Origin of the sequence: Selenomonas sp. GACV-9 (assembly GCA_900116485.1) — a bacterium.
Taxonomy (GTDB): domain Bacteria; phylum Bacillota; class Negativicutes; order Selenomonadales; family Selenomonadaceae; genus Selenomonas_A; species Selenomonas_A ruminantium_G.
Genome location: FPAX01000012.1, coordinates 1 through 57671 on the forward strand (window position 1 = coordinate 1; position 57671 = coordinate 57671).

52 protein-coding genes, 1 rRNA gene and 1 riboswitch (1 of these 54 running past the window's edge) are annotated in these 57671 nt (G+C 54.6%); of the genes, 47 read left to right on the forward strand and 6 right to left on the reverse strand.

The annotated features are described in order from the left end of the window. The 7 genes from rrf to BM322_RS09805 form a co-directional block, all read left to right on the forward strand. Positions 1–95 (forward strand): 5S ribosomal RNA (rrf, locus tag BM322_RS09775); the annotation flags it as partial. Between the two features lie 259 nt (positions 96–354). After that, positions 355–1350, forward strand: a complete 996-nt coding sequence (locus BM322_RS09780) for an HD-GYP domain-containing protein (RefSeq protein ID WP_318254588.1) — start codon at positions 355–357, stop codon at positions 1348–1350. A 101-nt stretch (positions 1351–1451) separates the two neighbouring features. Further along, positions 1452–2771 carry an LCP family protein gene (locus BM322_RS09785; protein WP_075430027.1) on the forward strand — a complete coding sequence of 440 codons (1320 nt, stop codon included), beginning with the start codon at positions 1452–1454 and terminating at the stop codon, positions 2769–2771. A 76-nt stretch (positions 2772–2847) separates the two neighbouring features. Continuing rightward, complete coding sequence (locus tag BM322_RS09790; RefSeq protein WP_075430029.1) at positions 2848–4818, forward strand: ABC-F family ATP-binding cassette domain-containing protein; 1971 nt, start codon at positions 2848–2850, stop codon at positions 4816–4818. An 18-nt stretch (positions 4819–4836) separates the two neighbouring features. After that, positions 4837–7050, forward strand: a complete 2214-nt coding sequence (locus BM322_RS09795; RefSeq protein WP_075430031.1) for an ATP-dependent RecD-like DNA helicase — start codon at positions 4837–4839, stop codon at positions 7048–7050. Positions 7051–7154: 104 nt separating this feature from the next. After that, positions 7155–7358, forward strand: a complete 204-nt coding sequence (locus BM322_RS09800) for a protein kinase (RefSeq protein ID WP_075430033.1) — start codon at positions 7155–7157, stop codon at positions 7356–7358. Between the two features lie 131 nt (positions 7359–7489). After that, positions 7490–8296, forward strand: a complete 807-nt coding sequence (locus tag BM322_RS09805; protein ID WP_075430035.1) for a hypothetical protein — start codon at positions 7490–7492, stop codon at positions 8294–8296. 49 nt (positions 8297–8345) lie between these two features. Here BM322_RS09805 and BM322_RS09810 read toward each other — a convergent pair whose 3' ends face one another. Together BM322_RS09810 and BM322_RS09815 are read right to left on the reverse strand one after the other, a co-directional pair. Then, a complete protein-coding gene (locus BM322_RS09810; protein ID WP_075430038.1) occupies positions 8346–9311 on the reverse strand; it encodes a DUF6033 family protein in 966 nt (321 codons plus the stop codon). A 111-nt stretch (positions 9312–9422) separates the two neighbouring features. After that, complete coding sequence (locus BM322_RS09815) at positions 9423–9623, reverse strand: hypothetical protein (RefSeq protein WP_075430040.1); 201 nt, start codon at positions 9621–9623, stop codon at positions 9423–9425. A gap of 151 nt (positions 9624–9774) precedes the next feature. Here BM322_RS09815 and BM322_RS09820 point away from each other — a divergent pair, with 151 nt between their 5' ends. The 7 genes from BM322_RS09820 to rhuM all read left to right on the forward strand — a co-directional run bounded on the left by BM322_RS09820 (position 9775) and on the right by rhuM (position 17901). Next, positions 9775–10458 carry a response regulator transcription factor gene (locus BM322_RS09820; protein ID WP_082334445.1) on the forward strand — a complete coding sequence of 228 codons (684 nt, stop codon included), beginning with the start codon at positions 9775–9777 and terminating at the stop codon, positions 10456–10458. Then, positions 10455–12053, forward strand: a complete 1599-nt coding sequence (locus BM322_RS13800) for a HAMP domain-containing sensor histidine kinase (RefSeq protein ID WP_318254589.1) — start codon at positions 10455–10457, stop codon at positions 12051–12053. The genes BM322_RS09820 and BM322_RS13800 overlap by 4 nt, the downstream gene beginning before the upstream one ends. A 45-nt stretch (positions 12054–12098) precedes the next feature. Further along, positions 12099–13064 (forward strand): type I phosphomannose isomerase catalytic subunit, encoded by a 966-nt coding sequence (locus BM322_RS09830; RefSeq protein WP_075430044.1) that lies wholly within the window; start codon positions 12099–12101, stop codon positions 13062–13064. Positions 13065–13217: 153 nt separating this feature from the next. Continuing rightward, positions 13218–15044 (forward strand): indolepyruvate ferredoxin oxidoreductase subunit alpha, encoded by a 1827-nt coding sequence (iorA, locus tag BM322_RS09835; RefSeq protein ID WP_075430046.1) that lies wholly within the window; start codon positions 13218–13220, stop codon positions 15042–15044. Then, a complete protein-coding gene (locus tag BM322_RS09840) occupies positions 15041–15613 on the forward strand; it encodes an indolepyruvate oxidoreductase subunit beta (RefSeq protein WP_075430048.1) in 573 nt (190 codons plus the stop codon). The genes iorA and BM322_RS09840 overlap by 4 nt, the downstream gene beginning before the upstream one ends. A 25-nt stretch (positions 15614–15638) precedes the next feature. Then, positions 15639–16874, forward strand: a complete 1236-nt coding sequence (locus tag BM322_RS09845) for a phenylacetate--CoA ligase family protein (protein ID WP_075430050.1) — start codon at positions 15639–15641, stop codon at positions 16872–16874. A 127-nt stretch (positions 16875–17001) separates the two neighbouring features. After that, positions 17002–17901, forward strand: coding sequence for a RhuM family protein (rhuM, locus tag BM322_RS09850; RefSeq protein ID WP_075430052.1), 900 nt, complete (start codon positions 17002–17004; stop codon positions 17899–17901). 104 nt (positions 17902–18005) lie between these two features. Here rhuM and BM322_RS09855 read toward each other — a convergent pair whose 3' ends face one another. After that, positions 18006–18329 carry a helix-turn-helix domain-containing protein gene (locus BM322_RS09855; protein ID WP_075430054.1) on the reverse strand — a complete coding sequence of 108 codons (324 nt, stop codon included), beginning with the start codon at positions 18327–18329 and terminating at the stop codon, positions 18006–18008. A 159-nt stretch (positions 18330–18488) separates the two neighbouring features. On the opposite strand from BM322_RS09855, the gene BM322_RS09860 reads away from it, so the two are divergent. Further along, on the forward strand, positions 18489–19862 hold the full coding sequence (locus BM322_RS09860) for an MBOAT family protein (RefSeq protein ID WP_075430056.1): 1374 nt from the start codon (positions 18489–18491) through the stop codon (positions 19860–19862). Between the two features lie 12 nt (positions 19863–19874). Next, entirely contained in the window at positions 19875–21248 is a 1374-nt protein-coding gene (locus BM322_RS09865; RefSeq protein ID WP_075430058.1) for a DHHW family protein, read from the forward strand. 136 nt (positions 21249–21384) lie between these two features. Here the strand turns inward: BM322_RS09865 and BM322_RS09870 are convergent, their stop codons facing one another. Beyond that, positions 21385–21987 (reverse strand): hypothetical protein, encoded by a 603-nt coding sequence (locus BM322_RS09870; RefSeq protein ID WP_075430060.1) that lies wholly within the window; start codon positions 21985–21987, stop codon positions 21385–21387. Positions 21988–22190: 203 nt separating this feature from the next. On the opposite strand from BM322_RS09870, the gene BM322_RS09875 reads away from it, so the two are divergent. The 15 genes from BM322_RS09875 (at position 22191) to BM322_RS09945 (ending at position 39644) form a co-directional block, all read left to right on the forward strand. Then, positions 22191–23540 carry an MATE family efflux transporter gene (locus BM322_RS09875; RefSeq protein WP_075430062.1) on the forward strand — a complete coding sequence of 450 codons (1350 nt, stop codon included), beginning with the start codon at positions 22191–22193 and terminating at the stop codon, positions 23538–23540. 89 nt (positions 23541–23629) lie between these two features. Continuing rightward, positions 23630–24682 carry a Gfo/Idh/MocA family oxidoreductase gene (locus tag BM322_RS09880; RefSeq protein ID WP_075430064.1) on the forward strand — a complete coding sequence of 351 codons (1053 nt, stop codon included), beginning with the start codon at positions 23630–23632 and terminating at the stop codon, positions 24680–24682. A 124-nt stretch (positions 24683–24806) separates the two neighbouring features. After that, positions 24807–26819, forward strand: coding sequence for a BglG family transcription antiterminator (locus tag BM322_RS09885; RefSeq protein WP_075430066.1), 2013 nt, complete (start codon positions 24807–24809; stop codon positions 26817–26819). Positions 26820–26955: 136 nt separating this feature from the next. Further along, positions 26956–27405, forward strand: coding sequence for a PTS sugar transporter subunit IIA (locus BM322_RS09890; RefSeq protein WP_075430068.1), 450 nt, complete (start codon positions 26956–26958; stop codon positions 27403–27405). Next, positions 27402–27683, forward strand: coding sequence for a PTS sugar transporter subunit IIB (locus BM322_RS09895; protein WP_075430070.1), 282 nt, complete (start codon positions 27402–27404; stop codon positions 27681–27683). Before BM322_RS09890 ends, BM322_RS09895 begins: the two co-directional genes overlap by 4 nt. Positions 27684–27722: 39 nt before the next feature. Then, the gene (locus BM322_RS09900) at positions 27723–28997 is read left to right on the forward strand and encodes a PTS ascorbate transporter subunit IIC (RefSeq protein WP_075430072.1); all 1275 of its coding nucleotides are present in this window, start codon (positions 27723–27725) and stop codon (positions 28995–28997) included. A 17-nt stretch (positions 28998–29014) separates the two neighbouring features. Further along, positions 29015–29857, forward strand: coding sequence for a transketolase (locus BM322_RS09905; protein ID WP_407047833.1), 843 nt, complete (start codon positions 29015–29017; stop codon positions 29855–29857). 3 nt (positions 29858–29860) lie between these two features. Beyond that, positions 29861–30808 (forward strand): transketolase family protein, encoded by a 948-nt coding sequence (locus BM322_RS09910; RefSeq protein ID WP_075430076.1) that lies wholly within the window; start codon positions 29861–29863, stop codon positions 30806–30808. A gap of 163 nt (positions 30809–30971) precedes the next feature. Further along, positions 30972–31931: an L-lactate dehydrogenase gene (locus tag BM322_RS09915; protein ID WP_075430078.1), complete on the forward strand. Its 960-nt coding sequence runs from the start codon at positions 30972–30974 to the stop codon at positions 31929–31931. Between the two features lie 35 nt (positions 31932–31966). Then, positions 31967–32845, forward strand: a complete 879-nt coding sequence (locus tag BM322_RS09920) for an aldose 1-epimerase family protein (protein WP_075430080.1) — start codon at positions 31967–31969, stop codon at positions 32843–32845. Positions 32846–33207: 362 nt separating this feature from the next. Further along, positions 33208–34332 (forward strand): ABC transporter ATP-binding protein, encoded by a 1125-nt coding sequence (locus tag BM322_RS09925; protein ID WP_075430115.1) that lies wholly within the window; start codon positions 33208–33210, stop codon positions 34330–34332. Continuing rightward, complete coding sequence (locus BM322_RS09930; protein WP_075430082.1) at positions 34325–35974, forward strand: iron ABC transporter permease; 1650 nt, start codon at positions 34325–34327, stop codon at positions 35972–35974. Before BM322_RS09925 ends, BM322_RS09930 begins: the two co-directional genes overlap by 8 nt. Before the next feature lie 32 nt (positions 35975–36006). Beyond that, complete coding sequence (locus BM322_RS09935) at positions 36007–37056, forward strand: ABC transporter substrate-binding protein (protein WP_075430084.1); 1050 nt, start codon at positions 36007–36009, stop codon at positions 37054–37056. 99 nt (positions 37057–37155) lie between these two features. Further along, positions 37156–38871, forward strand: a complete 1716-nt coding sequence (locus BM322_RS09940; RefSeq protein WP_075430086.1) for a sensor histidine kinase — start codon at positions 37156–37158, stop codon at positions 38869–38871. Further along, positions 38865–39644: a response regulator gene (locus tag BM322_RS09945; protein WP_075430088.1), complete on the forward strand. Its 780-nt coding sequence runs from the start codon at positions 38865–38867 to the stop codon at positions 39642–39644. Before BM322_RS09940 ends, BM322_RS09945 begins: the two co-directional genes overlap by 7 nt. A 52-nt stretch (positions 39645–39696) precedes the next feature. On the opposite strand, the gene BM322_RS09950 is transcribed toward BM322_RS09945, so the two are convergent. Further along, on the reverse strand, positions 39697–41040 hold the full coding sequence (locus BM322_RS09950; RefSeq protein WP_075430090.1) for an MFS transporter: 1344 nt from the start codon (positions 41038–41040) through the stop codon (positions 39697–39699). 243 nt (positions 41041–41283) lie between these two features. Here BM322_RS09950 and BM322_RS09955 point away from each other — a divergent pair, with 243 nt between their 5' ends. The 3 genes from BM322_RS09955 (at position 41284) to BM322_RS09965 (ending at position 45432) form a co-directional block, all read left to right on the forward strand. Beyond that, the gene (locus BM322_RS09955; RefSeq protein WP_075430092.1) at positions 41284–42684 is read left to right on the forward strand and encodes a GDSL-type esterase/lipase family protein; all 1401 of its coding nucleotides are present in this window, start codon (positions 41284–41286) and stop codon (positions 42682–42684) included. Between the two features lie 88 nt (positions 42685–42772). Then, positions 42773–43444 carry a hypothetical protein gene (locus BM322_RS09960; RefSeq protein ID WP_075430094.1) on the forward strand — a complete coding sequence of 224 codons (672 nt, stop codon included), beginning with the start codon at positions 42773–42775 and terminating at the stop codon, positions 43442–43444. Between the two features lie 212 nt (positions 43445–43656). Beyond that, the gene (locus tag BM322_RS09965) at positions 43657–45432 is read left to right on the forward strand and encodes a methyl-accepting chemotaxis protein (protein ID WP_075430095.1); all 1776 of its coding nucleotides are present in this window, start codon (positions 43657–43659) and stop codon (positions 45430–45432) included. An 84-nt stretch (positions 45433–45516) separates the two neighbouring features. Here the strand turns inward: BM322_RS09965 and BM322_RS09970 are convergent, their stop codons facing one another. Beyond that, complete coding sequence (locus tag BM322_RS09970) at positions 45517–45867, reverse strand: heat-shock protein Hsp90 (protein WP_075430117.1); 351 nt, start codon at positions 45865–45867, stop codon at positions 45517–45519. A 208-nt stretch (positions 45868–46075) separates the two neighbouring features. Between BM322_RS09970 and BM322_RS09975 the strand changes: the two genes are divergently transcribed. The 13 genes from BM322_RS09975 to BM322_RS10035 form a co-directional block, all read left to right on the forward strand. Then, positions 46076–46423 carry a YezD family protein gene (locus BM322_RS09975; protein WP_075430096.1) on the forward strand — a complete coding sequence of 116 codons (348 nt, stop codon included), beginning with the start codon at positions 46076–46078 and terminating at the stop codon, positions 46421–46423. A 246-nt stretch (positions 46424–46669) separates the two neighbouring features. Continuing rightward, a complete protein-coding gene (locus BM322_RS09980) occupies positions 46670–47701 on the forward strand; it encodes a sulfate ABC transporter substrate-binding protein (protein ID WP_033170725.1) in 1032 nt (343 codons plus the stop codon). 21 nt (positions 47702–47722) lie between these two features. Then, a complete protein-coding gene (gene cysT / locus BM322_RS09985) occupies positions 47723–48553 on the forward strand; it encodes a sulfate ABC transporter permease subunit CysT (protein WP_075430097.1) in 831 nt (276 codons plus the stop codon). A gap of 9 nt (positions 48554–48562) precedes the next feature. Further along, on the forward strand, positions 48563–49384 hold the full coding sequence (gene cysW, locus BM322_RS09990; RefSeq protein WP_143102226.1) for a sulfate ABC transporter permease subunit CysW: 822 nt from the start codon (positions 48563–48565) through the stop codon (positions 49382–49384). After that, entirely contained in the window at positions 49374–50438 is a 1065-nt protein-coding gene (locus BM322_RS09995) for a sulfate/molybdate ABC transporter ATP-binding protein (protein ID WP_197018703.1), read from the forward strand. Before cysW ends, BM322_RS09995 begins: the two co-directional genes overlap by 11 nt. A 19-nt stretch (positions 50439–50457) precedes the next feature. Then, positions 50458–52146, forward strand: a complete 1689-nt coding sequence (locus BM322_RS10000) for an adenylyl-sulfate reductase subunit alpha (RefSeq protein WP_075430099.1) — start codon at positions 50458–50460, stop codon at positions 52144–52146. Next, positions 52130–52441, forward strand: coding sequence for a ferredoxin family protein (locus BM322_RS10005; protein ID WP_033170729.1), 312 nt, complete (start codon positions 52130–52132; stop codon positions 52439–52441). Before BM322_RS10000 ends, BM322_RS10005 begins: the two co-directional genes overlap by 17 nt. Positions 52442–52465: 24 nt before the next feature. Then, positions 52466–53266 (forward strand): sulfate adenylyltransferase subunit CysD, encoded by an 801-nt coding sequence (gene cysD, locus BM322_RS10010; RefSeq protein WP_075430119.1) that lies wholly within the window; start codon positions 52466–52468, stop codon positions 53264–53266. Further along, positions 53266–54993 (forward strand): sulfate adenylyltransferase subunit 1, encoded by a 1728-nt coding sequence (locus BM322_RS10015; protein ID WP_075430100.1) that lies wholly within the window; start codon positions 53266–53268, stop codon positions 54991–54993. Before cysD ends, BM322_RS10015 begins: the two co-directional genes overlap by 1 nt. A 46-nt stretch (positions 54994–55039) precedes the next feature. After that, positions 55040–55160: riboswitch (TPP riboswitch) on the forward strand. 68 nt (positions 55161–55228) lie between these two features. Further along, positions 55229–55423 carry a sulfur carrier protein ThiS gene (gene thiS, locus BM322_RS10020; protein ID WP_033170731.1) on the forward strand — a complete coding sequence of 65 codons (195 nt, stop codon included), beginning with the start codon at positions 55229–55231 and terminating at the stop codon, positions 55421–55423. A gap of 43 nt (positions 55424–55466) precedes the next feature. Further along, complete coding sequence (locus tag BM322_RS10025) at positions 55467–56243, forward strand: thiazole synthase (protein ID WP_075430101.1); 777 nt, start codon at positions 55467–55469, stop codon at positions 56241–56243. Between the two features lie 11 nt (positions 56244–56254). Continuing rightward, entirely contained in the window at positions 56255–57505 is a 1251-nt protein-coding gene (gene thiH, locus BM322_RS10030) for a 2-iminoacetate synthase ThiH (protein ID WP_033170733.1), read from the forward strand. Next, a protein-coding gene (locus BM322_RS10035) for a thiamine phosphate synthase (RefSeq protein ID WP_082334446.1) crosses the window boundary here: on the forward strand, positions 57498–57671 show its 5' end (the start). 471 nt of this gene lie beyond the right edge of the window; the window shows 174 of its 645 coding nt (coding positions 1–174); it begins with the start codon at positions 57498–57500; its stop codon lies off the right edge, out of view. The genes thiH and BM322_RS10035 overlap by 8 nt, the downstream gene beginning before the upstream one ends.

The following is a 57671-nucleotide window of genomic DNA, read 5'->3' on the forward strand; positions in this document are numbered from 1 at the left end:
TTCCACCTGTTCCCATACCGAACACAGTAGTTAAGCACATATACGCCGAAAGTACTTGTCTGGAGACGGACTGGGAGGATAGGGAGTTGCCAGTTAAGCGAAAGGCATCCATGTTGTGGATGTCTTTTTTCTTTGCAAAATTGTCGAAATAAGATATGATATAGGTGTTGTGTTGTATATGTTTTTGTATGAAGGGATGGATGGGCAATGATACGCCTTCCTATTAGGAAACTCAAGCAAGGCATGATTATTGCGCAAAGTATATATAATAAGCATGGAGCCAGCTACTTGGTCAAAGGGCAGCCCATTACCTCAGAGTATATCCATCAGTTGGAAAAAATAGGTATTCCAACGGTGACGGTAACATCATCGAATCCTAATTTCCAGTTGTTTCCGCCAGAAGACGTTGTGCAGGAAAAGACACGTATCAATGCGATCAAGAAAGTCTATGACGCATTCTTGAATGTCGAGAAAACAGGCGAGCTCGATGTCGAGGCGATGCAGGGGGTTTCGGAGGATATCATCTTCGATATCATCGAGCGCAAGGAAAACCTTGTGCAATTGACGGATATCCGCTTGCATGATACCTATACCTTTGCCCATAGCGTCAATGTTGCAATCTTGTCAGCGATGCTTGGCATGCTCTGCCATTATCCGAAGAAGGATCTGCTGCTCCTGACCTTGGGGGCGTTGCTGCATGACTTGGGCAAGATCAATGTGCCGCCAGCAATCCTTACGAAGTCGACAAGGCTTGACGAAGAAGAATTTGCAATCATCAAGCAGCATCCCTTGGATGGTGCTGTTCGCATCCTGAATATGAAGCAGCCGCTCCCATCTCCCTCCGTATTGGCAGCAATTGCTTCACAGCACCATGAGCATATCAATGGACAGGGGTATCCACGTGGTTTGCAGGCTGGACAGATACATCGTTTTGCCAAGATTGTTGCCATTGCTGATGTTTATGATGCATTGACTAGTGAGCGGCCCTACAAGAAGGCGTATACAGCCCATGTTGCCTACAATATCATGAAGAATGTGATGAAGGGGCAATTTGATGAGGATTTGCTGCAGTTGTTTTTCAACAATGTTTCGATTTATCCTGTTGGCACGATCTTGAAGACAATATATGGATATGCAATCGTCAAGGATTGTATTTTTGGCAAAACGGAGATGCCAACCATCATCCTGTTTGCTGATCATGATGGCAATATCCTTTCTATTCCGCATACGGTGTATTTGTCAAAAGACCCAGCTGGTAATAAGGCCATTGAGATAGTTTTATCAGACAATGACCTGCGTCATTTCATTCATGAAATCAATATCGATCCATCGGTTTTTTTGGCTGATTGAATTGTCTTGAATAGGTAAGCATGAGACCTTTTCCGTTTGCGGAGAGGGTCTTTTTTTGTTATACTTAGTGAGTTGAATTATTTGCTAAGGAGCGCGATTTAATGCGGCAAAGACGCAAAAAGAAACGCAGTTTTAAGCGTTTGCGGCTGGTGGGAATGTTCCTGCTGGCGATATTGGTAGCGGTGGCAGGTTTTTCGCTGGGCCGCAATCATCAAGGTGGCAGTTCCGGGGGAATCCTGGGAGCAGCACCTAAAGAGAATATTGTCCATGTCATGATACTGGGCGTCGACAGCCGTCAGGATGATGTGGGGCGCAGTGATACGATGATGGTAACAGCTTTGGATGAAGATAAGGGCAAGGCGGCGCTGTTGTCTGTGCCGCGTGATACCCGTGTGCCTATCGAGGGACATGGCTATGAGAAAATCAATCATGCTTACGCCTATGGCGGCCATCAGATGTCGCAGAAATCGGTCGAGTCATTGCTGGGCGTCAAGATCAATCATTATATCATCATCAATACGACGGCCTTTGCTCGCATCATCGATGCGATGGGCGGTGTGGATATCAATGTGGAAAAGCGCATGCATTATGAAGACCCATGGGATGATAACGGCGGCCTCGTCATCGATCTTTATCCGGGCGAGCAGCATATGGATGGCAAGAAAGCCATCCAGTATGTCCGGTATCGCGACGGCGAAGGCGATATCGGCCGTATCGGCCGTCAGCAGAAGTTCGTCAAGGCCTGTTTGACAAAATTGATTTCACCGGAGATGTTGCCGCGGCTACCGAAATTTGTCGAGGAAGTCAGCTCGGCAATCTCGACAGACATGTCCGTGCCGGAGCTCTTGAGCTTTGCCAAGCAGATGAAGACAGTCCATGACAATGGCTTGTCAGCGCAGATGGTTCCAGGACAGCCGGCTTATCTGCAGGATGTCAGCTATTGGATTCCCGATATCACGGATCTGCGTCAGCTGATCATGGATGAGCTGGGTCTTGAGGCTTCGGAGGAAGACAAAGCCAAGGCTCAGGCTGATGAGGACGAGTACATGAAGAGCCTGCCGAAGGATATGCAGATCCTGGCCAAGTCGAAGAATGCGACAGGCAAGATCGAGGAAGAGACTGAGGCGGAAGAACAGAAAAAAGAGCAGGAAGCGATGAAGCCGAATCAGATTTCGGTCATGGTCATCAACGACAGCGGCATCAACGGCGCTGGTGCTGAGGTGGCTGGCATCTTGCAACGCAAAGGCTTTATCATCTCGGGTGTTGAGACGGGCAAGACGAGTTCGCGCCAGCAGACGACAATCACCACGTCGACGCGCAATACCGATGTTTTCTACGGCATGCCGTTCACGTGCGTGATCATGGATGGCGGCAGCTCGAATCAAGCTGTTGTCCATATCGGACTGGATTATCGCAAGTAACATAAAACCTTCCCCTGCGGGGGAAGGCTTTATTATAGCAGAACTGATATTCGTTTCATGACAAGGAGAATTTATTTTGGGTATATTAAGAGTCACAGGGCTCAAGAAAGCCTTTGGCATAGATGAGTTGTTCCATGATGTGAATTTCGAGGTCGGCCGCGGCGACCGTGTCGGCTTTGTCGGCGCCAATGGTGCCGGCAAGACGACTTTGATGAAGATACTCATGGGGCAGGAGGAGTCGGATGGCGGCACGATCCAGCTCGACAGTGCTGATACGATCGGCTATGTGGAGCAGCAGGCTGATTTCGGCGAAGGCACGCTCTATGATGAGTTCCGGCGGGCCTTTGATGATGTCATTGAGCTCGGTGAGCGCAAGCGGGCTCTGGAGAAGCAGATAGCTGTCGATCATGATGAGGAGACGATGAAGGCGTACAGCAAGGTCGTCGAGCAGTTTGAACGACTTGAAGGCTATGATTATGAGAGCCGCATCCGCCGCATTGCGTTCGGTCTTGGCTTTACGGAGGCCGAGTTTGTCAAGGATGTGCAGCATTTCTCCGGCGGACAGAAGACGCGTATCTGCCTCGCGAAGGCACTGTTGCGCGAACCTGATTTCCTGTTCCTCGACGAGCCGACCAACCATCTCGACATCCATATGATCGAATGGCTGGAGGGATTCCTCAAGAGCTATCAGGGAGGCGTGCTGATCATCTCCCATGACCGTTACTTCCTCGACAAGGTTGCCACGCGCATCATCGAGCTTGAGAACAAGACTGTGACGAGCTATGAGGGCAACTATACCTATTTCATGAAGGTCAAGACCCAGCGCCGGGCAGCGTTGCAGTCGGCCTATGAGAAGCAGCAGGAGCACATCAGGAAGACTGAGGAATACATCCGCAAGTACAAGGCCGGCATCAAGTCCAAGCAGGCGCGCGGCCGCCAGAGCCAGCTCAACCGCCTTGAGCGCATCGTGCTGCCGCCGTCGGAGGCGTCTTTCAATTACTTTGCCCTCAACACGCCGCCGGAGTGTGCGCAGCGTGTGGCAGAACTTGAGGATATTTCCTTTTCCTTTGGTGCCCAGCCGATATTTGAGCATATCTCGCTTTTGATCCGCAATGGCGATGGCGTTGCTCTCGTCGGTCCCAATGGCGCCGGCAAGACGACGCTGCTGCGCGTGCTGGTGGGCGAGATTGAGACAGCAGCGGGCCGAGTCAAGATTGGCAGCCGAGTCAAGATCGGCTATTTCTCGCAGCAGCACGAAGGACTCCATATGGAAAATACCGTACTGGATGAAATCATGTATGAGTATGGCATCGACGAGGAACAGGCGCGTAAATATCTCGGTGCATTCCTGTTTCATGGCGATGAAGTCCTGCGTCGCATTGGCGATCTCTCAGGTGGCGAGCAGTCGCGCGTGGCTTTCCTCAAGCTCATGCTGACCGGCGCGAATTTCCTCGTGCTCGACGAGCCGACCAACCATCTCGACATTCCAGCCCGTGAGGCCGTCGAAGAGGCGCTCATGGCCTATCCGGGAACATTCCTGGCCGTATCCCATGACCGTTATTTCCTCGACAAGGTGGCCAACTGCACGCTGGAGCTCGAGGATGGCAAGCTCACTGAGTATATGGGCAACTACAGCTATTACCTCATGAAGAAAGAGCTGGCTGCTGCCGAGGCTGAGGAGGAACGGCTGGAGGCAGAGAAGGCGCAGAAAATCAAGGCGACGCGGGAAAAGGAAAAACAGGCCAAGGCGGCCAGGAGAGAAGGTTCCCAGGCCGAAGCTGCGGTGCGTGATCAGGAGGCCAGACGGCAGGCAGAACTTGGCCGCATCCAGAGCATGAGTGATGCCAAGCGCACAGAGATGATCCAGCGCGCTGAGGCGGAAATCGCTATGGCCGAGGCAGAGCTCAAGGGGCTTGAGTATCAGATGAACGATCCGGCAGTACAGGCTGATCCGGTCAAGAGCCAGGAGATTGCCGAGGCCTATGCGGCAAAGGAACAGGAAATCGAGCAGCGCTATGAAAAGTGGGAACGTCTCACCGAGGCGTGAGGAAAGGAGAGGCCGTCTATGGCAAATTCTGAATATCAGCAGACTACGCTTGGTTTGCATGCCGAAGAAGAGATTGAAGGTCTCGTCGACAGCATTATCTTTGCCAGCGACAATGGCCAGTTTGCAGTATTCCGGCTGCGCCCGACCCATCAGAACAGCCGCATCAATGTGACGGTGAACGCGGAACCGCCGCTGGTGGGCCAGCAGATCCACCTGAAGGGCAGCTGGATCGTCCATCCGCGGTTTGGGCAGCAGTTCAAGGCGGTGAGCATGCGTCTCGAGTCGCCGACGAGTGTCGAGGGTATCGAGCGTTTCCTGGCCTCAGGCGTTGTCGATGGCGTAGGGCCGGCCATGGCACGGCGTATCGTGGCCAAGTTCGGCAAGGATGCCCTCGACATCATCGAAAAGAAACCGCATCAGCTCGAGCTCGTCGAGGGCATTGGCCGCAAGACTGCCGAGAAGATTGCGGCATCTTATAACAGCCAGTCGGAGCTGCGTGAGATCATGCTCTGGCTCGAGAGTCATGGCGTGTCGGGAGCGCTGGCAGCCCGCATCTATAAGCAGTACAGCTCCTTTGCCATCGATATGCTCGAGAGTCATCCCTATCAGCTGGCGCAGGAAGTCGAGGGCATCGGCTTTGCAACCGCAGATGCCATTGCTGCAAGCATTGGGATGACGCGCGATGATGAGGGCCGTGTCGCAGCTGGCATTGACTATGCGTTGCAGCAGATCTCGCTCAATGGCCATTGCTGTATTCCTGAGGAGCCCTTGGTCAGCAAGGCGGCTAAGCTCCTGCAGGTCGAGACGGAAACAGTGCGGCAAGTGCTGAAGAAACAGCTGGAACTTCAGCGGCTGTCTGTCGAGTATGTCGGTGCCGAGACGCTGATATATCCTCCCTATCTTTATCGGGCAGAAAAGAAGGTCGCGCGCAAATTGCTCTACCTGCAGAAATACGCCGAACCATTGTCGGTGGCCAATCCAGATAAGCTCGTCGAAGAATGGGAGACCATGACTGGACTCGACCTTGCCAAAGGGCAGCGTGAGGCCATGGCAGCGGTGCTGACTCATGGCATTTTCGTGCTGACTGGTGGCCCGGGGACTGGTAAGACGACGGTGGTCCGCGGCATGCTTGATATGCTTGAGCTGGCAGGTCTCAACATCCTGCTGGGCGCGCCGACTGGCCGTGCGGCCAAACGGCTGGCTGAGGCCACGGGGCGCCGGACGATGACGGTGCACCGCATGCTGGAGGCGCAGGGGGGCCGGGCAGAAGATGGCGGCTCGATGTTTGCCAAGGACTCGGATGAGCAGCTGGAGGCTGATGCCATCATCCTCGATGAAGTCTCGATGATGGATATCGTGCTCATGCAGCATTTCCTCGAGGCAGTACCTGATGGCTGCCATGTCATCCTCGTCGGTGATGTCGATCAGCTGCCGGCCGTAGGGCCAGGCTCGGTGCTCAAGGATATCCTGCGTGCAGGCGTGATACCGAGTGTCTGCCTTAGCGAGGTTTTCCGGCAGGGGGAGGAGAGCACCATCGTGCTCAATGCACATGCCATCAATGCCGGGCGATTGCCGGTATGCGGAGCAGCGGGGGATTTCCAATTCATTGAAACCCCGAATGATGAGGCAACGGTCAGGAACATCGTGTCATTATGTGCCGAAAAACTGCCCCAGATTGGTTTCAATCCGCTGACCGATGTGCAGGTATTATCGCCGATGCACAGACAGGAATGCGGTGTTGCCAATCTCAACAAACTCTTGCAGGAAGCCTTGAATCCCAAGGCTCCGTCAAAGGCAGAATTCGTCAATAGTGTGCAGGTTTTCCGCTTTGGTGATAAGGTCATGCAAACGAAAAACAATTATACCAAGGGCGTCTTTAATGGCGATATCGGTTTTATTACAGCGGTCGAACCGAGCCATATCACGGTGCATTTTTCGGAAGAACTCGTCGTTGATTATGAGAAAAGCGAGCTCAATGAACTCATGCTGGCCTATGCGATGAGCGTCCATAAAAGTCAGGGAAGTGAGTATCCGGTCATCATTTTGCCATTGACGCCAAGCCATCGTATCATGCTGCAGCGTAATCTGCTCTATACGGCAGTAACGCGAGCTAAACGTCAGGTTATCTTGCTCGGCAGTAAAGCGGCGCTTACGACTGCTGTTGAAAATGACCGCATGCGCAGAAGATATACTTTGCTAGCCGAGCGATTGAGCCAGCAACTCGAGAGTTGACACTCGCATTTTTATTGAGAATAATCTTGCAGAATTCTGGATATTTTGCTACAATCTAAAATATAGAATAAATCGATAAATTCGATATTAAAGGAGAATGCAAGATGGCAAGAAAAGCAAATTACGATGAAAAGATTTCGGTTCTTGAGGAGAAGATCGCTAAGAAGCAGGACGAGCTCAAAAAGCTCAAAGCTCAGCTGGCTGATGTAAAAGAAAAGAAAGCCAAAGAGGATTATCAGGAACTGACGGCTTACATGGCAGAGAACAATCTGTCGGCATCCGAAGTTCTGGCTGCAATCAAAGACTGATTCATGATTCCTGGAATACCAGTTGCTGCTTTTGGGCGGCGACTGGTATTTTTTATGCCCATTAGTCCCATTTACCTTGTTGCATGGCGGTGGTAGAATAAAGATATCCATGTGTGGACGAGGAGGTTGTCATGTCCTTTATAACGATTGTTTTATTTCTAGCTTGCCCTTTGCTCATATTCGCGGTGGGCGGATTATTTTTCAAACGCCGACGTTATCCGCTGGCATTGCTGGCAGTCATGATGGGAATCGTCGCTGCTGTTGTCGGCGGTATCAATGGTTTTCATGAGATGAAGGCGCAGGTCGTTTCCGAATACAGTGAGGAACTCGATGCAGAATATAAGGCTGCGTTGATCAAGAAATACCAGCAGGCGGAGGATATCCTGCGCGATGTTTCCTTTTCGAAGCCAGATCAAAAGAAAATCGATAATGCGCTCAATCTATTGCATGATTTTGACAGTGACAGCATCGCAGAAAAAATGGCAGTGGATTGCCCCGATGCCGCCGTACTGAAGACTTATGCAAAGGCCATGCGCGAGGTCAGTACCTACGATGGCCATATGACGAATCTCAATGTTTTGGAGAACAAGGACTTGCAGCAGTTCGCAGCGGAGTTGCCGGATAATTATAATGGCGTATTGGCAGATAAGATCGTTCCGTTCAAGCGCTTGATCATCGGCATGGAAAATGAGGCTAAAAAGCAAGCTGCGTCTGATGCTACGAACGCGGAAAAACATAAGAAATCCATGGAAGAGGGAAAATACGGTAACCTTCGTCCTGGCGATCCGGAAGATAAGATTACGGCCGCCATGGGAAAGCCAGAGCGGGTGAATGCAAGCTCGACAAAGGAAGGCGATATCAAGCAGTATGTCTTCCAGCATAATGGCAAATCAATCTATGTTTATACGAAAGATGGAGTAGTGACGGAAATCCGCTAATCCATACGGAAATAAAAAACTCTGATTCTTGGAATCAGAGTTTTTTACGTTATTGCCATTCAATGTTTTGAGCTTTTTCGAGTAATTCTTCTATCGAGTCGGCTTCGATGCGGACCGTATTGGCTGCCTGCGGCGGCTCAGGGGCATGACCAGCATGCCGGACGTGAGGATGATGACCGCCGTGCTTGTGGTGGACCGGTGCGGCATCTTTGCCTTGCTGATTGGAATCCGTGTGGTGCGGAAACTGCTGCTTGTCGGCATGCAATAGTCGCAGGATAACTTCTAATGGTGGATGATGTGGTGGCTGCTTGTTCTGGATCGTGGCGTGGAAGGCATCGGCATGAGGTAGCGGAGGCCGGGCGGCTTTGGCTGCAGCCTCTTTCTTTTCTTCGGCGCGTTTAGCCATGGCCTTTTCGAGGCGCTCCTGCTGCTCTTCGCTCATGCGCTCGAGTTCTGCGAACAGCTTGGTGTTGCCATCTTCGTCAAAGGTGATTGCCAGACGGCTGAAGCGCACGCCTTCGCCCAGCAGGCCTTTTTCCTGCACCTCGTTCAGCGTGCCGATGGCTGATTCGACCTTGCCCATCACTTCCTGAGCATAATCTTCGTCTTCAGCCATGCGCTCGATTTCCTCGGTGGACAGGACCACGAAGTACTTTTTGCTGCTGGGGCCCGTGACATCCAGGGGATTCTGCACATCATCGGCGATGATGAAATCGTAGTCGCCGTACTGATCACGCAGCTTGGCTAGATAATCTTTTGCCTTCGCCGACAGCTTTTCTTCCTCCGGGCGGAGGTTTTGCTGTCCACCTGTGGCAGCGGCATCTGACCGTGGCTTCTGGGCGGCACGCGACAGAGCCGAGCCCGAAAGGGACAGGGAAAAATCCTTGTCGAGGCCAAAAGAATCCGAAATGTCCTGACGCAAACTGGTTTGTTTCGTCACAGGACGTTTTTTGCCAGTATGGCTGGCATTGTCGAGCCGGGGTGTATGACCGGCGTGCTGGATGGTGTTAGCCATGTTGTCCTCCTTTTCTTGGCCGTTGAAATCCGTTTCGCTGAGAGCATAACTCCCTCATCTATATATCGGATATTTTGGCCTGGAGGTTAAGCAGAAAAAGCGATACCTATGTTACTGACGATGATGCCAGCCACGATGGCCGCCACCGCAGTAGTAACCGCCGCGGGCATCGTCAGAACCATCTTGTGTATTGCTGCGCCAGCAGCCCCAGCTGTTATCGGCAGCAGTGTCGGTATCATTGTCAGCAGCAAAAGCGGGGACAGACAAGGCGAGCAGGGACACGGCAAGCAGAGCAATCATTTTCTTTTTCATGGGTTATTCCTCCTCAATATGCTTGTAAGTGATCTTTCTGGGCCTAGTATAACAGGCAATTGTGACAGAACTGTTACAAGTAAAAATTTTTTTTGCGGCACGACAGGACGGGGCTTTTCTGCTAGACTAGAAAATGTCAGGAGGGATGAAGATGAAGATTTTGCTGGCAGATGATAACGAGGCAATCCTTGATATCCTGGATAATTTTGCGCGGGCGGCTGGCTATGAGACCGTGCTGGCTACAGATGGGGAGCAGGCCTGGGAGTTGTTCTGCCGCGAGCCCATCAATCTGATACTGCTCGATGTCATGATGCCAAAGCTCGATGGCTTTGCGGTCTGCCGCAAGATTCGCGCCTGCTCGGATGTGCCTATCATCATGATTACAGCGCGAGGCGAGGACTATGACCGCATCATGGGGCTGGAGATCGGGGCTGATGACTATGTAGTCAAACCCTTTTCGGCGCCTGAAGTCATGGCGCGGGTCAAGGCTGTGCTGCGGCGGCTGCACCGCAGCGGAGATCCGTCACACCAGGGACGGCAGTATGGCAACCTGACCATCCAGGAAGAGGCAGGTGCAGTGATGGTTGCAGGGCAACCAGTGCGGCTCACTCACAAGGAGGCTGATATCCTGCTATTGCTCGCGGCGAATCCCGGACAGCTGTTTTCACGCGACCAGCTGCTCGATAAGGTTTGGGGCATAGACTATACAGGCGACACGCGCACTGTCGATACCCATATCCGCCGGCTGCGGGCCAAGCTGGAACAGGCGGGGCTCCAAGGCTGCTTTATTGGCACGGTCTGGGGACGTGGATATCGGTTGGAGGTTCCGTCATGAGACACCGTTTGACGAAACGATTGTTGATTTATTTCTCGCTGACACTGCTGTTGTTTGCTGTGCTCTGCGGCAGCGTATTTGCCTGGCTGTTCATGCGCTACAATCAGCAGGTGTATGAAACGGAGCTCAGACAACGTGCCGAGACACTGGCGGCCATCATCCCATCGCTGTCTGACAGCCAGTCATTGCTGGCATCACCAGATAGTGAAGGAACCTCCATGAGCGAAGAGCCTGGAACCCTGCAGCCATGGCCGCATCATATGATGGGACATGGCCGGGGGCGTCATATGGGGCAGCGCGGCTGGTGTCGCCAGCAGTACAGCGTAAATGCTGCCGAGCCAGAGGACGCGAATCAGCCGGGCCGTTTCCTGCAGCAGCTTGATCAGATGATGCAGGGCAAGGTATGGCTTGTGACGGCGCAAAACCATATGATTTATGCCTATGGGGAAAAAAGCGGCCGCGAGGATGGGGAGCTGCCGCCAGAGGTGGAGGCGGTCTTGCAGCAGGTTCTGGCAGGCCATACTGCGGTCAGCCGTGACTTCGGCGCGCTAGTGGATACACCATCGCTGACGGTGGGCGCTCCCCTCATAGGACAGGACGGGAATGTCATCGGTGCAGTGCTTATTCACAGGCCGCTGCAGGAAATGAGGCAGACATTGAGCGACGGCTTGCAGCTGCTCGGCCTTTCGGTGCTGCTCGGATTGCTGCTGGCAGGGGGGCTGGCCATTCTCTTGACGCGGCGGTTCATCGATCCGCTGTACCGCATGCAGTCTGTATCGCGTTCCTTTGCTCAGGGGCAGTATGAGGAGCGCACCGGCATCAGTCAGCAGGATGAGATTGGCATGTTGGCAAGTGACATTGACATGTTGGGCAGCCGGCTGGAGGCGGCAAGGCAGGAGCGCGAGCGCTTGACGCGTCAGCGTCAGGATTTCCTTTCGGCCATTTCCCATGAGCTGCGCACACCGCTTACTGTGCTGCGGGGTACCGTGGAACTGTTGGCCTCGGGGCTCGTGCAGGGGGATGCTGAGCGCAGCAAATACAGCCGCCAGATGATGGCAAACCTTTCGGCATTGGAGCGGCTGGTCGGTGACCTTCTGGAACTTTCCCGCTTGCAGAATCCAGGCTTTACGATGGAAATGGTGCCGCTGGATTTCCGCGAGGCCGTGCAGGAGGCCGCTGCCAATATCCGCTCGCTGGCAACAGCCAGGATGATTGCCGTGGAGGTGGAGTTGCCTGAGCCATTGCCGATGGAGGGAGATTATGGGCGTTTGCGGCAGCTCGTGATGATCTTGATGGACAATGCCGTGAAATTCTCGTCCGCGGGACAGCGTGTCGAAGTTTATGGCTGGCGCAAGCAGGAGGAATGGCAGGTAACAGTGGAAGACCATGGCTGCGGCATTGCAGCCGAGGAGCTGCCATATATCTTTGAACGCTTTCATGGGAGCCGCGAGAATAATGAGCAGGGAACCGGTATGGGGCTCGCGATTGCCCAGGAAATCGCCCATCGTCATGGCATCAACATTTCCTGTGAGAGCGAGCCGGGGGCTGGTACGAAGTTTATCTTGAGTGGACGCCTGCTGGCAGAAACGGTATAATAGACTCTGTATGTGGACAAGAGATAAAGAAGGGAAGGTTGCTGAATGATTTACCCGTTGAAACTGGAGGCCCCGCTCAAGGATTATCTCTGGGGCGGCACGCGGCTCAAGGATGAATATGGCAAGAAGACGACGCTGGCGAAGGTGGCTGAGAGCTGGGAGCTCTCGTGCCATAAGGATGGGCAGAGCGTCATTGCCAACGGCGAGGCGGCCGGCAAGACGCTGGCCGCCTGGCTTGCAGAGCAGGACAAGAGCGTGCTGGGCACGAAGGCGACAGCATGCCCGTATTTCCCCTTGCTCATCAAGCTCATCGATGCCAAGGGGAACTTGTCGGTGCAGGTTCATCCCGATAACGAATATGCGCTGCGTGTCGAGGGTGAGTATGGCAAGACCGAGATGTGGTATATCGTCGACTGTGAACCGGGAGCTAGCCTGCTCTACGGATTCAAGCACGAAATCACGCAGGCTGAGTTCAAGCGCCGGATCGAGGACAATACTCTCCTGGAAGTCTGCAACCGCGTTCCCGTCCATAAGGGCGATGTGTTCTTCATCGATGCGGGTACCCTGCATGCGATTGGCGAAGGCATATTGATCTGCGAGATCCAGCAGAGCTCGAATACGACCTACCGCATCTATGACTATGGACGTGTCGGCAAGGACGGCAAGCCCCGTGAGCTCCATGTGGATAAGGCGCTTGATGTGACGAAACTTGCGCCGCCTGCGCGCGGGACTGAGCCGCTGGCCTGCATCGACGTGATTCCGGGGGCAGACCTTACATTGCTGGCCCAGTGCGAGTATTTCACAGCTTATCATGGGAACCTCAAGGATTCCTGTCAGCTGACGGCAGGGGAGGAATCCTTCCAGAGCCTTACGGTGCTGATGGGAAGCCTGGAGCTTTCAAGCGGCGCGCATAAGCTGACGTTGGCTAAGGGGGAGACCGTGTTCCTGCCAGCAGGGCTTGGCGATTATACGCTTACTGGCCAAGCCGAGTTTATCCTGAGCAAATTATGATTGACCGATGCTATTCTTTCCGTGGGAAAGGATAGCATTTTTTATTTATTCATCGTCTTTTTTTGACATAGGTTCTTGGCAATGATACAATCAGAGAGGACAATGTTTACAGTAATGTACGACGAATAGAAAAATTTTAGGAGAGAGTCAATCATGCATAGCGAATTCCTGATGGGCAACGAGGCGATTGCCCTTGGTGCGCTGGCTGCTGGTGTCAATCTGGCGGCTGGTTATCCAGGGACGCCCTCGACAGAGATTCTCGAGACCATTGCCAAACGCGGGGCAGCGGATGTTCATGTGGAATGGTCAATCAATGAAAAGGCAGGGCTTGAGGTAGCTGCAGGGGCGGCGTACAGCGGTGCCCGTGCCCTTGTGACGATGAAACAGGTCGGGCTCAACGTGGCGGCCGATCCGCTTATGAGCCTCGAATACATAGGTGTCAAGGGCGGTATGGTCATCGTGGTGGCTGATGACCCGGGGCCTATATCCTCCCAGACGGAGCAGGACACGCGGACCTTCGGCATGTTTTCCAAGGTGCCTGTATTTGACCCGTCAACAGTAGCCGAGGCCTATGAGATGGTGCAGGAAGCGTTTGCGTTTTCGGAAAAATATCATACGCCGGTATTCCTGCGTCCGACGACGCGCATCGACCATGCCTATGAGGCTATCGAGGTCAAAGATCCGGCAGAATACGAAACGAAAGAGCGTGAGGGCTTTATCAAGGATTCCTCGAAGTGGGTAATCTTCCCGAAACTATCGGTGCGCAGCCATGAGGCCATCGAGGCGCGCAATGCTGAGCTCAGCAAGGTCTTATCAGACTATCCGCGCAATAAGATACTGCCGGGGGCAGGTGAGATCGGGAATCTGCGCAAGGGAGTGGCGACCCATGGTGTCAGCAGTATGTATACCCGCGACAATCTGATGCCGGATAATCACGTTCCTGTGCTGCATGTGGCGACGCCATTCCCGTTCCCCGAGCAGCTGGCAGTCAAGTTCCTGCAGGGGCTGGATGAAGTCCTTTGCATCGAGGAGCTCGACCCTGTCATCGAACGGTCCTTACTGATGGTCTGCGGCAAATATCATCTGCCGACTGTGATCCGAGGCAAGCTGACTGGCGATGTCAAGACCGCTGGTGAAAATACGGTGGAATCCGTCGGCGAGGCAATCGATGCGTTTTTAGGAAAGACACAGTCAGGCATAGCGGCTGAGCTGGCTGAGGAGGCACCGGCACTTCCGGTGCGGCCGCCGGTGCTCTGTGCCGGCTGTCCGCATCGGGCCTCGTTTGTGGCGGTCAAGGAGGCCATGCGCGGCCAGAAGACCATCTACTGTGGCGACATCGGTTGCTATACCCTTGGCAATGCAGCGCCCCTTGATATGTGCGATACTTGCCTGTGCATGGGGGCCGGCATCAATATCGCCCAGGGCGTCTATCATATGGACCCGCAGACGAAATGCTTTGCCTTTGTGGGCGACTCGACATTCTTTGCAGCTGGCATCACGGGAACGGTCAATGCCTTCTACAATCAGGCCGATATGACCCTCGTGGTGCTCGACAATTCGACGACGGCGATGACCGGTCATCAGCCGCATCCCGGTACGGGCAAGACCATCCGCGGCGATGTGGTGCAGGCCGTGAGCATCGAAAAGGTTCTAAGGGCCATCGGACTTACCGTCGTCGAGACGGTAAATCCCCTCAACCATGCGGAGGCTGTGGCGACGGTCAAGCGCGTGGCTGCCGAGCCAGGCGTCAAGGCCATCATCTTCAAGTCGCCTTGCGTCGTACTGGCTAAGCCAAAAGCACACTCGAAGGTCGACGCTGGGAAATGTATCGGCTGTCAGAAATGCATCCGCTCGCTGGGCTGTCCAGCATTGGTGATGCGGGAAGGCAAGGCCTTCATTGATGAAACGCTCTGCACGGGCTGCACGCTCTGCGAGAGCATCTGTCCGGTGGCAGCGATAGCAGGAGGCGAGAAATTATGAGTACAGATATCATTCTCTGCGGCGTTGGCGGTCAGGGGACGATTCTCGCGTCCAAGCTGATTGCTGCAGCGGCTATGAAAAAGGGGATACCCGTCAAGACGGCTGAAACCATCGGCATGGCCCAGCGCGGCGGTAGCGTGTTCAGTCACCTGCGTCTGGATGCAGGCGAGGGCTCGCCGCTGATCGGCAAGAAACGGGCCGACCTCATCATTGCCTTCGAGCCGGCTGAGGCCGTGCGGCAGCTGCCCTTCCTGAAAGAGGGCGGCAGTGTCGTCGTCAGCAGCCATCCCATCCTGCCGGTCAGCGCCATGATTGGCGACTCGGCTTATGATGCCGAGGGCATTATGGCTTACTTGCGTGCCAAGGTGGCTGACTTGACGGTGGTGGACAGCGACGCGGCGGCAAGGGAGCTCGGTTCGATGAAGGTGCTCAATGTCGTGCTGCTCGGAGCAGCGGTGCGCAGCGGCGCTCTGGGGCTTTCCGAACAGGATATACTCGCGGCCATCCACGAGCGCGTTCCGGAAAGATTCCATGCGCTCAATGAAAAGGCGCTGGCCTTTGCCCGCTAATATCGATAATGGAGGAGTAGAACCTATGCAGATCAATGAACAGCAGCTCAATATGGTAAACCGGCAGGTTGAGCGCCTGCTGGAGGCAAACAACTTCTATGGACAGCGCCTGCGTGAGGCCGGCATCGAAAAGGTCGAGACGAAGGAAGATTTCCTGAACCTGCCCTTTTCGGAAAAGCAGGATTTGCGCGATGCCTATCCGCTGGGGCTCATGGCTGTGCCGGAGCGCCAGATTGTCCGCATCCATTCATCTTCGGGCACGACAGGCACGCCGGTAATCATTCCCTATACGGCCAAGGACGTCGACGATTGGGCTGAGATGTTCAAGCGCTGCTATGAATTTGCCGGCATCACGAACAAAGATCGCATCCAGATAACGCCGGGCTATGGACTCTGGACAGCGGGCATCGGGTTCCAGAATGGTGCCGAGAAACTGGGTGCCATGGTCGTGCCCATGGGTCCGGGCAATACTGACAAGCAGCTGCAGTTCATGATGGATATGAAGAGTACGGTGCTCACGGCAACCTCGTCGTATGCTTTGCTGCTGGCCGAGGAAATCGAAAAGCGCGGCATCAAGGACAAGATCCATCTGAAGAAGGGCGTCATCGGCTCCGAGCGCTGGAGCGCGAAGATGCGCGAGCGCATTGCGGGCGAACTCGGCATCGAGCTTTACGATATCTATGGTCTGACGGAAATCTACGGGCCGGGCATCGGCATCAGCTGCGCGCATAATACGGGCATGCATTATTGGGACGATTTCATCTACCTGGAAATCATCGACCCCGAGACTGGCGAGAATGTGCCTGATGGCGAGTATGGCGAGATTGTCATCACGACCCTGGTCAAGGAGGGCGCACCGTTGATCCGTTTCCGCACCCATGACATTTCGCGCATCGTGCCGGGGGACTGCCCCTGCGGCAGCCGCTTCCCGCGTATCGATACGCTGGTCGGCCGCAGCGATGACATGGTCAAGATCAAGGGCGTCAATGTATTCCCGAAACAGATCGAGGAAATCCTGCATACCTTCCCCGAGCTGTCCAGCGAATACCAGATCCGCATCTCCCATCTCGACGGCAAGGACACCATGCGCATCTACATCGAGACGAATGGCTCGGTCAACTTCCAGCAGATGGCCGAAAAGGTTGCACAGAAAGTCAAGAGCCGTATCGGCTTCACGCCAATCGTCAAAGTCGTCGAACTCGGCCTGCTGCCGCGCAGCGAAAAGAAAACCAAGCGCGTGATTGACGAGCGTTTTGACTGAATTCTTTTGCCGTGTTTTTGTCCGTTAAGTGGACATTCTTTCTGACATATACTATACTTTTGCTGACAGTCCGGGGAATGTTACCAGGAAGGATGGATATATATGGTAGGAGGAAGGGAGTGGCTTAATGGACAAAGTTAATGTCCGCAATAGCACGGTGGATTTTTTGGTATTTACCAAGGATAGTGGTGCTGACTCTATCGAGGTGCGCGTACAGGATGGCGACGTTTGGCTGACGCAGAAGGCAATGGGAGAACTTTTTGATGTAGGCAGAACAGCCATTACCAAGCATTTGAAAACTATTTTCACAGATGGCGAATTAGATAAAAATGCAGTTTGTGCCAAAATGGCACAAACTGCCGATGATGGCAAAAACTATCGGTATAACTTTTATTCCCTGCCTGCTATCATTGCTGTTGGCTACAAGGTAAACTCTAAGCGTGCTATTCAATTCCGCCAGTGGGCAACTAAGGTGCTAAACACCTTTGCCATGCAGGGATATGTGCTGGATAAGAACCGCCTTATCAATGGTCAGATTTTTGATGAAGACTATTTTGAGCATCTGATTTCTGAGATTCAGGAAATTCGCGCCAGTGAGCGCCGCTTCTATCAGAAAATCACGGACATCTACGCCACTGCAGTGGATTATACGCTGGAAAGTACAATCACTCGTGATTTCTTTGCCACGGTACAGAATAAAATGCACTATGCTGTTCATGGCAATACAGCGGTAGAGCTGCAGGAGCTTAACGAGATTGTCACGATGTATCTGGATTACGCAACTCGTCAAGCTCGTCGTCATATTCCCATGACCATGGCTGACTGGTCAAATAAGCTTGATGCCTTTCTGCAGTTCAATGATGCCGAGGTGTTGCAGGATAAAGAAAAAGTTACTGCAGCTATCGCCAAGGCTTTTGCTGAATCTGAATTCGAACAGTATCGAGTCCTTCAAGATAAAAAATATATCAGCGATTTTGACCGCCTGATGATGGAGGCAGAATCCACCAATAAGGATAACAGAACATAAAATGATTTCGGTTATCGGAATATTACCATGCCATAAGTTCTACAATAAAGGAGCCGTAAACAACATGCTTTTTGCATTTTTGTTTACGGCTCCTTTATTGTGGGTTATGAAAAAAACAATTTTACGACGGCGGCTAATTTTTGCCGTTCGTCATCGGTGGGCGTACGGCCGAAAAGCTGGTAGTCACCGCTTAGCAGAAAATGAGAAAGGTCAGGCAGATTGTTGGTATTTTTCGGTTCGTGTGCCAAGAGATAATCCAAGGACACTTCAAAGTAATCGGCTAGTTTTATCAGCATTGCAATATCAGGTTCATTGACACCGCATTCATAGCGGTTATAGGTATTAGGCTTTATTTGCAGGGCTTCGGCAATCTCTTTTTGTTTTATGTCGGAATCTTCGCGCAGAGCCCGTAGTCTCTTTGTAAGCATGGGTAAATCTCCTTTTGCTTTTTAGTTTAGCAAAGAAGGAGTTTTCTGCTCTATAAAGTGATAAAATAGGAATATACATGTTGAAAAATACTAAAATATGATTATACTAATTAAGGGAGTGATAAAAAATACCACAAAATTTCATGGGAGGCGTTCTGTTTGGTTTTTTCATCCACAGTATTTTTATTTCTGTTTTTGCCGTTGACTTTATGTATCTATTACAATCCTTGGCTAAGAGGGCGGAAGTTTCGTAATGTATTTTTGCTGTTGGCTAGTTTGTTGTTCTATGCTTGGGGTGAGCCAGTGTTTGTGTTCTTGATGCTGATTTCTATTGGCATTGGTTATGCTATTGGTTGTCATTTGCATAACGGCCGGCGCAAATGGTGGTTGGTAGCAGGCGTGACGTTTCATGTGGGCCTGCTCTTTGTGTTTAAATATTTGACTTTTGTACTGGGACAACTTGGTTTGCTGGTTGGCAGCTTAGAGGACTTTGCCATTGCTCTGCCTATCGGTATTTCTTTTTTTACCTTTCAGCTGTTGTCTTACTTATTTGATGTTTACTACGGCAAGGCCGAGGCTCAGCGGAGCGTTCTGAATTTGGGCCTTTATGTAGCGTTGTTCCCGCAGCTCATTGCCGGGCCAATCGTACGTTATGATGCGATAGCCGCAGAAATAATGGGACGGCAGGAAAACCTCATGGATTTTAGTGAGGGCATGATGCGTTTTATCTATGGCTTGGCGAAAAAGGTGCTGATTGCTAATTATATGGGCCAGCTTGCAGATACTATCTTTGCTATGAATGGTAGTCTTTCGGTGGGAACGGCATGGCTTGGGGCTGTGGCCTATACTTTGCAGATTTACTTTGATTTCTCGGGGTATTCGGATATGGCTATCGGCCTTGGGCGGATGTTTGGCTTTCACTTTGCTGAAAACTTCAACTATCCATATATTGCCAAAAGCGCCACGGAGTTTTGGCGGCGGTGGCATATTTCCCTGGGTTCGTGGTTTCGGGATTACGTCTATATTCCCTTGGGCGGCAATCGCTGTTCTAAGTGGCGTTGGGTGCTGAATCTCTTTGTGGTTTGGGCGCTCACGGGCATCTGGCATGGGGCCAATTATACCTTCCTCGCCTGGGGATTGTTTTACTTTGTTTTGCTGATGGTCGAAAAATTCACCCGTTTGCCAGAAAAGTTAGGAGTACTGTCCCATATCTATGCTATGGCGGCGGTGATGATTGGCTGGGTGATGTTCCGTTCGGAGACTTTCACGGCAGGCTTGCATTATATCGGTGTGATGTTTGGTTTTGGCAGTTTGGGCTTGGCTGATGATTATTTTCGGCTTTATCTGGGGCAGACCTACAGCGTGCTGGTAGCTGGCATTGTCTTTTCCCTGCCGGTGTTCCCGTGGCTGAAAAAATATGGCGGCAAATTGGTGGAGAATGCAGAACCGGTGGCGGCACTGGGGCTGTTTGTGCTGACTTTGGTGGTAGCTGTCAGCTCCAGCTATAATCCATTTATTTACTTTAATTTCTAAGGGGGAGCAGGGATGCGAAAAATCAATAAACGGCAGGGCTTGATGCTCTGTGCGGCAGGATTGCTGGTATTGGTGATGCTGACGGTGTTTGTGAGGCTAGGGACACGGCAGATTCTCGTAAAGCGGGCTCATATGGACAATCTCATCACGCAAACGGTATTATGTGGCAATGAGGAGTTGCAAAGAGAAAAGCCACGGAAAGAGCCACGGAAAGAAAGTGAGAAAATCGATTGGGCTCGAGCATATCCGTTTGCGGATATTGACCGCATGGACAAGCAGGATTGGCAGTTAGCTCAAAAGGTAGAGAAGAAAGCGGAAAAGGTTGAAAAGAAAATTGATGATTGGACAGGCAAATACTTGATGGGCTATTACAAACTGGCTGAGGCTGGACGTGGATATGCGGATGAAATTGGCTGGGGGCTGCCCAGTCAGGGCAAGGATTCTCTGCTTTCGTTGGGAGATGGTGCATGGACGTTCTGTTACCCTAGGGACAAAGAAGCCATGCAGGAAAGGTCTGCTGTTCTGGCTGGCTTAGCACAGGAAGTGACAGAACACGGCGGCCAGTTCCTGTATATACAGGCTCCGTTTAAGGTAGACCCGTATGGAGATTTTGCGGTTAATGGCATTTTTGATTTTACCAATCAGAATTGTGACGATTTGCTGGCACAGTTGGAAGCACAGGGCATAGCTACCTTGGATCTAAGGAAGGATTTGTATAATTGGGCGCAGGCAGAACAGCGAAACTATCATGAGTATTTCTTTAGGACAGACCATCACTGGAAACCGGAAACAGCTTTGCGGGCGGCAAAGGTAGTAGGTGCCAGATTAAAGGAATATGGCATAGTAGTGGATGATAGCCATTATGATTTGCAGGATTTTGATATGGAAGTCCTGCCAAGATTTTTTTTAGGTAGTCAGGGGAAACGAGCGACGTTATCCAGAGCAATTCCGGATGATTTTCCTATCTTGCTGCCGAAATTTACGACACAGATACATTTTGAAGTTCCCGAATTGAAAATCGATAGGATTGGAACTTTTGAAATAACTTATGACAAAGAACCCATAGAACGCAGAGATTATTATAATCTTAACCCATACGGGATGTATGGCCATGCTGACAGGGCCATCGTCAATATTGAAAACATGCTGATGCCACCATCGGATAAAAAAGTGCTTATGATTCGCGATTCTTTTTGTGATACCATGGCTCCCTTTTTAGCTTTAGGTGTAAGAAATGTAATGCTGTTGGATATCCGTCATTTTACCGGTAGTGTCAAAGCGTATATTGCTGAGAACAAACCGGATGTTGTAATTGTCATGTACACGGGCGTGACGGTAGCGCCAATCGACTGGTCAACGCATAAGGATGAATTTGATTTCCGGTAAATTGATAATGCCAAATGGCTGGTAAGTGCTATGCAGATACAATAGCCCCCATAAGTCAGATTTTACGTCTGATTATGGGGGCTTTCCCGTGTATTGCGATTCAGCTATAGAGTTGTATCATTGCTGACAGTTTACTTTAGGCAGTCTGTGCGGCTGCTTCGTTGTTTTGCGTGTATTTTGCCTGGAGCTTGTCGAGGCCGGTCATGATGGCGTCGTAGGTAGACAGGCAGATTTGGGGCAGGTCTTTCTCTTTGGTTGCTGCTTGATAATCACGGCGGAAGATGGCGACGGCTTTCTCGATTTCCTGACGGATTTCTGCAATCTTTTCGGGATTTCCTTGTGCGACATGAGCGGCCATGCTGAGGATACAGTTACTGACTGCTTCCACGGAATACGGCCCGCCGGGGCCTATGGCACGGACAGCTTCCTCGTAGCTTGGCAGCATGTGCGGCATAGTGAAACGCTCTCCAAGTTTGAAATGACCGCCCAAGGTGTAATATGCCTGCCAGCTTAGATTGTGCTGGGTTTGTGCCTTGATACTATCCACAGTATCCTGGCTGGCCGCAGGCTGAATGAGGGATAAATCGGCATGCGGGGTGGCAGGCGATGGCGAGGGGGGCTGCTGCCCTGCGGTAAATTCGCCCATAATATCCCGGAATGATTCATGGGCTTCGGCAGCCGGCTGGGGACTTGGGGCAGAGACAGCAGATTCAGACAGATTGCGGATTTGAATATCCATGGTAGTACCTCCACTTCTAAAAAATCATATCCATAGATACTATCGGCAGAATGTCAAAACCTGATAAGTATTTTTTGACTTGTCAATTGCTGCTTGACCGCGGGCTTATCGATAAACGGTTGACAGAAGGCGGGCAGTTGGGTATATAATGTCAGATACGATGGAAGAATTTGGGATTCTGTAACTAAGAAGGTATCTGGAAAATGAAAGTGAATCATACGATTGATATGCTGCATGGGCCGATTGCGGGGCCGATGTTTTTGTTTGCGCTGCCCTTGGCTTTGACGGGCATCCTGCAGCAGCTATTCAACACGGCGGATGTGCTGGTGCTAGGGCAGTATGTCGGTACGAATGCGCTGGCTGCTGTCGGCAATAATTCCCCGATTATCGGCTTGCTCGTCAATCTGTTCATGGGCGTGTCCCTGGGAGCAAATGTCGTGATTGCGCGGTTTATCGGCGCGCATAATCTAAAGGAGACGACGCGGGCTGTGCATACGTCGTTTTTGCTGGCAATGATTTTTGGCCTGGCCGTAGCGGCGGTTGGCGAGCTTATGGCCGAGCCGATGCTGCGGGCGCTGGCAGTTCCCGATGAGGTCATGGAGCCCGCGGCACTGTATCTGCGCATCTATCTCCTGGGGATGCCGGCTATCGGTCTTTACAACTTCGAGTCGGCCATCTATCGCAGCCGGGGCGATACGCAGACGCCGCTCAAAGCGCTGGCGGTGGCGAGCTTGCTCAATATAGTGGGCAACCTCGCAGCGGTACTGCTGCTGGATTGGGGCATTGCTGGTGTGGCCGCGGCTACCTCGCTGGCGAACTATGTGAGTGCCTGGATGCTCTATCATAGTCTCTGCCATGAGCATGGCATCATCCGCATTGAGCCTGGAGCTATCCGCATGATTTGGCCTTATGCGCAGGAAATCCTGCGGATCGGTCTGCCAGCAGGCATCCAGGGCATGGTGTTCTCGCTGTCGAACCTTGTAATCCAGGCAGCCATCAACAGCCTGGGTGCCGAGGTCATGGCGGCTTCTGCGGCAGCATTCATCATCGAAATCAATATCTATGTATTCTTGATTGCGTTCGGCCAGTCCATCACGACCTTCGTGAGCCAGAATTATGGTGCCGGCAATCTGCCGCGCTGCCGTCAGGTCACGCGTGTCGGCATGCAGGTCGGCATGGTGGTGATTGTGCTGCTATCGGGATCGGCTTGCCTGCTGGCAGACCATCTGCTGGCGTTCTTCAACGATGTGGCGTCTATCATCGAAATCGGCCGCATCCGCGTATTCTATATTGTCGGGTTCTATGCAGTCTGCGTGTTCATCGAAGGCTTTTCAGGCGCCATGCGTGGCTATGGCTACTCCCTGCCGCCAGCGCTGCTGATGCTCGCGACGGTCTGCGGTGTCCGCATCGTCTGGATCTATACGGTCTTTGCCGCTGAGCCGACATTCAGCAATATCATGGTCTGCTACCCGCTGAGCTGGACAATCACGGCCGTGCTGCTGGCTGGCATCTACGGCTTCTATCGCAAGAATATCAAGGTCATCCGCGTATGAGGATGGCCTTTTTTGTATGCTTTGCCGCCCAGGGTATGATATAATACGAGCGTGAATAGTGTATTTGCATGTGATTCGGAGGGATTCGTATGGAAAAGCAGCTTGTGATTGGATTCATTGGGAATGGCAAGAGCACGAACCGCTATCATCTGCCGTTTGTGCTGAACCGGCCGGAGAAAATCCGGGTCAAGACAATCTATCAGCGCCGTGTGCGTCATGATGTCTGGCCGGTTGTTGCAGGTGTATGTTATACGGAAAATATCGATGAGCTGCTCCAGGATCCTGAGATCCAGGTGGTTGTCCTCAGTACCCCAGCTGGCAGCCATGTGGAGCTGGCACGTCAGGTGCTGGAGGCTGGCAAGCATTGTGTGGTCGAGAAACCTTTTGCCGTAAGCGTAGCAGAGGCGCAGGAAATCTTTGCGCTGGCCCGGGAGAAGGGGCTTATGGTGCAGTGTTATCAGAACCGCCGCTTTGACAGCGATTTCCTCACGGTGCAGCAGGTCATAGCATCCGGCAAGCTCGGCGAGCTATATGAGGTCAACATGCATTATGATTATTACCGTCCTGAGGTGCCGGAACGTGCGGCAGGTTTCAGCAGGGAAGCGGCCTTTCTCTATACCCATGCCTGCCATACGGTGGATCAGGTGCTGTCATTCTTCGGTGAGCCCGATGAAGTCCATAGTGATGTGCGGCAGCTCTTGGGTGATGGCCGCATGAATGATTATTTCGATCTGGACTTTGAATATGCAGCGCGCCGGTTGAAGGTCTCTGTCAAGTCCAGCTATTTCCGCGTCAAGCCTCGGCCAAGCTTTTCAGTCTATGGCCGCCGCGGCGTCTTCATCAAGCAGACAGAGGACCGGCAGGAGGCCGATCTCAAGAAATTCTATCTGCCCCAGGGGCATGCAGATTTTGGCCTTGACCTGCCAGAGCATTATGGCACGCTGACTTATTACGATGAGCAGGGCGGCTATCATGAGGAGAAGGTGCCGTCGGTGCGCGGCGACTATGCGCGTTTCTACGATGCGCTCTACGAGACTATCCTCCATGGTGCGCCGCCGCTGGTGACTGAGGCGCAGACCCTGGCGCAGATGCGAATCCTTGAGCAGGCTGGCCAAGGTCTCGTGACCGCTAGCAAGGCTTGATGGCGCAGAAATGACAAATGGTCGGAATGTTGCACAGGGTGCATGCAAAGAATCGTACTTGTCGCATCAGCGAGGACACTTTATACTTTATATATTATGGGGAAAAGTATAGGGAGGCGATGATGTGGAGAATAATGAACGCAGACGGCGGCTGGGGAAAGCGCTGGCGGGAACTTCACGCGACTTGCCGATAACGATAAATCAGTTGGCCAAGCTGTTGCAGGTATCGGTGCGTACGGTACATTATGACCTCAAGGAGATTGAGGGCGAGCTGGCAGAGCAGGGCATGGTACTCTGCCGTCAGCCACGGCGGGGGATGTGGCTCGAGAGTGCCGACTGTACGGGCAGCACGCATGTGGAGCAGCATATCCTTGGACGCAAGGAGCGGCAGGACCGCATCATCCTGGCCTTGCTTGGCGAGCAGAAATGCTCGATTGACGGCCTGGCGGAGATGCTCGACATCAGCCGCACGACGCTGCTGGCTGACCTCAAGGACGTGCAGGAAATCCTCGAGAAACGCAATCTCGTCTACGATTCCAAGCGTGGCTTGGGCATCTGGGCACATGGGGATGAGCAGGCCTGCCGCGATATGCTCATCCATATCTTCAATCGGGCAAGCTACGATTTCCGTGGTCATTTTGATTTTGATGGTCCCTGTCCTGCGGGGCAGGAACTTTTCCGGGATTATGTGCAGGATCTGCCCGTCGAGCAGATCGCGCATTTTTTCCTGGAGCTTATGGAGCGGCGTGGTCTCCTGGAGAATGACTCGTCGGCCAATCGCATGATCTGTGCGCTCTTGGTGCAGTTCAAGCGGCTGCAGCAGGGCCATGACATGAGCTATCAGGCACCGCTGGGATTCCTGTCGGATGAGGGGGAGCAGCTCAAACGGCTCGCTGGCGAGATTGCGCAGTCGCTAGATGAGCTGCAGCGCGGTTTCCGCCAGCCGGGCGAGATGCAGTATCTGGTTCGCGAACTGCTGCACAGCCGCATCTTCTTCCTGTCGGGGGATGACAGGCGGCGTCAGCCCAAGGATGTCAATGTCGAGGCCGTCGATCTTGCGCGGCGTTTTATCGAGTATGCGCAGGTATGGCTCGGCGATTTCTACCTCGACGACGATGAGCTGCTCTACAATCTGGCCTTGCACCTGCAGCCGGCCATCGAGCGGGCGCATTTCGGCATCATGCTGACGAATCCGTTGCTGGGCAGCATCAAGGAGCAGTACGCGTCGCTCTACGATATCGCCAATCGTGCCGCGGCCAAGATTACTGAGCATATGGGCATCGCCTTTTCGGAAGATGAGATCGGCTATCTGACCATCCATCTCGGGGCGGCTGTCGAGCGCCGCAACCTGCAGCGCAAAAAGCAGTTGTCGGTGTTGCTGGTCTGCGGCAATGGCATCGGCACGGCCAATCTGCTGGCCATGACACTGCGCAACAACCTGCCCTATATCCAGATCGTCAAGACGGTTTCGCTCTACCGCCTTTCAGAAGAGGATATGGCGCATGTGGATATCATCATCAGCACGGTCGACATCCAGAAGGTACCGCCGGGGATGGCGGTGCTGCGCGTCTCGCCAATCCTTACCGATGCGGGCATCCAGGTCATCGAGGGGCAGATCCGCTATTTCTATCATAAGAAATACATGACGGAGCCGCTGCCGGGACAGGCACTGACCAAGGAACGCGGCCTCGTGGAACTTTTGCGCGAAGATCTCATCTGTCTCGATGGCCAGGCGGCTGACTGGGAGGATGCCGTCACCCAGGCGGGCAATCTGTTGCTGGCCGATGGGGCGGTTACCGAGCATTATGTGCGGCAGATGGTCCGGGTGGTGCGCAACATCGGCCCCTATATCGTTGTCTGCGATGGTGTGGCGATGCCCCATGCGCATATCGAGGACGGCGCGCACAAGGTGGCCGTGAGTTTCCTCCGGCTCAAGGAGCCGGTGCTGTTCAGCGATGACCAGCGTCCTGTCGATATGCTGTTCGCCTTCTCGACTACGAGTGAGAAGGCACATCTGCCGCTGCTCTCGGACCTTTGGCGGGTATTCAACAGCGAGAGCATGCTGCGGTCGCTGCATACCTGCGCCGATGCGGCAGCCATGCGGCATCAGCTGCAGCAGTTCCTGCAAAAAGCATAAGGAATCTGAAAGCTTGCACAAGTATTGTGCAAGCTTTTGTTCTTGTTGTGGCTGGTTTTCATTCGTATAATGAGAGCGTGGATGAAAGACATGGCGGCAGGGAGGCAGCCAGAGGATAGAGAAAGGAGGCGATGGCATGCTGGAGGATTTCGTTGGCGAGCAGGATATCCTGCTCGGAGAGTCCTGCAAGGATTGGGAGGCAGCCATTGAACGCGGTGCGCAGCCGCTCTTGCAGCGCGGGGTCATCGAGCCTGCGTATGTGGAGGCCATCAAGCAGAACCATCGGGAAATGCCGTACATGGTCATAGCACCGGGCATCATGCTGGCTCATGCGCGTCCCGAGTGCGGGGCCAAGGATATGGGGCTGACGCTTATGACGCTCAAGGAGCCCGTGGAGTTTGGCAGTGCCCACAATGATCCCGTGCGGCTCGTCATCACGCTGGCAACGCCGGATGAGAGGAAACATCTCAAAATGTTAGAGGCACTCACGGATTTCCTTATGGTGCCGGAGTGTTTGGATAATTTCCTGGCTGCAAAGACAGTTGGGGAGGCTATGGCAATCTTGAAAGGAGACGAAGGAAAATGAAGATTCTCGTATGTTGTGGCAGCGGTCTTGGCAGTTCATTCATGATTGAGATGAACATCAAGAACGTACTCAAGGAGCTTGGTGTCGAGGCGGAGGTTACGCACTGCGATCTTTCGTCGGCTGCCGGCAATAAGTCCGATATCTATGTCGGCACGCGCGACATCGCGACGCAGCTTGTAGGCTTGGGCGGCGAGGTGGTATCGCTCAACAACATGATCGACAAGCAGGAGCTCAAGGAAAAGATCACTGCGGCCGTAGAAAAGGTTTCGCAGGGATGAAACAGCTATCATAACTAAATAATAAAAGGGGGATTTACGGTGTTAAAATTTATTCTCGATATTTTAAGTGTACCGGCAATACTCATCGGTTTAGTTTCCTTTATCGGCCTCGTCGTACAGAAGAAGGGGATTTCGGATGTACTCAAGGGTTCGATCAAGACGGTTATGGGCGTTTTGATTCTCGGCGGTGGCGCCGGTCTGGCTGTGACGTCGTTGGGGCATTTCGGCACGATGTTCCAGTATGGTTTTGGCATCACGGGCGTCGTTCCGCACAATGAGGCCATCGTAGGCATGGCTCTGGAGACGTATGGCACGCAGACAGCACTCATCATGGCTTTTGGTATGGTTGCCAACGTTCTCATTGCGCGTTTCACGCCGCTCAAGTTCATCTTCCTCACGGGTCATCATACGCTCTACATGGCTTGCATGATCGGTATCATCCTGACGGTCGGTGGCTTCGAAGGGGCAACTCTCGTAGCTGTCGGTGCAGCTATCCTCGGCCTGGTCATGGCTCTTTTCCCGGCTATTGCCCATCCGGTCATGAAGAAGATTTCGGGCAGCGATGATGTTGCCTTCGGTCATTTCGGTACGGTTGGTTATGTATTTGCTGCTTATATCGGCAAACTGCTTGGCAACAAAGAGCAGAGCACGGAGGATATCAACTTCCCACAGGGCCTCGCTTTCCTGCGTGACTCGTCGCTGGCTATCTCGCTGGTCATGCTCGTATTGTTCCTGATTGTCGCCCTGGCTTGCGGCCCGGAATATGTTGAGAAAGAACTCAGCGGCGGCCAGAATTTCCTGGTATTCTCCATCCTGCAGGCTATCACCTTTGCTGGCGGTGTCTATGTCATCCTCGCTGGTGTCCGCCTGATCCTGGCAGAAATCGTCCCGGCATTCACGGGTATCGCTACGACCCTTGTCCCGAATGCTAAACCGGCTATCGACTGCCCGGTTGTCTTCCCGTTCGCTCCGAATGCCGTACTCATCGGCTTCCTGTCGAGCTTTGTCGGCGGCGTCATCGGCATGGGCATCCTGTTGATGATGGGCTCGTCGATGCCGTGGCTGCCAATCATCCTGCCGAGTGTTGTCCCGCACTTCTTCTGCGGCGCTACGGCTGGTGTATTCGGCAACGCAACGGGCGGCCTGCGCGGCTGCATCTTCGGCGCTATGGCTCATGGTCTGCTGATCACGTTCCTGCCGATTCTCTTGATGCCGGTTCTCGGCAACCTCGGTTTTGCCAACACGACCTTCAGCGATGCAGACTTCTGCGTCGTCGGCACGATCCTTGGCAATGTTATCAATCTGATCAAGTAATGGAGCTGTAAATCATGATGGAAATACAGAATCTGCCGGAGCTGGCGGTCACGGTGCGTGAGGATATCCTGCGCATGACTCATGCCGCTGGCAACGGCCATCCAGGTGGCAGCCTGTCAGCCACCGATTATCTGGTCTGGCTCTACAATCGGGAAATGAATGTCCGTCCGGATGAGCCCAATTGGGAAGATCGCGACCGTTTCGTATTGTCGAAGGGCCATGTGGTGCCGGCACTTTACGCAGTGCTGGCACATAAGGGCTACTTTCCGCTGGAAGATTTGCTGACGCTGCGCAAACCGACATCACATCTGCAGGGACATCCGAACATGAACGATACGCCGGGCATCGATATGTCCTCGGGCTCATTAGGCCAAGGCATCGGCGCGGCTGTCGGCATGGCCAAGGGCGCAAAGGTACTGGGCAAGGACATCCATGTGCATGTGCTGATCGGTGATGGCGAATGCGCCGAAGGCGAGGTGTGGGAGGCAGCGCTCTACGCTGCCCACTACAAGCTCGACAATCTCTGCGTGGCTGTCGATGTCAATGGCCTGCAGATTGATGGGCCGACGGCTGAGGTAATGAACACTGCGCCCCTCGATGCGAAATTTGCGGCATTCGGCTTTGATACCATCACGGTCGATGGTCATGACTTTGAAGGTATCGCCAAGGGCTTTGCGCGGTTCCATGCGAACCAGGGCAGTGGCCGGCCGACGGTCATCCTGATGAAGACGGTCAAGGGTAAAGGTGTCAGTTTCATGGAAAACAATGCGGGCTGGCATGGCAAAGCGCCGAATGACGCCGAGCTGGAGCAGGGACTCAAGGATTTGGCTGCCATCCGGCAGCAGTTGAAGGAGGGTTGAGGCATGGCAGAACAGAAGAAGATTGCGACGCGTGACAGTTTCGGCCGTGCTCTCGTGGAACTTGGCCGTGAGCATCAGGAGATTGTCGTCATGGATGCCGATCTGGCCGGAGCCACCCGCTCCGGTATGTTCAAGAAGGAGTTTCCCGAGCGCTTTTTCGACTGCGGCATCGCTGAGGGTAATATGATGAGCGCGGCTGCCGGCATGGCAGCGATGGGACTAGTCCCCGTTGTTTCCACCTTTGCCATGTTTGCCGCTGGGCGTGCTTTTGAGCAGGTGCGCAATGGCATTGGGTATCCCCATCTCAATGTCAAGATCTGTGCGACGCATGCAGGCATTTCCGTGGGCGCCGACGGAGCGACCCATCAGTGCTGCGAAGACTTCGCGCTGATGCGCAGTATCCCTGGCATGACGGTGCTCTGCCCCTCCGACGATGTCGAGGCGCGCAAGCTCCTGCGGGCAGCCTATGAGATGGAAGGGCCTGTCTACATGCGGTTTGGACGGCTGGGCGTGCCGGTCTTCCATGACGAGACGGCAGAGCTTGCCATCGGCAAGGCAGAAGTCCTGCGCGACGGCCGTGATGTCGCACTGATCGCTACGGGCATCCTGGTGCCCGAGGCCGTCAAGGCGGCGGAAAAACTGGCTGCCCAGGGCATCGAGGCCCGGGTCATCAACATGGCGACTATCAAGCCGCTGGATGAGGAATGCGTACGGCAGGCCGCCAAGGAGTGCGGTGCCATCGTCACCGTCGAAGAGCACAATATCATCGGTGGTCTCGGCGAGGCAGTCTGTGCAGTACTGGCTGAGCAATGCCCGACGCCTGTATGCCGCATCGGTGTCCGCGATTGTTTCGGCCATTCGGCTTCGGCAGAAGAATTGCTGGCTGAGCACGGCCTGACGGCAGAAAACATTGCGGTCAAGGCGCAGCGGCTCATTGCCCGCAAAGGTTGAATGTGATTGTAATTCCCTTGATGAATCCCCATCGCACAAAACAGCGATGGGGATTATTTTTGCTTTTGCTGTGATTGTTTGACAATGTTTGGTTTTTGATAGTAGACATGTTTCCATACAGTGTAAATTGTGCTAAAATAAGTGACAAAGGAGAGGTGCAACTATGTTAAAACCACACAAATTAGCAATCATTGGACTCGGACATGTTGGCTCGGCGGTACTGGCGCGGGCAATTGCCTGCCAGCTGGCAGCGGAAATCGTCTGCATCGATATCAAGCCGGAGGTGGCTCATGGTGAGGCTGTCGACGCGACGCATTCGATTGCCTGTGCGCTGACGCCGAATGTTCATGTATATGCGGGCGGCTTTGAGGAATGTCATGACGCGGATGTCATCATTTGCGCGGCTGGCCCCAGCATCATGCCAGGTGGTGTCATGGATCGCTTGACGCTGGCCAAGGAGAATGCGGCAGTCATCCGCGACGTCATGAGCGAAGTGACGAAGTATACGCGGGAGGCCGTATTCATCATGATCACGAATCCCCTCGATGTTACGACGCATGTGGCAGCGACGGAGTTCGGCTATCCGGAAGGCCGCCTGTTCGGCACGGGCACGACGCTGGAGACGCTGCGTTTCAAGAGCATCCTCGGTGCGCATTACCATGTGGATCCGACAGATGTGCAGGGCTACATGCTCGGCGAGCATGGCAACTCGGCGTTCCCGGCTTGGAGCACGGTCAGCATCGGCGGTGTGCCGCTGGCGGAGCTCGATGAGTTCTATGACCACGAAGAGCAGTTTGACCGGGAAAAGGTGGCTGGTGAGGTCGTCAACACGGCGTATGATGTGCTGCAGTCGAAGGGCTGGACCAACACGGGCATCGCGATGGGCGCCTGCCGTCTGGCCAAGGCTGTGCTCTACGATGAGCATGCCGTGCTGACCGTTTCGACGCCGCTCCATGGCGAGTACGGTATCGAGGATGTATCGCTGTCCCTGCCAAGCGTCATCGGCAAGGGCGGTGTGCTGAAACGCGTGCCGCTGCATCTGCCGGCTGCTGAAGAGGAAATGCTCCATAAGAGTGCCGAAAGTGTCAAGGCCGTCTTGCGTGCTAATGGTATAATTGGATAAGAACAGCATATTTTCATAGCGAGAGGAGTCCTTAGATGCTCTATACATTAGAAAACGAAACACTTTGCGTGCTGGTGCGCAGCCAGGGCGCAGAACTGCGCTCCATCAAGGAGCGGGCTGACGAGACCGAATACCTCTGGGATGGCAATCCTGAATGGTGGAAGTACAGTTCGCCGGTCTTGTTCCCGATTGTCGGCAAGCTGCGCGATGGCAAGTACCGTGTGAGCGGCAACGAATACGAGCTGCCAGGACACGGCTTTGGCCGCATCTCCGAGTTCGAGCTCGTGTCCCGCCAGAAGGACAGCATCGAGTTCGCCCTGGGCTGGTCCGAGGAGACACTCAAGGTCTATCCGTGGAAGTTTGAGCTCAATGTCGGCTATGAGCTCGAGGAAAACAAGGTCAAGGTAATCTGGCGTGTCAAGAACCTTGACGAGAAACACATGGTATTCTCAATCGGTGCGCATGGTGCCTTCCGCTGCCCAATCGTGCCGGGGGAGAAGTTCGAGGACTACTACCTCGAGTTCCAAGAGGCTGAGGACATGCGGAACCTGCCGCTTGACAGCAAAGGCCAGTTCCAGCATGAATACGGCGATATGGCCGTCAAGGGCACGAAAATGCCCTTGAACTACGAGATGTTCCGCAACGATGCCCTGGCCTATGACGGGCAGAAGTCTGATGCAGTCAGCCTGCGCTCGACGAAGAGCGAGAAGTGCCTGACCGTCGAGGCCAAAGGGTTCCCATACTGGGGCTACTGGACGCCGGACAAGGGCGGCGCACCGTTTCTCTGCATCGAGCCTTGGCATGGCCATGCTGACTACGTGGACTTTGATGGTGACTTCAAAGACCGTGAAGGCAGCGAAGAGTTGGCACCAGGCGAAGAAAAGAAATTCAGCTATACGATTGCGATTGGCTGAGTAAATTAATAGGTAGACATACGAAAAAGCCACCCTCGACCAAAAGGGTGGCTTTTTGTTGTATTTGGAATGAACATCCTCGCAGAAAGGTGCTTTGAGGCCAAGCGCAAGCGCGGTCGATTGGCCAACCCGAAGTGGAGGTGTTACTGATAGATGCGGACACGCTGAAGCGTCTGCTTTTTTCAATACTTGCTTGTTTAGCATCGTACTACTACTCCGAGAATGTGAGAGATAACCTCGCGGTGATTGGTTCATTTTTGACGACAAATATCCATTATTTTGGATTGTTTCAACTTTATTACTCCGATAAAATAAAGTCATAGCAGAAAACAAGAAGAAACAATGGAATGGAGGAGTTCCAGATGAGTGTTGCCATATCCGTGGATAATGTCGTCAAGAAGTATGGGGATCTTACCATCATCCCCGGTCTTACCGAGCATATCCATAATGGGGAGTTCTTTACGCTGCTGGGGCCGTCGGGCTGTGGAAAGACGACGCTTCTGCGCATGATTGCGGGATTTAACAGCATCGAGGGCGGAGAAATCAAATTTAACGAGCAGGTCATCAACGATATCCCTGCCCATAAGCGCAACATCGGCATGGTCTTCCAGAGCTATGCTATCTTCCCGCATCTTACCGTGCGTGAGAATGTCGAGTATGGACTGAAGCTCCGCAAGATGCCGAAGGATGAGATGAAGGCGAAGGTCGATAAGATCCTCGATGTCGTGCAGATCACTGAGTATCAAGACCGCCTGCCTGAGCGGCTGTCGGGCGGCCAGCAGCAGCGTGTGGCGCTGGCGCGGGCCATCGTCATCCATCCGAGCGTGCTGCTGATGGACGAGCCGCTGTCGAACCTCGATGCGAAGCTGCGTGTGGAAATGCGCTCCGCCATCCGTGAGGTTCAGAAACAGGTCGGCATCACGACGGTCTATGTCACCCATGACCAGGAAGAGGCCCTGTCGATTTCTGACCGTATCGCGGTCATGAAGAAGGGCGTCATCCAGCAGACAGCGTCGCCGCATACGATCTACACCCGTCCCTACAACATCTTCGTCTCGACGTTTATCGGTCATTCGAATCTCTTCAAGGGTCATATCGAGGCTGATGGCGCCGGCAAGACGGTGGTGTTTGCCGATGGGTTCCGGCTGCCGATGACGACGCTTGGCGAGGAAGCTGCGGACGGACAGGAGGTCATCATCTCGGTGCGTCCGGAGGAGTTTGCTATCTGCGGCGAGGGCGAAGGCGTCCGCTGCCAGGTGGCGACGAAAGTATTCCTTGGCAAGTATGTGAACTACAGCCTGAGTTTCCCCGAGGAAATGATCCTGCCGAATCAGCCTTCGATTGAGTTCAGCCAGGATCTCGGCCATGCGGAGAAGATCCTTGAGGTGGGCGATACGGTCTATCTGAAACCGAATGCCATGAAGGTCAATGTGTTCATTGCCGATGGCAGCCGCAGTCTGATGGAAGGTGTGGTGGAAAATGAATAGACGTTTCCGGTGGGACTTCTGGGCCTGGGTTACGCTGTTATCCATCATAATCTTTGGCCTGTTCCTGATCTATCCGCTGTTTGCGCTGTTCGTCAGCGCCTTCCAGGATGCCGCCACCGGCGCCTGGTCGATGCAGAACTTCGCGCACTTCTTTGAACGCAAATATTACTACCAGTCGATGATCAACAGTTTCTCGGTCACGACGAGCGTGACGATACTGGCCGTCATCATCGGCACGGCGCTGGCCTACTTCATGACGCTTTACCGCGTCAAGGGGCGGAGCATCGTCGAGATCTGTATCATCATCTCGCTCTTATCGCCGCCGTTCATCGGCGCGTATTCGTGGATCCTGATTGGCGGCCGCAGCGGCATCCTGACCAAGTGGCTGGCTGAGTACGGCATCGATTTCCCGTCAATCTATGGCTTTGCGGGCATCCTGCTGGTATTGACGCTCAAGCTTTATCCGTTCATCTACCTCTATGTGGCTGGCGCGATGAAGAACATCGACTCGGCGCTCATCGAGGCGGCGGAAAGCCTTGGCTGCAGCGGCATCCGCAAGGTCGTGACGATCATCCTGCCGCTCATCACGCCGACAATCCTGGCCGGTGCCTTGATGGTCTTCATGAATGCCATGGCTGATTTCGGTACGCCGATGCTGATCGGCGAGGGCTTTAACGTCATGCCGGTCATGATTTATTCGGAGTTCATCAATGAGGTCGGTGACCAGGCGAACTTCGCAGCGGCGATGGCGGCCATCATGGTGCTGATTACCTCGACGATATTCATGCTGCAGAAATACGTGGTCAACCGCAAGTCGTTTACCATGAGCTCGCTGCGTCCCATGCAGATGGGTGCTTTGCATGGTATAAAGAATGTCATCATGCATGTATGCATCTACACCCTTGTTGGCCTGTCGATGATTCCGCAGCTTGTCGTCATCTACACGTCCTTCCTCAAGACGAACGGTTCGATCTTCATCGATGGTTATTCCTTTGACAGCTATATCCGCATCTTCAATGAGCTGGGCACAGCTGTTTCGAACACCTATATGTTCAGCACGGCGGCCATGATGGCCATCGTGTTCCTGGGCATGACGGTTGCCTATCTGACTACGCGTCGCAAGAGCTGGCTGACCGATATCATCGACACCCTGACGATGTTCCCCTATATCATCCCAGGGTCTGTCCTGGGTATCACGCTGCTATTGGCCTTCAATGAAGAGCCGATGCTGCTTTCCGGTACAGCCCTCATCATAATCATCTCCCTTGTGATTCGGCGTCTCCCGTATACCCTGCGCTCGAGCTCAGCTATCCTTTACCAGCTGAGCCCGAGCCTCGAGGAGGCGTCCATCAGTCTCGGCGCATCGCCAGTCAAGACCTTCTTCAAGGTCACGGCTGTCATGATGCTGCCCGGTGTCATGAGTGGCGCCATCATCTCGTGGATTACGGCCATCAATGAGCTGAGTTCCTCGGTCATCCTGTTCACGGGCGCGACCAAGACGATGTCGGTCGCCATCTACACCGAGGTCATCCGTGCCAGCTACGGCACGGCAGCGGCGCTGTCTACGATCCTTACGGTAACGACAATCACGGCCATGGTCATCTTCTTCAAGGTGTCCGGCCGCCGCGATGTGACGTTATAAATGACATGTCATAGTAAAAGGAGGAATATCTCATGAAACTCAAGAAGATTATTGCCACGCTCCTGGGCGCGGCAATGCTGACCACGTGTTTTGCCGGCTGCGGCGGTGGCGACAAGCAGGCGGCAAAGGGTTCGGCTGGCAGCGGCGACGATGAGAACAAGATTGTCATCTACTGCCCGCATCCATTGTCCTTCATCAATCCGCTCGTGGAGGAGTTTGAGAAGGAAAGCGGCGTCAAGGTTGAGGTCGTTGCTGCTGGTACCGGCGAGCTCTTGAAACGCGTGGAGTCGGAGAAGGCCAATCCATTGGCTGATATCTTCTGGGGCGGTTCGCTGTCGACGATGAAACCGAAGGCTGACCTCTTTGAACAGTATAAATCCGCCAATGAGGATCATGTCCAGCAGGCATTCAAGAACGAGGAAGGATCCATCACGCGCTTTACGGATATCCCGAGCGTCATCATGGTCAATACGGACCTCATCGGCGATGTCAAGGTAGAGGGCTATGAGGATCTCCTGAATCCGGCACTCAAGGGCAAGATTGCCATGGCTGACCCGTCAAAATCCTCGTCCTCCTATGAGCATCTGATCAACATGCTCTATGCCATGGGCAAAGGCGATCCTGACCAAGGCTGGGACTATATCAAGAAATTCTGCGCGAACCTTGATGGCAAGCTGCTGTCTGGTTCCTCGGCGGTCTACAAAGGCGTAGCTGATGGTGAGTATGCTGTAGGCTGCACCTTCGAGGAAGGCGGCGCAAAATACGTTGCTGACGGTGCTCATGTCAAGCTCGTCTACATGAAAGAGGGCGTCATCTCCAAACCGGATGGCATCTACATCATCAAGAATGCTAAACACATGGCCAACGCCAAGAAGTTCATCGACTTCATCACGAGCAAGAATGCTCAGACGCTGATCACGCAGAAACTCCATCGCCGCAGTGTCCGCGATGATGTTCCGGCACCGGTAGGTCTGCTGGAGAAATCCCAGATCAACACGATTACCGATAACGAGGAAGTCGTCAACAAGAACAAGAAAGCATGGCTCGATAAGTTCAAGGATATCTTCACGAGCGTGCAGTAAGACAAATAACGGATTACGACAGGGTGCTGCTGGGCAGCACCCTTTTGTTTGGACTGCAAGTCCGCTATAATAGAGACAGTAATAGTCGGAGGGAAGAAGATGCAGCATACTTTTCAGGAGGAAGTCAGGCGCGCGCTGACGAAATATGCATTAGTACCGGTGCTGATACTTGCGGTGCTAGGTTCTTTACTGATGTTGTTCAGCTGGGAGCACTACGTGACCGGGACCAATCATGAAAAGCGGGCTGTGGTGGCCGAGGTCATGCAGGGAATCTTTGCGGACTACTGGCAGCGCACAGAACTGGCTGTGGAGACGCTGCAGACGGCGGAAGATCTGAACGCGTGGCAGCAGGATCCGAAACGGCGGGCGGAAATCTATAGCTACCTCTATCATGAGGTGAACATCGCCCATGATGGCACGCAGTTCTATCTGCTCGATAATGAGGGCCAGGTGCTGCTGGGCAGCAATGAGCTGCTGCCGGAGACGCTGGCGCCCTTCCATCACGAATGGGGCATCCTGCACCGCATGGAGCAGAGCCCCGGGCAGCCTGTGATTGAGTTCGTGACGCGGGGCGATACGGGAATCCATGATCTGCTGGTGGGGCAGGCCGTCAGGCATCAAGGCAAGACTGTGGGTTGGTTCTTCTTCCTGATTCCCGGGGAATATCTGCAGCGCAACATCACCTCTGACCGGCTGGATTTTATCGTGGCCGATTCCTTTGACAATGCGCAGATCACAGCGGGCGGTTCCTATGCCGTGCATATGAATAAAGTGACTGAGCCATTCTGCTCGGCTGGCAATGGCCTGGTGCAGGTCAAGGGCCGTGAATACTATGTGACCAGTGAGAAGGTCCTTAGCCGTGGCGATGGCAAATGGTATACGGTCTATGCGGTGTCGCCCGTTACGGACTTGTTGATGCGCTACCTGCTGGGGGCTGCTATCCTGCTGGGCATCGTGCTCATCATGGTGCCCATCATCCTCGTGAGCGTGCGGCGGGAAAGCCGTGCCCGCTCAAAGACTGTGGATGATCTCGTGGCGGCCTTTGCGGAGGTCAAGAAGGGACGCCTGGGACAGCAGCTGGAGGTGCATGCAGGCAGTGATCTGGCCATCATCGAGGAAGAGTACAACCGCATGACGGAGAGCCTGCAGGAGCTCATGCGCCAGAAGGAGGCAGAGACACGGGCCTCGGTCATCTCGGAGGTACGGCAGCTGGAGTCGCAGTTCAATCCTCATTTCCTGTTCAACACGCTGGAGAACATCAAGTTCATGGTCAAGCTCGATGCCGATGCGGCCATGAAGATGATACAGGCACTGTCGGCGCTGCTGCGGTACAGTATCAACAGCGAGGTGCGGCGCGTGCTGATCGCGAAGGACCTTGAGTACCTGCACAGCTATATGCAGATCCAGAAGTACCGCTTTGGTGAGCGGCTCCACTATACGGAGTACGTCGACGAGCGGTCCCATGGCTGCCATATCCCGAAACTCTTATTCCAGCCAGTGCTCGAAAATGCCATCAAGTATGGCGAGGCTGCCGATGGAACCATCGATGTGCGGCTCAGTGTCAATGCGATTGGCGACGATCTCATGGTCGTCATCGAGGACAAGGGACAGGGGATGACAACGGAGGTATTTACCCATCTGCAACGTCTGCTGCGGGAGGGCGAGAATACCTCGATACATAAGGGCATCTACAACGTCCATCGCCGCATCCAGCTGATGTTTGGCATGGCCTATGGGCTCAAGCTTTTGCAGCCGGCAGGCGGTGGTACCCGCGTGGAGATGCGTCTGCCGAGACAGGAGGAAGAAATATGCTGAAACTCTTCATCGTCGAAGATGAGGAAATCATTCGCCGCGGTCTTGTCTGTACGATCGACTGGCTGCGGCTCGGTGCCAAGGTTGTTGGTGAGGCCGCTGATGGAGCGGCAGCGCTGGCGGCTATCCGCGAGACGGCTCCTGATGTGGTGCTGACTGATATCCGCATGCCGCGCATGGACGGCTTGGAGCTTGCGCGGCAGCTCCATAGCGAGCATAGTGCGGCGAAAATCGTCTTCCTGACGAGCTATGCCGATTTCGAGTACGCACAGGAGGCTGTGCGCCTGCAGGCTGCCGACTATCTGTTGAAACCTGTCGATGAGGAGGAGCTGGCCGCTGTATTGCAGCGCATTGCCGCTGAGCCGGCAGCTGATCCAGCTGCGGCGCCAGCCATTCCGGCGCTATTCCAGGAGTACCATGCGGGCAATCCCTATGTGCATCATGTGCTTTCGGCCATCAAGAATGGCTACCAGGGGCGGCTTAGCATCGAGACGCTGGCGGCGGAGCAGGGAGTATCTATGAGCTACCTGTCGCGCAAGATCAAGGAAGAGACCGGCCAGACCTTTGGCACACTGCTGGCCCAGTACCGGCTGCAGCAGAGCATCGAGCTTTTGGCGGCCGGCACCTGGCGCGTCTATGAAGTAGCTGAGCAGACTGGCTTTGGCGACTATAAGAATTACTGTGCGGTGTTCAAGAAATATCTCCATACGACGCCCAAGGCTTTCATGCAGCAGGTGACAGGCGGCCTGAGACTCGAGGGGGAGACAGAAAACTGAGCGGACAAAAAAGGCCCGGCTGATACAGCCGGGCCTTTCGTGTGGGTACGAATCAAGAATCGAGAGCTGCCTCGAGCTCTTCGAGCGTCTTCTGTTTGCTTTCCTTGCCGAGACCGACGACGATGGCCGAGACGACAATGAGTACCGAGGCGAACATCATGAAGATGTAGCTCATGCCCAGCGCATTGGCGAGCATGATGCCGACGAGCATCGGGGCGAGCATGCCGCCGATGCGGCCAAAGCCTGCGGCCCAGCCGCTGCCGAGGGCGCGGATGGCGGTGGGATACTGCTCCGGCGTGTAGGTGTAGATGACACCCCAGGCGCCAAGGTTGAAGAAACTCATGGCGGCGCCCCACATCAGGAGCGCTGAGGCATCAGCGGCATTGCCGAAGAAGAAACTGCAGATGCCGGAGAGCAGCAGGAACAGGGACAGCGTGTACTTGCGGCCGATGATGTCGACGAGCCAGGCTGCGGCATAGTAGCCTGGCAGCTGGGCCAGCGTCATGATCAGCACGTACTCGAAGGTCTTGACGACGGCAAAGCCCTGGGCGTAGACAATCGATGGTAGCCACATGAAGATGCCATAGTAGCTGTAGACGATGCCGAACCAGGCGAGCCAGAGCATCGCCGTGCGCGTGCGGAAGGGCTTGGTCCAGAGCGTCGTGAATTTCGGCGCCGCAGCGATGTCCTTGCCCTTTTCGGTGTTGCTGAGCTCAGCGGCAAAGGGCTGGCTCGGGACATGAAGTTTCTGCTCGAGGCTCAGGATGATTTCCTTGGCCTCGTCAATCCTGTCTTTGGAAATCAGATAGCGGATCGATTCTGGCATATGCAGGCGAATCAAGAAGACGTAGAGCGCTGGCAAGGTGCCAATCACGAAGGCAATCTGCCAGCCAAAGGCCGGAATCAGGAGATAGGCGATGCAGGCCGCGACGAGCCAGCCGACGCCCCAGAAACTTTCGAGCAACACGATGAACCGGCCGCGCAGATGAGACGGAGCATATTCGCTCATGAGCGTGGCGGCTACGGGCAGCTCGCCGCCGAGACCGAAGCCGACGAGGAACCGGAAGAACAGCAGCGACTCATAGCTCCAGGACAGTGCGCACATGCCGGTAGACAGGCTGTAGAGCAGCACCGTGATCGTGAAGACCTTCTTGCGGCCGATATGGTCAGCGAGGGTACCGGCAAGCACGGCCCCGAGCGCCATGCCGATAAGGCCGATGGAGCCGATCCAGCCGACCTGTGCCGGTGTCAGGCTCCATTCCTTGGCCAGAACCGGCAGCACGAAGGCGATAAGGCCTGTGTCCATGGAATCAAACAGCCAGCCAAGGCCTGTGACCAGCAGGAGTTTGTAGTGGAACGAGCCGACAGGCAGCTGCTCCAGTCGTTCAAGTATCATGATAAAAACCTCTTTCCTGAATAAGTGCGATGTAGCAGCTGTATTTGTCATGACAGCTGAGCATGCTTGTATTATAAACTGTCATGTCATCTGTCGCAAGACCTTTTGCGTTGATTGTTTTTTCAAAAAACTTCAAGAATTGGGAAGATGCGAGATTTGCTTTTGATAATCCCAAGGCTAGGTGCTATAATGATGAATGTCGCTGTGAAGGTGGCACTATACGAATGGAGTTTGATATATATTATGAAGATAAAGGTAAAGAATAAATGGCTGCTGGCGGGGACGCTTTGCCTGGCGGCTGGACTGCTAGCCGGAGCAGAGCCGGTGTCGGCAGCCACGACGGCGACCTCGGCCCGCACGGTGCGCACGGCTGCCAATACTTCGCGGGTTATCGCGCTGGGGCAAAATGCCAAGATGGCAGATACGGCAGCGAAAACGGCAGCACGCCAGCCAGCAGCCACGAATATCCATAATGTGCGGCTGACCTGGAAGGAACAGCCAAGTGCAGTGCAGTATCAGGTCGTCATCCTGCGGTCAGAGCAGGATGACCCGTCAAATATTGCTGTGACGCAGGAGCAGATCTTCACGAATGGTGTCGATATCAATCTGAGCCGTTTCGGCAGCGCGGCCGGTAATTTCTATTGGAAGGTCTGCGCCCTTGACTACAATGGCAGGGCAATCGGCCATTTTTCCAAGCCGCGTCCCCTTACCGATGGCGGTGAGATCAATCCGCGGGCACCGAAGCCGACAACCCAGTTTGCGGATATGGACTACGCGCCGGTCTATCCGGTCTATTCCTGGGTGCCGCTGGCTGGTGCCAAGCATCATGAGGTCAGTGTCTATCGCGTGGTCAGCTGGGGCAATTCCCTAGTGCACACGCTGAGTGCTGGCGAGTATGATGTCTATGAGGAAGGCGGTTTCACTACGCCGGGCAAGTATTTCTGGCAGGTCCGTTCCGTAGATGCAGCTGGCAATCCGACCAGTGAGTGGTCGGAGAAAGTGTACTTCGATGTAACGGGGCCGACGCCGATTGCGGCTCTTGGCGACAGCATCACCCATGGTGGCGGTGCCATGTCAGTGCCGCCGGGGTATCTGCTCTATGACTGGGAGTCCTATGCGAGTGTACCGGTCAAGAATATCGGCTATAGCGGCAACACCACGGCTGATATGCTCGAGCGCTTTGAGCGCGATATCCTGCCGTTCTCGCCGCGCGTGCTGGTCATCATGGGCGGAGTCAACGACTATCGCGGCACGGTGAACGGCTGGACGACGGTGCAGAACCTGGCGGCGATGCGCGACAAATGCGATGCCTATGGCATCATCCCGGTGTTCCTGACGGCAACGCCTATCAATCCGACGCTGATGGTAAAGCGTGCCCATATCGATGCGCCGCCTGCTGATTGGCAGGTCCATATGCAGTATGTCAATGATTGGGTCATGCAGCAGCGCTACTGCGTCGATGTATCGACGATGCTTGCCGACAGCAATGGCTGGCTGCGTGCCAACTATACGACCGATGGCCTGCATCCGGATTACTATGGCAAGAAATACATCGGTGAGCGCGTCGGTGAGTACCTCAATGCGCATTTTGCCTGGATCACCAAGAAACTCACGAAAAAGCCGATTCCGCAGTATGAGAAGTGAGGCTGCGGGTTCCTTCAGTTTATCTACAGAGAATGACGCTAGAATAGATACTATAGCAATGAAGATTCGCATCTTGGAGGAATAGCCAATGAAGATCAAACATATATTGCTGGCTGTGCTGGCGGTAATCGTAGCCGCTGGTGGCAGCATCGGTTACTCGTATCAGGCGGAACGCACGCCGGAGTATGCACTGGCGCAACTCATGGATGGTGTCAAGTCCCGTGATTATGACACGGTGCGCCGCTATGCGGATGTGGACAATCTCATAACGACGACTTATGATGAGAGCACGAAGATACTGGCCGATGATATCGTAAACTTGAACAAGACGTATCCGCAGGACTGGTTCTTCCGTCATGACACGGCATTCATGCAGCAGTATATAGCGGAGCGCCGCAGCGATGATATGGTATTTATCCAGCGGGTGCTGGAACTCTATATGGATCCTGAGATTACGCCCATCAGCCGTATGGATGGCCAGGCGAAATGGATCGCTGACGAGATGACGAAGTTCGGGGACAGCTATGATGTCAGTGTAAGGTCCGTGCAGACAGATGGCACAAGGGCAATGGCTGTTGTCGACATCAAGGGCAAGGATACGGACTACGGCCGTCTCGTGCCGCAGCTCACACTGAAGGTTGATATGGAGCAGCAGGACGATGGCCATTGGCAGGCAGTCCATATCGCCAATACAGCAGAGGCCTTCTATCCAGTAGTCAAGGGCATCGAGGACTACTGGACATTGCAGGGCTGGCAATAAACGAATAAGATAGAGAGGTATAGCGCAAGGCTTTGCGTTATACCTCTTTTTGCAGGAAATGTCAGGGCTGCATGTTGTATGAATTGTTGCAATATTATATCAGTACAAGCAGGATTTGTGGATGGCGTGTCGAATTATCTAGGGCGAGAGAAAGATAAGGAGTAAGGATATACTCAGAAAAAACAAAGGGATGTAGTATAGGAGGGGTTGCCATGTCTTTAAAAGGACGGTTTGTCATCATGATCGTCGGTACAGCTGTATTGACGACAGTGCTGGTCAGTGCGCTGTTCATCACGAATCTCATCAGCGAGACCGACCGGCAGGTGGATACGTATCGTCAGACGTTGACACAGGATGTGGAGCGGGAGCTCAAGATTCAGACCGAGTCGGCGATTTCCATCATCAAGCAGGTCTACGACCGGCAGCAGAAAGGTGAGCTGACCGAGGAACAGGCCAAGAAGCAAGCTGCGGACCTGATCCGCGATATGCGCTATGATGATGGTGCGGGGTACTTCTGGATTGACACCTATGAGGGCGTCAATGTTGTCCTGCTCGGCCGTGATACCGAGGGCAAGTCGCGCATAAACCTGACTGATCCAGCTGGGCGTCATTTCATCAAGGAAATGATTGAGAACGGCCGCAAGGATGGCGGCGGCTACACGGATTTGATGTTTGCCAAACCGAATGAGACGACGCCGTTGCCCAAACGCAACTATACGGCAACGTTTGCGCCGTATCAGTGGGTCGTTGGTACGGGCGTCTGGATCGACTATATCGATACGAAGGTGGCTGAAGAGCGCGCCGAGGCCGATAAGACTTTCTGGGCCAGCCTTATGAAACTCGGCGGCATCATTGTCGTGCTGCTGGCGGTCTTTATCGGCTTAGGCCTCTATGCAGCGGGAACGGTGGTCGGGCCGATTCATCTGGTCACAAGCAGGCTCGGAGTCCTCGCCACTGGTGATTTCCGCAAGGATGAATCCCTTGCGGAGGTCATGCACCGCAGCGATGAGATCGGTGAGATGAGTCAGGCCTTGCAGAAACTGCAGCAGCAGGTCCATGATATGATGCAGCATGTTGCCGAGTCCAGCCAGCAGGTCGCCTCCTCGTCACAGCAGCTGACGAATAGTTCGGAGCAGTCAGCAGAGGTCAGTGGTCAAGTCGCTGACTCGATTGTCAATGTGGCTGGTTCGTGCAGTGAGCAGTTCACTGAGGTCGAGAATGCCAGCGAGCATATCAACCACCTGGCAATGAATATGGAAAAATTCGAGAAGGCGCTCGATCATGCTGGTTCGGTCGTTGGCACGGCCAAGTCTCAGGCTGATGCCGGTGAGCAGAAAGTCGCCAGTGCCGTGCAGCAGATGGAGCTTATCGAGCAGTCGGTCAGCGAGTCGGCCAAAGTAATCGAGGAGCTCGGTCATGAGTCCGACAAGATTGGCACGATTGTCGATGCGATTTCGGAGATTGCTGAGCAGACAAACCTCTTGGCACTCAATGCCGCCATCGAGGCAGCCCGGGCTGGCGAGCATGGCCGCGGCTTTGCGGTAGTTGCCGATGAAGTCCGCAAGCTGGCTGAGCAGTCAAGCGAGTCAGCCCGTGAGATTGCTGGCATTATCGGTTCCATCCAGTCGAAATCGAGAAGTGCGGTATCGGTTATGCAGGATGGTGTCAGCCAGGTACAGAATGGTGTTGGTGCTGTAAACGGTGCCGGCATGACCTTCAAGGATATTGCAGAGATGGTGGAAAAGGTAGTGGAAGAGACGCGGGAAATGGAGCGGATCGTTGTGACCCTTTCCACCAGTACCAATACGATATCCGGGGCAATTAGCAAGATTAGTGCTATGAGCCGCAGCGTTGCCAGCGAGGCCGAGACGGTATCGGCGGCAACTGAGGAGCAGACAGCGACGATGAACGAGATCGCTGCCTCGAGCCGGAAGCTGACGGAAATGGCACAGTCCATGGAGGCATCGGTCGAGAAATTCAAGATTTGAGCATGAAAAAACTCTGTTTCCGGCAGGGCGGCAATTGCCGCTCTGCTCTGGAAACAGAGTTTTTTGTTTGCAGGGATATATGCATCAGCCTAACAAGGCGCTGCGATTATCAAGGATGGCTTTGCCGGCCGTGCAGGCTGGGCAAAAACAGGTGTCGCCGCCACTGGCCTTGACTTCGTGGGCCTGGGCCAGCAGAGCCGTGGCCTGTTGCTCGCCGAAGATTTTCTTGGCCTCGTTGGAGGCGAAGAACGGGATGACATCATCGATGCTGTTGACGTCGGCCTCGAGCTCAGCCAATAGTTTTTCGGCAGCATCCTTCTCACCTGCTTGTCCGACTGCGGCCAGGTAGGCGGTAGCGATATCCTTGAGCCCGCTGTAGCAGCTGGGGGCATCGATGAGTTCCTGTACTTTCTGAAGAACTTCTTCTTTTGTCATAACATGATCCATCCTTTCTTTCGTGTTTGCATGCTGTAACTCTGCCTTCAACATATCATTTCCTCGTTGACTTGTCAATTGCTGCTGGATTGTCAGTTTACAACATTACATTATTTTTACCCAAATGTCTTGACGAATGGAAAGAAAAGGTTTATCATACAAGATAAATTAAACATATCTGATAAGTATATTTTAAGAGGGTGAATCGATGGCAGGAAGGAAATTGAGCGTGGGAGAAGTTCCCGGCGAAGTCATGGCTGAAATCCTGAAGATCTTGCAGTTCATCAGCTTTGGCGAAGTGGTTTTGGTCGCTCAGGATGGAATCCTGGTTCAGGTGGAATGGAAGGAAAAACTGCGGATTGAAAGTTTCGGCTGTCAGCGTGAGGAGCAGGTCTGGAGCGAGAAACAACGTCAGCATATCGCCGAGCATGTCCGGCAGGAATTTGGCCGCTTGCAGTATGGCCGTCTTGTCATCGTGGTCAAACGCGGAACTGTGGTGCAGATGGAGCGCACAGAAAAACAGCGCTTTACTGGTTTGGATGGCGAAGGCATCTGAATCTATGATCTTGTAATATGACAGGCTTGACAAATGGCTTGAGCCGATATAAACTAGTAACAATCGAAAGAATGCATATATGATAAATATGATTAAACGGATAACCGCAGGTCATTCGAAAAACGAAAGCCTATGGAGCCGTACAGCAACCGTGAGGATAAGTCTGAGCGTGCTGTGCGTCCATAGGCTTTTTGCGTATATGTTTCTGATATATATCACCAGTATTCAGGATGAGGAGTGTTTGAAATGAAGGCGAAAAAATGGTTTGGACTTGCGGCAGGTTTGGTATTGGCCATGGGGGCGCTGACGGGGTGCGGCGGCAATGCAACGGCAGACAGCGGCAGCGCTGGCAAGGAGTTCCTCAATGTCTCCTATGACCCGACCCGTGAGCTCTTCGCGGAGTTCAATGCGAAGTTCAAGGAGGAATGGAAAAAAGAATCCGGCGAAGACGTGACCTTCTCCCAGTCTCATGGCGGTTCGGGCAAGCAGGCCCGGTCGGTGCGCGATGGCCTCGAGGCAGATGTGGTCACGCTGGCCTTGGCCTATGACGTGGATGAGATTGCCCAGGCAGGTCTCATCGACAAGGACTGGATCAAGAAATTCCCCGATAACTCGGCACCTTATACCTCGACGATCGTCTTCCTGGTGCGCAAGGGCAACCCGAAGAACATCCACGACTGGAACGACCTGGTGCGGGACGATGTGCAGATCGTGACGCCGAATCCGAAGACGTCAGGCGGTGCCCGCTGGAACTATCTGGCAGCTTGGGAATATGCCAAGGAGCATAACAATGGCGATGAGGCCAAGATAAAGGATTTCCTCAAGGTACTGTTCAGCCATGTGGTGGCACTGGATTCCGGTGCCCGCGGTGCAACGACTTCCTTCGTCCAGCGCGGGCAGGGGGATGTCTTGATTGCCTGGGAGAATGAAGCCCTGCTGTCGGTGAAGGATGCACCGGACGATTATGAGATCGTAGTGCCGTCCATCAGCATCCTGGCGGAGCCGTCGGTGGCGGTAGTCGATGAAGTGGTGGAGCGCAAGGGTACGCGTAAGCTGGCCGAGGCCTACATCAACTTCCTCTACAGCAAAGAGGGCCAGGAAATCGCCGCTAAGAATTTCTACCGTCCCCGTGACAAAGAGGTGGCCGCTAAGTATGCCAAGGTATTCCTGCCCCTCAAGCTCGTGACGATCGATGAGGCTTTTGGCGGCTGGACGAAGGCCCAGAAGGAGCATTTCGCCGATGGCGGTACCTTTGACCAGATTTATGAGAAGAAATGACACGGTGAAGGAGGCAGGAAAGTGAGCAGTTTCAGCAATAAGAAAGTCATTCCGGGATATCGCTTTACCTGCGGCATCACATTCTTTTATCTCTCGCTTATCTTATTGATTCCGCTGGCCGCTTTTGTCCTGTATACCGCAGGCATGGGCTGGGAGAAATTTTTGGCAGTGGTGCTGGATTACCGCGTCTTCCATGCGTATTATATCAGCCTGCTGACGGCACTGGCGGCAGCGGTGATGAATGGTGTCTTCGGGCTGCTGCTGGCCTGGGTGCTCGTCCGCTATGAGTTCTTCGGCAAGGGGCTTCTCGATGGCCTTATCGATCTGCCCTTTGCCCTGCCCACGGCGGTGGCGGGCATTGCGCTTACGACGCTCTATGCGGAAAACGGCTGGCTGGGCCAGTACCTGTATGCACTGGGGATTCCCTCGGCCTTTTCGCCGCTGGGCATTACGTTAGCGATGGTCTTTGTGGGCCTGCCCTTTGTGGCCCGCAGCGTCCAGCCGGTGCTGCGGGACCTCGACCCGCAGGTGGAGGAGGCGGCATCTTTGCTGGGGGCAGGCGATTGGCTGACCTTTCGCCGTGTAATTTTTCCTGAGCTGGTATCGCCGCTGCTCACGGGTTTTTCTTTGGCCTTTGCCCGGGGGGTCGGCGAGTACGGCAGCGTGGTTTTCATTGCGGGCAATCTTCCCTATGAGACGGAAATCGCACCGCTCTTGATCATGGCTAAGCTGGAGCAGTTCGACTATCAGGCAGCGGCGGCCATTGCGCTGGTGCTGCTGCTCTTGTCCTTTGCCATCTTATTGCTCATCAATGGGTATCAGCGCTATCGTGTGCAGAAACAGGGGGTGTGAAAGTTGGCAGTGAAACCGCATAAATTCAGTCAATGGGGGCTTATCGGACTGGCTGCTGCCTTCCTGCTGGTCATGCTGGTGCTGCCGCTGGTCCTGGTGGCCAGCGAGGCGTTGGCCAAGGGGTGGCAGGCTTATCTGGCCGCTCTCGACGAGCCCTTTGCGCGCAAGGCGCTGTATCTGACCTTAGAGGCAACGGTGGCGGCGGTGCTTGGCAATACGGTATTTGGCCTGGCTTCGGCCTGGCTGCTCACGAAATACGATTTCCGCGGCAAGGCTTTTTGGAGTTCGCTGCTGGATCTGCCTTTTGCCATTTCTCCGGTGGTGGCCGGTTTGCTGTTTGTCATCCTGTTTGGCCGCATGAGTCCCCTCTATCCCTTCCTGCGGGCTGAGCACATCGCGATCATCTTCGCGGTGCCGGGCATCATCCTCGCCACGGTGTTCGTGACCTTTCCGTTCATCACCCGGGAGCTGGTGCCGGTCATGGAGGCCCAGGGGCGCAGCGAGGAGGAGGCTGCGGCGACGATGGGGGCCAGCGGCTGGACGATTTTCCGGCGGGTGACCCTGCCGAATATCAAGTGGGCGTTGCTCTATGGCGTGATACTCTGTACCGCCAGGGCCCTGGGGGAATTCGGTGCGGTGTCGGTAGTTTCGGGACATATCCGGGGCAAGACGAATACCCTGCCGCTGCATATCGAAATCCTCTATAACGAATACAATTTCACGGCGGCCTTTGCCGTGGCATCGATTCTGGTGATTCTGGCCGTCATCATCCTGATCCTGCGGAATCTGGTGGAATGGCGGGCGAAACGGGGGCTAAGAAATGGCAATTGAAGTAGAACTTAAACATATCCATAAGAATTTTGGCACGTTCAAGGCCTCAGATGACGTGAATCTGACGGTGGAAAAGGGAAAACTTATCGGCCTCTTGGGACCGTCGGGCAGTGGCAAGACCACCATCCTGCGCATGATTGCAGGCCTCGAGCATCCCGACAGCGGGGATATCTTCATTGCGGGCAAGCGGGTCAACGACCTGCCGGCGGGGAAGCGCGGCATTGGTTTTGTGTTCCAGAACTACGCGTTGTTCCGCCATATGACGGTATGGGAAAATATCGCCTTTGGGCTCAAGGTACAGAAGGTGCCGCCAAAGGAAATTGCCGCGCGGGTGGATAAGCTTGTGGAGCTTATTGGGCTTAAAGAATTTGCCACCCGTTATCCGCAGCAGCTTTCAGGGGGCCAGCGGCAGCGGGTAGCCTTTGCACGGGCCTTGGCCCCAGAGCCGGAGCTTCTGTTATTGGATGAACCTTTTGCGGCCATCGATGCGAAGGTGCGCAAGGAACTGAGACAATGGCTGCGGGCCACCATCCATCAGCTGGGCATCACCAGTATCTTTGTCACCCATGACCAGGATGAGGCGGTGGAGGTGGCCGATGACATCATCATCACGAATCACGGCCATGTGGAGCAGGCTGGTTCGCCAGCTGCCATCTATCAGCATCCCGAGACGCCCTTTGTGGCGGATTTCATCGGTGAGTCGGTGCATGTTCCCGACTATACGGTGTTCAAGGGATTTACGAATGGCGCAGGCAGCCATGAGGGCATCCTGCGGCCGGAATTCCTGGAGATTGCTGCCGAGGAGGAGGAAATCCTGATGCCCCTGGCGGCGGAACAGGGCACGGTCAGGGCCACCTATTTCCGGGGCAGCAGCCTGCAAGTGGTGGTGGAGGTCAAAGGCCAGCTCTTATATGGCTGGCGCAGCCTCGAAAAGAAACCCTTGCAGGAGGGGGACCGGGCGCTGGTTTTGATTCACCGCGTCTACAGTTTCGCCGGCGGGAAGACCCAGATCATTGAAAACCGGGCGAAACAGGAAGAGTCGGTGGTTATTTGATACAGGATGTGAAAGACGAATGGAAGTTTTGGATAAGACAGCCGATGTGCTGATTGTGGGCGGCGGTGCCGCTGGCTGCTATGCGGCCATTACCTTGGCCACAGACCATCCGGAGCTCAGGGTGCTGTTGGTGGATAAGGCCGGCATCAAGCGCAGCGGCTGTCTGGCCGCCGGGGTCAATGCCCTGAATGCCTATATCACGCCGGGGCACAGTCCCGAGGATTATGCCGATTACGCGGCGAAAGACGCGGCGGGCATTGTGCGCGATGACCTGCTGCTGACGATGTCCCAGGGGCTCAACGAAGTGACCCGTCATATGGAAGAGCTGGGACTTGTCATCCTGAAGGATGAGCGGGGCCAGTATGTCTCCCGCGGGTGGCGCAATCTCAAGATAAATGGTGAAAATATCAAGCCGCTGCTGGCGATGGCGGTGCGCAAGAGCAAAAATGTAGAAGTGCTGGAACATGTAAGTGTCGTCGACTATTTGCAGGCTGATGATGGCTCGGTGACTGGCGCCTGGGGCGTCGGCGTGCGGCAGGAGAAGTTGTATTTCCTGCAGGCCAAGGCCGTCATCTGTGCCACGGGCGGTGCGGCCGGGCTCTACCGGCCCAATCATCCGGGCAGTTCCCGCCACAAGATGTGGTACAGTCCCTTCAATACCGGGGCAGGCTATGCCATGGGCCTGCGGGCTGGCGCGGAGATGACGACCTTTGAGATGCGGTTCATCGCCCTGCGCTGCAAGGGTACCATTGCGCCGACGGGAACACTGGCCCAGGGCGTCGGCGCGGCCCAGGTCAACGCAGCGGGGGAGCGCTATCAGCATAGATACGGCAATACGACGTCAGAGCGCCTGTATGCCGTGGTCAGCGAGAATCTGGCCGGGCGGGGCCCCTGCTATCTGGAAACCGAGGGCATCACCGAGGTGCAGCAGGCTTCGCTGGAGCGGGCCTATCTTAACATGGCGCCGGCCCAGACCATGAAGTGGCGCGAGACGGGGCTAGGCCCTGCCAGCGCCAATGTGGAGGTGGAGGGCTCCGAGCCCTATGTGGTGGGCGGCCATACGGCCAGCGGCTATTGGATCGATGCGGTGCGGGCGACGACGCTGCCGGGGCTGTTCGCAGCTGGCGACGTGGCTGGCGGCTGCCCGCAGAAATATGTGACCGGTGCCTTTGTGGAGGGAAAGATTGCCGCGGAAAGTGCCGCCGCCTATGCGGAAGGGCAGGGGCAGCCAGCCCTTCCCCCGACGGTCCGCCAGAGGATTTTGGACCGGGTCACGGCACTGCTGAAGCCACCAGCAGCTAGTCCGCTGTTTACGGCGGCGGGGCTTGAGGAGGCCATGCAGCAGGTTATGGATGAGTATGCAGGGGGGATTACCACTGGCTATCGCTATACGGAAAGGCAGCTGGACCTGGCGGCCAAACACATCGGGCGGCTGACAAGGCTCAGTGAGGACTTGCGGGCGGCGGATGGCTATGAGCTGGTGCAGCTCTTTGAACTGCAGGAGCGGTTGCTCATCTGCCGCGTGCTCATCGAGCATCTGAAGGCCCGCCGGGAGACGCGTTGGCACTCCTTTGCCGAGAATCTTGACTATCCGGACAAAGATCCGGCACTGGAAAAATATGTCAATTCGCGGCTGGAGGAGGGAAAGGTGAAAATCATCTATCGAGATCTGGTCAAGCGGGGGGAACGGTATGAGCATCAGCATTGAACCGGAAAAGTGCGTGGGCTGCGGCCGCTGTACGGAGGTCTGTCCGGGAAATCTATTGGAAGTGACGGCGGGGAAAGCCGCCATCCGCGAGGTGCGCGACTGCTGGGGCTGCACGGCCTGCGTCAAGGAGTGCCCGCGGGATGCGATTTTCTACTATCTGAGCGCTGATCTTGGCGGTGCCGGCGGCCGGCTTTATGCCCATGATTCGGCGGCGTCGCTTACCTGGCAGCTAAGACTTCCTGATGGCAGCGAGCAGGAAATCATCGTAGCAAAAAATAAAGCAAATGCGTATTGAGGTTAGGAGACGATAACAATGGCAATGGATCATTTGGATCAACTGGAGGCGGAGAGTATCTACATCCTCCGGGAGGCGTATAAGAAACTGGGCAAGCTGGGCATGCTCTGGTCAATCGGCAAGGACTCGACGGTGCTGCTGTGGCTGGCCAAGAAAGCCTTTTACGGCCATGTACCCTTTCCCTTCATCCATGTGGATACGAAACACAAGATTCCCGAGATGATTGCCTACCGCGACCGCGTCGCCAAGGAACTCGGCCTTGACCTCATCGTCCATACGAATTGGGAGGCCATACATGCGGGCATCGGCCCCGACAAGGGGCGTCTGGCCTGCTGCAAGGCCCTCAAGACCGAAGGCCTCCGTCAGGTGGTGAAGCAGCACGGCTTTGACGGTCTTATCGTCGGGGTGCGCCGCGATGAGGAGGGCTCCCGCTCCAAGGAGCGGGTTTTCTCCGAGCGCACCCAGGAGGATGGCTGGGACTACACCAACCAGCCGCCGGAGCTCTGGAATCAGTTCAAGACGGATTTCCCCAAGGGCAACCACATCCGCGTGCATCCGATTCTTGCTTGGAGTGAGCTTGACATCTGGGAATACATCCGCCGGGAGAATATTCCCATCATCGACTTGTATTTTGCCAAGAACGGCAAGCGTTACCGCAGCCTGGGCTGTGCCTGCTGCACGGGACAGATTGAGTCGGAGGCTGATACCCTTGACAAGATCATTGAAGAATTGAAACATACGAAGACTGGCGAGCGTGCCGGGCGCAAGCAGGACCAGGAAGATGCTTATGCGATGCAGAAACTGCGTAAAGAGGGGTATATGTAATGGATGAGAAATTGAAACAAGAAGGTCTGCATATCGTGGTGGTCGGTCATGTGGATCATGGCAAATCGACGGTCATCGGCCGTCTGCTCTACGATACGGATTCCCTGCCCCAGGGCGCAGTGAACAAGGTCAAGCGCATCGCCAGGGAAACGGGCAAGCCCTTTGAGTATGCCTATCTCCTCGATGCCTTTGAGGAAGAGCAGAAACAGGGCATCACGATTGATACGACCCAGATCCAGTTTGCGACGAAGAAACGGGAGTATGTCATCATCGATGCCCCGGGGCATAAGGAGTTCCTCAAGAATATGATTTCGGGGGCAGCCAATGCCAATGCGGCTCTCTTGATTGTTGATGCCAAACAGGGGGTGCAGGAGCAGTCCAAGCGCCATGGCTATATGCTGTCCCTGCTGGGCATCGAGAAGGTCTATGTGGTTGTCAACAAGATGGATTTGGTGGACTACTCCGAGGAAGTATTCCACAAGGTTGCTGACGATATGAAGGAGTTCCTGGAACCGCTGGGGGTAAAGCCCCTGCGCTATTTGCCGGTATCGGGTTATCAGGGCGACAACATCGCTACTAAGTCGGTCAATATGCCCTGGTATGATGGCCCGGTGCTGCTGGATTCTCTCGATTTGCTCGAGGCCAGCAAAGAAATTCTCGACAAGGACCTGCGCCTGCCCATACAGGATGTGTTCAAATTCGACGACCGCCGCATCATTGCCGGGCGCATCGAGGCCGGCAAGCTCGCCGTGGGCGATGAGATCGCCATCTATCCCTCGGGGCGCCGCACGGTCATCCAGTCCATTGCCTACTGGCAGGAGCGGGACAAGAAGGAGCGCGCCTTGGCCGGGGAATCCACGGGCATCATCGTCCGGGATGAGTTCTTCAACCAGCGCGGTGAGATCATCACGACGCCTGGGGCCAAGGCCCCCCACGTGTCCAACCGCCTGCGGGCCTCGATATTCTGGATGGGGCGCAATCCTCTGCGCAAGGGCAGTACCTACAAGCTCAAGCTGGCGACCCAGGAGGTGGAGGCCGAGGTGGCTGACATCGTCAAGACCATCGATGCGGCCAATCTCGACAGCCGCGAGGGAGCCAAGGAACTGCGGCTGAACGATGTGGCAGAAGTCATCCTGAGCCTCAAGGAGGCCATTGCCTTTGATGTGTTCCAGGAGCATCAGGCAACGGGCCGGTTCGTGTTGGTGGATGGCTATGATGTGGCCGGCGGCGGTATCGTCGTCGCCGCCGAAAAGGCCGACGAGGGGGCAGGCTTCGCCTTTGTGAACGGCGGCATCCGCGCCCGAGGCGATGTCTTCGATGAATTCTACTACGATATCGAAAGCTGCAACGTCACGAAGGTAGCCGCAGCCGTCAAGAAACCCTATCAGGTGGGGGATGAGATTCCCCGCCGGGGCATCAGCTACGAGTATCCGGCCGATTTTGACATCCTTATCCTGCGCGACCAGGTAGCGGTTTCGGTGCGGCAGGGCAGGATCGAATCTATCCTGCCGCTGGCGGACTATGAGTATTCGGGTCGGCCACTGATCAATGGCCGCGGCTTTGGCATCAAGGTCTATAAGGCCAAGGAGCTGAAGGAAATGCTGTCGGTCTATCGGGAACTGGCCTCGAGCCACGTGGAACCTCGCGTAAAAGCTGCGTTTGCTAACCGTTATTTCTTCCTGAACCAATACCGCCGCTTGCAGTTCTATTTTGACTACGTCATCTGAGCAATTTGCAATTTTGCGTAAGCTGACGTATAATAGTCAAAGACAATTGCACAGCAAGGGGAGCTTGCCGATGGGAACATCACAGCAGGCTGAGAGGGAGGTTACGACTCCGACCCATAACCTGATTTGGATAATGCCAACGTAGGGATGAGCGGTGAATGATACGTGTAAACCGAAGGGAACTTGCCAATCAGGCAGGTTCCCTTTTTCGTGCAGGTTTTACAGGAGGATGCAGATGGTCAGGATAAATGGTGAGGATAAAGCGGCAGCAGGCAAAAGCCTCTGTGATTACCTCCAGGAGGCGGGCTATGACAGCCGGGCGATTGCCGTGGAATACAATGAAGTCATCCTGCCGAAGGCGGACTATGAAACGACGGTGCTGCAAGACGGCGATGTGGTGGAGATTGTCTGCTTCATGGGCGGTGGCTGAGCGGTCAATGGGCCGGAAACAGCGTGGAGAGGAGTAATGACAGATGGAAAAACAGGAAGATTGTTTGGTGATTGGCGGGCATAGGTTCCACTCCCGCTTCATCCTTGGCTCGGGCAAATACTCGCTGCAGCTCATCGAGGCTGCCGTGCGGGATGCCGGGGCGGAAATCGTGACACTGGCCGTGCGCCGGGCCAATACGAAGGAGCAGGAAAATATCCTTGACTATATCCCAAGAGGCGTGACCCTTTTGCCCAATACCTCGGGGGCGCGCAACGCCGATGAGGCCGTGCGCATCGCGCATTTGGCCCGGGAGCTTGGCTGCGGGGACTTTGTCAAGATCGAGATCATGCGGGATTCGAAGTACCTGCTGCCCGACAATGCCGAGACTATAAAGGCGACGGAACGGCTGGCCAACGAAGGCTTTGTGGTCATGCCCTATATGTATCCGGATCTAAATGTCGCCCGGGACCTGGTGGAGGCCGGGGCGGCGGCCGTCATGCCGCTGGCGGCGCCAATCGGTTCCAATAAGGGGTTGGCCACGAAAGAGTTCATCCAGATCCTCATCGATGAGATCGACTTGCCGATCATCGTCGATGCCGGCATCGGCAAGCCCTCCGAGGCCTGTGCGGCCATGGAGATGGGGGCGGCCGCTATCATGGCCAATACGGCGCTGGCCACGGCAGGCAATCTGCCGCTGATGGCTGCGGCCTTCAAGGACGCCATCGCCGCTGGCCGCAAGGCCTATCTGGCGGGACTGGGCCGCGTGCTGACCCGCGGGGCTGCTGCCTCGGACCCCCTTACTGGCTTTTTGCACGACTGAGGAGGCGCGTCATGGAAAATCAGTTTTTTGTCGACTCGGAAAAACTAAGCGAAGGGGCACTGGCCAAGAAGCATCAGCTGGAACAAGATCCAGCCAGCCGTAAGGACCCGCTGGAATACTTCCCCGACATGGAGCAGATCGATTCGCCAGTAAGGGCGCGGGTCATCGCGGCGATGGAGGCCTACGATTACGCTTCCTATACGGCCGCTGATGTGCGGCGGGCGCTCAATCATGACAGCTGCACGGTGGAGGATTTCAAGGCCTTGCTGTCGCCAGCGGCGCAGCCCTTCCTCGAGGAGATGGCCGCGCGGGCACGGCTGGAAACAAGCCGTCATTTCGGCAACACGGTCTATCTGTTCACGCCGCTCTACATCGCCAACTACTGTGAGAATTATTGCGTCTACTGCGGCTTCAACTGCTACAATGACATCAAGCGCTTGCAGCTCGATGCAGGGCAGATCGAGCATGAGATGCAGGTCATCGCTTCATCGGGCATGGAGGAAATCCTGCTGCTCACTGGGGAGAGCAAGACCAAATCCAATGTTTCCTATATCGGTGAGGCCTGCAAGCTGGCGCGCAAGTATTTCAAGAACGTGGGCCTGGAAATCTATCCCGTCAACACCGAGGATTACAGATACCTCCACGAATGTGGGGCCGATTATGTCACGGTGTTTCAGGAGACCTATGACCTCAAGAAATATGAGACGCTGCATCTTCTGGGCCATAAGCGCGTCTGGCCTTACCGCTTTGAGGCCCAGGAACGCGCCTTGCGCGGTGGCATGCGCGGCGTCGGCTTTTCGGCGCTCTTGGGCCTGTCGGATTTCCGCAAGGATGCACTGGCTACGGCACTGCATGTCTATTATCTGCAGCGCAAGTATCCCCAGGCGGAGTTTTCCCTTTCCTGTCCGCGCCTGCGGCCCATCATCAACAACGACAAGATCAATCCGCTGGACGTCGGCGAGCGGCAGCTCTGCCAGATCCTCTGCGCCTATCGCATCTTCCTGCCCTTTGCCGGCATAACGGTCTCCTCCCGGGAGAGTGCCGCCTTCCGCAACGGCATTGCCAAGATCTGCGCGACGAAGATTTCTGCGGGGGTGTCCACGGGCATTGGGGACCATGAAGAAAAATATACGGGCAAGGATGAAGCGCGCACCGGCGATGAGCAGTTTGAAATCTGCGATACCCGCAGTCTGGCGGCCATGTATGCGGATATGGCCGCCGAGGGCTTGCAGCCGGTGCTCAATGACTATCTCTATGTGTAGGGAAAAAAATGACAAGTCAATCTTTGACAAGTCAGGATTTGACCGGTCAACCATTGACTTGTCAAAAGTCATCGCCATTACGGACCGCAAACAATGTACCGGGGATTTTGACAGGCGGCTGGCTCGGATTGCTGCTCAGGGCCCCCGGGCCATCGTGCTGCGGGAA

Bases quoted from the DNA above. Each gene is read 5' to 3' on its own strand.
- BM322_RS09935 (WP_075430084.1), top strand. From the start codon at position 36,007: ATGAAACTCAAGAAGATTATTGCCACGCTCCTGGGCGCGGCAATGCTG.
- BM322_RS09895 (WP_075430070.1), top strand. From the start codon at position 27,402: ATGAAGATTCTCGTATGTTGTGGCAGCGGTCTTGGCAGTTCATTCATG.
- BM322_RS09970 (WP_075430117.1), bottom strand. From the start codon at position 45,867: ATGACAAAAGAAGAAGTTCTTCAGAAAGTACAGGAACTCATCGATGCC.
- BM322_RS09905 (WP_407047833.1), top strand. From the start codon at position 29,015: ATGGAAATACAGAATCTGCCGGAGCTGGCGGTCACGGTGCGTGAGGAT.
- BM322_RS09865 (WP_075430058.1), top strand. From the start codon at position 19,875: ATGCGAAAAATCAATAAACGGCAGGGCTTGATGCTCTGTGCGGCAGGA.
- BM322_RS09800 (WP_075430033.1), top strand. From the start codon at position 7,155: ATGGCAAGAAAAGCAAATTACGATGAAAAGATTTCGGTTCTTGAGGAG.
- BM322_RS09805 (WP_075430035.1), top strand. From the start codon at position 7,490: ATGTCCTTTATAACGATTGTTTTATTTCTAGCTTGCCCTTTGCTCATA.
- BM322_RS09980 (WP_033170725.1), top strand. From the start codon at position 46,670: ATGAAGGCGAAAAAATGGTTTGGACTTGCGGCAGGTTTGGTATTGGCC.
- BM322_RS09795 (WP_075430031.1), top strand. From the start codon at position 4,837: ATGGCAAATTCTGAATATCAGCAGACTACGCTTGGTTTGCATGCCGAA.
- BM322_RS09785 (WP_075430027.1), top strand. From the start codon at position 1,452: ATGCGGCAAAGACGCAAAAAGAAACGCAGTTTTAAGCGTTTGCGGCTG.
- thiS (WP_033170731.1), top strand. From the start codon at position 55,229: ATGGTCAGGATAAATGGTGAGGATAAAGCGGCAGCAGGCAAAAGCCTC.
- BM322_RS09925 (WP_075430115.1), top strand. From the start codon at position 33,208: ATGAGTGTTGCCATATCCGTGGATAATGTCGTCAAGAAGTATGGGGAT.
- cysD (WP_075430119.1), top strand. From the start codon at position 52,466: ATGGATCATTTGGATCAACTGGAGGCGGAGAGTATCTACATCCTCCGG.
- BM322_RS10000 (WP_075430099.1), top strand. From the start codon at position 50,458: ATGGAAGTTTTGGATAAGACAGCCGATGTGCTGATTGTGGGCGGCGGT.
- thiH (WP_033170733.1), top strand. From the start codon at position 56,255: ATGGAAAATCAGTTTTTTGTCGACTCGGAAAAACTAAGCGAAGGGGCA.
- BM322_RS10025 (WP_075430101.1), top strand. From the start codon at position 55,467: ATGGAAAAACAGGAAGATTGTTTGGTGATTGGCGGGCATAGGTTCCAC.
- BM322_RS09870 (WP_075430060.1), bottom strand. From the start codon at position 21,987: ATGGATATTCAAATCCGCAATCTGTCTGAATCTGCTGTCTCTGCCCCA.
- BM322_RS09915 (WP_075430078.1), top strand. From the start codon at position 30,972: ATGTTAAAACCACACAAATTAGCAATCATTGGACTCGGACATGTTGGC.
- BM322_RS09875 (WP_075430062.1), top strand. From the start codon at position 22,191: ATGAAAGTGAATCATACGATTGATATGCTGCATGGGCCGATTGCGGGG.
- BM322_RS09960 (WP_075430094.1), top strand. From the start codon at position 42,773: ATGAAGATCAAACATATATTGCTGGCTGTGCTGGCGGTAATCGTAGCC.
- BM322_RS09815 (WP_075430040.1), bottom strand. From the start codon at position 9,623: ATGAAAAAGAAAATGATTGCTCTGCTTGCCGTGTCCCTGCTCGCCTTG.
- BM322_RS09845 (WP_075430050.1), top strand. From the start codon at position 15,639: ATGCAGATCAATGAACAGCAGCTCAATATGGTAAACCGGCAGGTTGAG.
- BM322_RS09830 (WP_075430044.1), top strand. From the start codon at position 12,099: ATGATTTACCCGTTGAAACTGGAGGCCCCGCTCAAGGATTATCTCTGG.
- BM322_RS13800 (WP_318254589.1), top strand. From the start codon at position 10,455: ATGAGACACCGTTTGACGAAACGATTGTTGATTTATTTCTCGCTGACA.
- BM322_RS09920 (WP_075430080.1), top strand. From the start codon at position 31,967: ATGCTCTATACATTAGAAAACGAAACACTTTGCGTGCTGGTGCGCAGC.
- BM322_RS10015 (WP_075430100.1), top strand. From the start codon at position 53,266: ATGGATGAGAAATTGAAACAAGAAGGTCTGCATATCGTGGTGGTCGGT.
- BM322_RS09950 (WP_075430090.1), bottom strand. From the start codon at position 41,040: ATGATACTTGAACGACTGGAGCAGCTGCCTGTCGGCTCGTTCCACTAC.
- BM322_RS10005 (WP_033170729.1), top strand. From the start codon at position 52,130: ATGAGCATCAGCATTGAACCGGAAAAGTGCGTGGGCTGCGGCCGCTGT.
- BM322_RS09880 (WP_075430064.1), top strand. From the start codon at position 23,630: ATGGAAAAGCAGCTTGTGATTGGATTCATTGGGAATGGCAAGAGCACG.
- BM322_RS09890 (WP_075430068.1), top strand. From the start codon at position 26,956: ATGCTGGAGGATTTCGTTGGCGAGCAGGATATCCTGCTCGGAGAGTCC.
- BM322_RS09930 (WP_075430082.1), top strand. From the start codon at position 34,325: ATGAATAGACGTTTCCGGTGGGACTTCTGGGCCTGGGTTACGCTGTTA.
- BM322_RS09995 (WP_197018703.1), top strand. From the start codon at position 49,374: ATGGCAATTGAAGTAGAACTTAAACATATCCATAAGAATTTTGGCACG.
- BM322_RS09810 (WP_075430038.1), bottom strand. From the start codon at position 9,311: ATGGCTAACACCATCCAGCACGCCGGTCATACACCCCGGCTCGACAAT.
- rhuM (WP_075430052.1), top strand. From the start codon at position 17,002: ATGGACAAAGTTAATGTCCGCAATAGCACGGTGGATTTTTTGGTATTT.
- BM322_RS09910 (WP_075430076.1), top strand. From the start codon at position 29,861: ATGGCAGAACAGAAGAAGATTGCGACGCGTGACAGTTTCGGCCGTGCT.
- BM322_RS09975 (WP_075430096.1), top strand. From the start codon at position 46,076: ATGGCAGGAAGGAAATTGAGCGTGGGAGAAGTTCCCGGCGAAGTCATG.
- BM322_RS09820 (WP_082334445.1), top strand. From the start codon at position 9,775: ATGAAGATTTTGCTGGCAGATGATAACGAGGCAATCCTTGATATCCTG.
- BM322_RS09840 (WP_075430048.1), top strand. From the start codon at position 15,041: ATGAGTACAGATATCATTCTCTGCGGCGTTGGCGGTCAGGGGACGATT.
- BM322_RS09940 (WP_075430086.1), top strand. From the start codon at position 37,156: ATGCAGCATACTTTTCAGGAGGAAGTCAGGCGCGCGCTGACGAAATAT.
- iorA (WP_075430046.1), top strand. From the start codon at position 13,218: ATGCATAGCGAATTCCTGATGGGCAACGAGGCGATTGCCCTTGGTGCG.
- BM322_RS09855 (WP_075430054.1), bottom strand. From the start codon at position 18,329: ATGCTTACAAAGAGACTACGGGCTCTGCGCGAAGATTCCGACATAAAA.
- BM322_RS09945 (WP_075430088.1), top strand. From the start codon at position 38,865: ATGCTGAAACTCTTCATCGTCGAAGATGAGGAAATCATTCGCCGCGGT.
- BM322_RS09965 (WP_075430095.1), top strand. From the start codon at position 43,657: ATGTCTTTAAAAGGACGGTTTGTCATCATGATCGTCGGTACAGCTGTA.
- BM322_RS09955 (WP_075430092.1), top strand. From the start codon at position 41,284: ATGAAGATAAAGGTAAAGAATAAATGGCTGCTGGCGGGGACGCTTTGC.